53 protein-coding genes (1 of these 53 only partly in view) are annotated in these 55277 nt (G+C 71.7%); 14 read left to right on the top strand and 39 right to left on the bottom strand.

All coding sequences use genetic code 11. From position 1 onward, the window contains the following. Positions 1–89 carry the start of an iron uptake system protein EfeO gene (gene efeO / locus AB0J36_RS05735; protein ID WP_357134733.1) on the bottom strand. Its footprint begins 1045 nt before the window's first position, so 89 of the gene's 1134 nt are visible here — the first part of the coding sequence; its start codon is at positions 87–89; its stop codon lies off the left edge, out of view. Positions 90–112: 23 nt separating this feature from the next. Then, positions 113–1099: an iron uptake transporter permease EfeU gene (gene efeU, locus AB0J36_RS05740; RefSeq protein WP_357134731.1), complete on the bottom strand. Its 987-nt coding sequence runs from the start codon at positions 1097–1099 to the stop codon at positions 113–115. Between the two features lie 169 nt (positions 1100–1268). Here efeU and AB0J36_RS05745 point away from each other — a divergent pair, with 169 nt between their 5' ends. Further along, entirely contained in the window at positions 1269–1418 is a 150-nt protein-coding gene (locus tag AB0J36_RS05745; RefSeq protein ID WP_357134730.1) for a hypothetical protein, read from the top strand. Between the two features lie 310 nt (positions 1419–1728). Here AB0J36_RS05745 and ahcY read toward each other — a convergent pair whose 3' ends face one another. From ahcY to AB0J36_RS05785, 8 genes are all read right to left on the bottom strand, one after another. Continuing rightward, positions 1729–3228 (bottom strand): adenosylhomocysteinase, encoded by a 1500-nt coding sequence (gene ahcY / locus AB0J36_RS05750; protein WP_357129868.1) that lies wholly within the window; start codon positions 3226–3228, stop codon positions 1729–1731. A gap of 263 nt (positions 3229–3491) precedes the next feature. Then, positions 3492–4655 carry a mannose-6-phosphate isomerase, class I gene (gene manA, locus AB0J36_RS05755; RefSeq protein WP_357394345.1) on the bottom strand — a complete coding sequence of 388 codons (1164 nt, stop codon included), beginning with the start codon at positions 4653–4655 and terminating at the stop codon, positions 3492–3494. A gap of 4 nt (positions 4656–4659) precedes the next feature. Continuing rightward, positions 4660–5667, bottom strand: a complete 1008-nt coding sequence (locus AB0J36_RS05760) for a cation diffusion facilitator family transporter (protein WP_363660143.1) — start codon at positions 5665–5667, stop codon at positions 4660–4662. A gap of 58 nt (positions 5668–5725) precedes the next feature. Further along, on the bottom strand, positions 5726–6922 hold the full coding sequence (locus AB0J36_RS05765) for an SIS domain-containing protein (protein WP_357129876.1): 1197 nt from the start codon (positions 6920–6922) through the stop codon (positions 5726–5728). Further along, positions 6919–7104, bottom strand: a complete 186-nt coding sequence (locus tag AB0J36_RS05770) for a Trm112 family protein (RefSeq protein WP_363660144.1) — start codon at positions 7102–7104, stop codon at positions 6919–6921. The genes AB0J36_RS05765 and AB0J36_RS05770 overlap by 4 nt, the downstream gene beginning before the upstream one ends. 60 nt (positions 7105–7164) lie before the next feature. Beyond that, on the bottom strand, positions 7165–8550 hold the full coding sequence (locus AB0J36_RS05775; RefSeq protein WP_357129880.1) for a phosphomannomutase/phosphoglucomutase: 1386 nt from the start codon (positions 8548–8550) through the stop codon (positions 7165–7167). Between the two features lie 69 nt (positions 8551–8619). Continuing rightward, the gene (locus AB0J36_RS05780) at positions 8620–9672 is read right to left on the bottom strand and encodes a hypothetical protein (RefSeq protein ID WP_357129883.1); all 1053 of its coding nucleotides are present in this window, start codon (positions 9670–9672) and stop codon (positions 8620–8622) included. A 105-nt stretch (positions 9673–9777) separates the two neighbouring features. Continuing rightward, entirely contained in the window at positions 9778–10419 is a 642-nt protein-coding gene (locus tag AB0J36_RS05785; RefSeq protein ID WP_357129886.1) for an endonuclease V, read from the bottom strand. Between the two features lie 28 nt (positions 10420–10447). Here AB0J36_RS05785 and AB0J36_RS05790 point away from each other — a divergent pair, with 28 nt between their 5' ends. Continuing rightward, entirely contained in the window at positions 10448–10585 is a 138-nt protein-coding gene (locus AB0J36_RS05790) for a hypothetical protein (protein WP_363660145.1), read from the top strand. On the opposite strand, the gene AB0J36_RS05795 is transcribed toward AB0J36_RS05790, so the two are convergent. From AB0J36_RS05795 to AB0J36_RS05830, 8 genes are all read right to left on the bottom strand, one after another. Beyond that, positions 10582–10833, bottom strand: coding sequence for a hypothetical protein (locus AB0J36_RS05795; protein ID WP_357129892.1), 252 nt, complete (start codon positions 10831–10833; stop codon positions 10582–10584). The genes AB0J36_RS05790 and AB0J36_RS05795 overlap by 4 nt on opposite strands. Before the next feature lie 83 nt (positions 10834–10916). Continuing rightward, positions 10917–11573, bottom strand: coding sequence for a tetratricopeptide repeat protein (locus AB0J36_RS05800; protein ID WP_357174844.1), 657 nt, complete (start codon positions 11571–11573; stop codon positions 10917–10919). Further along, a complete protein-coding gene (locus tag AB0J36_RS05805; RefSeq protein ID WP_357129898.1) occupies positions 11573–12166 on the bottom strand; it encodes a DinB family protein in 594 nt (197 codons plus the stop codon). The genes AB0J36_RS05800 and AB0J36_RS05805 overlap by 1 nt, the downstream gene beginning before the upstream one ends. Positions 12167–12305: 139 nt before the next feature. Then, positions 12306–12686: a hypothetical protein gene (locus tag AB0J36_RS05810; RefSeq protein WP_357394357.1), complete on the bottom strand. Its 381-nt coding sequence runs from the start codon at positions 12684–12686 to the stop codon at positions 12306–12308. 116 nt (positions 12687–12802) lie between these two features. After that, a complete protein-coding gene (locus AB0J36_RS05815; RefSeq protein WP_357394360.1) occupies positions 12803–13093 on the bottom strand; it encodes a hypothetical protein in 291 nt (96 codons plus the stop codon). Next, positions 13065–17153 (bottom strand): toxin glutamine deamidase domain-containing protein, encoded by a 4089-nt coding sequence (locus AB0J36_RS05820; RefSeq protein ID WP_363660146.1) that lies wholly within the window; start codon positions 17151–17153, stop codon positions 13065–13067. Before AB0J36_RS05820 ends, AB0J36_RS05815 begins: the two co-directional genes overlap by 29 nt. A gap of 16 nt (positions 17154–17169) precedes the next feature. Then, the gene (locus AB0J36_RS05825) at positions 17170–17502 is read right to left on the bottom strand and encodes a hypothetical protein (protein WP_357129907.1); all 333 of its coding nucleotides are present in this window, start codon (positions 17500–17502) and stop codon (positions 17170–17172) included. After that, the gene (locus AB0J36_RS05830; RefSeq protein ID WP_357174850.1) at positions 17499–17921 is read right to left on the bottom strand and encodes a YbaB/EbfC family nucleoid-associated protein; all 423 of its coding nucleotides are present in this window, start codon (positions 17919–17921) and stop codon (positions 17499–17501) included. The genes AB0J36_RS05825 and AB0J36_RS05830 overlap by 4 nt, the downstream gene beginning before the upstream one ends. A 78-nt stretch (positions 17922–17999) precedes the next feature. On the opposite strand from AB0J36_RS05830, the gene AB0J36_RS05835 reads away from it, so the two are divergent. Next, a complete protein-coding gene (locus AB0J36_RS05835) occupies positions 18000–19235 on the top strand; it encodes an SUKH-3 domain-containing protein (protein WP_357394364.1) in 1236 nt (411 codons plus the stop codon). On the opposite strand, the gene AB0J36_RS05840 is transcribed toward AB0J36_RS05835, so the two are convergent. Then, positions 19232–20671, bottom strand: coding sequence for an aldehyde dehydrogenase family protein (locus AB0J36_RS05840; protein ID WP_357129916.1), 1440 nt, complete (start codon positions 20669–20671; stop codon positions 19232–19234). The two genes, AB0J36_RS05835 and AB0J36_RS05840, sit on opposite strands and share 4 nt — an antisense overlap. A 142-nt stretch (positions 20672–20813) precedes the next feature. On the opposite strand from AB0J36_RS05840, the gene AB0J36_RS05845 reads away from it, so the two are divergent. Beyond that, on the top strand, positions 20814–22250 hold the full coding sequence (locus AB0J36_RS05845) for a gamma-aminobutyraldehyde dehydrogenase (protein WP_357129919.1): 1437 nt from the start codon (positions 20814–20816) through the stop codon (positions 22248–22250). A 3-nt stretch (positions 22251–22253) separates the two neighbouring features. Continuing rightward, the gene (gene gabT / locus AB0J36_RS05850; protein ID WP_363660147.1) at positions 22254–23525 is read left to right on the top strand and encodes a 4-aminobutyrate--2-oxoglutarate transaminase; all 1272 of its coding nucleotides are present in this window, start codon (positions 22254–22256) and stop codon (positions 23523–23525) included. Positions 23526–23565: 40 nt separating this feature from the next. Here the strand turns inward: gabT and AB0J36_RS05855 are convergent, their stop codons facing one another. The 8 genes from AB0J36_RS05855 to AB0J36_RS05890 form a co-directional block, all read right to left on the bottom strand. After that, positions 23566–24231: a hypothetical protein gene (locus AB0J36_RS05855; RefSeq protein WP_357129925.1), complete on the bottom strand. Its 666-nt coding sequence runs from the start codon at positions 24229–24231 to the stop codon at positions 23566–23568. A 236-nt stretch (positions 24232–24467) separates the two neighbouring features. Continuing rightward, on the bottom strand, positions 24468–25319 hold the full coding sequence (locus AB0J36_RS05860) for a hypothetical protein (RefSeq protein WP_363660148.1): 852 nt from the start codon (positions 25317–25319) through the stop codon (positions 24468–24470). A 409-nt stretch (positions 25320–25728) separates the two neighbouring features. Beyond that, the gene (locus AB0J36_RS05865; protein ID WP_357129930.1) at positions 25729–26919 is read right to left on the bottom strand and encodes a saccharopine dehydrogenase C-terminal domain-containing protein; all 1191 of its coding nucleotides are present in this window, start codon (positions 26917–26919) and stop codon (positions 25729–25731) included. Then, positions 26919–28481, bottom strand: a complete 1563-nt coding sequence (locus AB0J36_RS05870) for an FAD-dependent oxidoreductase (RefSeq protein ID WP_363660149.1) — start codon at positions 28479–28481, stop codon at positions 26919–26921. The genes AB0J36_RS05865 and AB0J36_RS05870 overlap by 1 nt, the downstream gene beginning before the upstream one ends. Further along, positions 28478–29314, bottom strand: coding sequence for an ABC transporter permease (locus AB0J36_RS05875; RefSeq protein ID WP_357129936.1), 837 nt, complete (start codon positions 29312–29314; stop codon positions 28478–28480). Before AB0J36_RS05875 ends, AB0J36_RS05870 begins: the two co-directional genes overlap by 4 nt. Beyond that, positions 29311–30219, bottom strand: a complete 909-nt coding sequence (locus AB0J36_RS05880; RefSeq protein WP_357174871.1) for an ABC transporter permease — start codon at positions 30217–30219, stop codon at positions 29311–29313. The genes AB0J36_RS05875 and AB0J36_RS05880 overlap by 4 nt, the downstream gene beginning before the upstream one ends. Continuing rightward, positions 30216–31367 (bottom strand): ABC transporter ATP-binding protein, encoded by a 1152-nt coding sequence (locus tag AB0J36_RS05885; protein ID WP_357174875.1) that lies wholly within the window; start codon positions 31365–31367, stop codon positions 30216–30218. The genes AB0J36_RS05880 and AB0J36_RS05885 overlap by 4 nt, the downstream gene beginning before the upstream one ends. Positions 31368–31372: 5 nt before the next feature. Further along, complete coding sequence (locus AB0J36_RS05890) at positions 31373–32557, bottom strand: spermidine/putrescine ABC transporter substrate-binding protein (RefSeq protein WP_357129945.1); 1185 nt, start codon at positions 32555–32557, stop codon at positions 31373–31375. A 214-nt stretch (positions 32558–32771) separates the two neighbouring features. Between AB0J36_RS05890 and AB0J36_RS05895 the strand changes: the two genes are divergently transcribed. The 3 genes from AB0J36_RS05895 to AB0J36_RS05905 all read left to right on the top strand — a co-directional run bounded on the left by AB0J36_RS05895 (position 32772) and on the right by AB0J36_RS05905 (position 36279). Further along, positions 32772–33284 (top strand): Lrp/AsnC family transcriptional regulator, encoded by a 513-nt coding sequence (locus AB0J36_RS05895; protein ID WP_355053574.1) that lies wholly within the window; start codon positions 32772–32774, stop codon positions 33282–33284. A gap of 269 nt (positions 33285–33553) precedes the next feature. Further along, entirely contained in the window at positions 33554–34900 is a 1347-nt protein-coding gene (locus tag AB0J36_RS05900) for an aspartate aminotransferase family protein (protein WP_357129950.1), read from the top strand. After that, positions 34885–36279: an FAD-dependent oxidoreductase gene (locus AB0J36_RS05905; RefSeq protein WP_363660150.1), complete on the top strand. Its 1395-nt coding sequence runs from the start codon at positions 34885–34887 to the stop codon at positions 36277–36279. The genes AB0J36_RS05900 and AB0J36_RS05905 overlap by 16 nt, the downstream gene beginning before the upstream one ends. 10 nt (positions 36280–36289) lie before the next feature. On the opposite strand, the gene AB0J36_RS05910 is transcribed toward AB0J36_RS05905, so the two are convergent. Continuing rightward, on the bottom strand, positions 36290–36658 hold the full coding sequence (locus tag AB0J36_RS05910; RefSeq protein WP_355239687.1) for a DUF3499 domain-containing protein: 369 nt from the start codon (positions 36656–36658) through the stop codon (positions 36290–36292). 153 nt (positions 36659–36811) lie between these two features. Between AB0J36_RS05910 and AB0J36_RS05915 the strand changes: the two genes are divergently transcribed. Beyond that, positions 36812–37261 (top strand): metallopeptidase family protein, encoded by a 450-nt coding sequence (locus AB0J36_RS05915; protein ID WP_007455785.1) that lies wholly within the window; start codon positions 36812–36814, stop codon positions 37259–37261. A 52-nt stretch (positions 37262–37313) separates the two neighbouring features. Here the strand turns inward: AB0J36_RS05915 and AB0J36_RS05920 are convergent, their stop codons facing one another. The 6 genes from AB0J36_RS05920 to AB0J36_RS05945 form a co-directional block, all read right to left on the bottom strand. Further along, positions 37314–37571 (bottom strand): WhiB family transcriptional regulator, encoded by a 258-nt coding sequence (locus AB0J36_RS05920; RefSeq protein ID WP_007455784.1) that lies wholly within the window; start codon positions 37569–37571, stop codon positions 37314–37316. Between the two features lie 458 nt (positions 37572–38029). Continuing rightward, a complete protein-coding gene (locus AB0J36_RS05925; RefSeq protein ID WP_357129956.1) occupies positions 38030–38359 on the bottom strand; it encodes a phospholipase in 330 nt (109 codons plus the stop codon). A 20-nt stretch (positions 38360–38379) separates the two neighbouring features. Continuing rightward, positions 38380–39774, bottom strand: a complete 1395-nt coding sequence (locus AB0J36_RS05930) for a DUF4331 domain-containing protein (protein WP_357394377.1) — start codon at positions 39772–39774, stop codon at positions 38380–38382. A gap of 71 nt (positions 39775–39845) precedes the next feature. Continuing rightward, positions 39846–40124: a hypothetical protein gene (locus AB0J36_RS05935; protein WP_357129962.1), complete on the bottom strand. Its 279-nt coding sequence runs from the start codon at positions 40122–40124 to the stop codon at positions 39846–39848. A 158-nt stretch (positions 40125–40282) separates the two neighbouring features. Then, positions 40283–42826 (bottom strand): bifunctional FO biosynthesis protein CofGH, encoded by a 2544-nt coding sequence (locus AB0J36_RS05940; RefSeq protein WP_363660151.1) that lies wholly within the window; start codon positions 42824–42826, stop codon positions 40283–40285. A 267-nt stretch (positions 42827–43093) separates the two neighbouring features. Continuing rightward, complete coding sequence (locus AB0J36_RS05945; RefSeq protein WP_357394381.1) at positions 43094–44134, bottom strand: hypothetical protein; 1041 nt, start codon at positions 44132–44134, stop codon at positions 43094–43096. A gap of 98 nt (positions 44135–44232) precedes the next feature. Here AB0J36_RS05945 and cofD point away from each other — a divergent pair, with 98 nt between their 5' ends. Next, positions 44233–45204, top strand: a complete 972-nt coding sequence (gene cofD, locus AB0J36_RS05950) for a 2-phospho-L-lactate transferase (RefSeq protein WP_357129971.1) — start codon at positions 44233–44235, stop codon at positions 45202–45204. Further along, a complete protein-coding gene (locus tag AB0J36_RS05955) occupies positions 45201–46289 on the top strand; it encodes a coenzyme F420-0:L-glutamate ligase (protein ID WP_357394384.1) in 1089 nt (362 codons plus the stop codon). The genes cofD and AB0J36_RS05955 overlap by 4 nt, the downstream gene beginning before the upstream one ends. A gap of 118 nt (positions 46290–46407) precedes the next feature. Here AB0J36_RS05955 and AB0J36_RS05960 read toward each other — a convergent pair whose 3' ends face one another. Continuing rightward, positions 46408–47406 carry a winged helix-turn-helix domain-containing protein gene (locus tag AB0J36_RS05960; RefSeq protein ID WP_357129977.1) on the bottom strand — a complete coding sequence of 333 codons (999 nt, stop codon included), beginning with the start codon at positions 47404–47406 and terminating at the stop codon, positions 46408–46410. Between the two features lie 323 nt (positions 47407–47729). Here AB0J36_RS05960 and AB0J36_RS05965 point away from each other — a divergent pair, with 323 nt between their 5' ends. Further along, complete coding sequence (locus tag AB0J36_RS05965) at positions 47730–48329, top strand: NUDIX hydrolase (protein WP_357394390.1); 600 nt, start codon at positions 47730–47732, stop codon at positions 48327–48329. A 49-nt stretch (positions 48330–48378) separates the two neighbouring features. On the opposite strand, the gene AB0J36_RS05970 is transcribed toward AB0J36_RS05965, so the two are convergent. Both AB0J36_RS05970 and AB0J36_RS05975 read right to left on the bottom strand, forming a co-directional pair. Beyond that, on the bottom strand, positions 48379–49470 hold the full coding sequence (locus AB0J36_RS05970; protein ID WP_357129983.1) for a sugar phosphate nucleotidyltransferase: 1092 nt from the start codon (positions 49468–49470) through the stop codon (positions 48379–48381). A 64-nt stretch (positions 49471–49534) separates the two neighbouring features. Beyond that, positions 49535–50680 (bottom strand): glycosyltransferase family 1 protein, encoded by a 1146-nt coding sequence (locus AB0J36_RS05975; protein ID WP_357129986.1) that lies wholly within the window; start codon positions 50678–50680, stop codon positions 49535–49537. A gap of 152 nt (positions 50681–50832) precedes the next feature. On the opposite strand from AB0J36_RS05975, the gene AB0J36_RS05980 reads away from it, so the two are divergent. Further along, the gene (locus AB0J36_RS05980) at positions 50833–51522 is read left to right on the top strand and encodes a TIGR03089 family protein (protein ID WP_357394396.1); all 690 of its coding nucleotides are present in this window, start codon (positions 50833–50835) and stop codon (positions 51520–51522) included. Positions 51523–51839: 317 nt separating this feature from the next. Here the strand turns inward: AB0J36_RS05980 and AB0J36_RS05985 are convergent, their stop codons facing one another. Both AB0J36_RS05985 and AB0J36_RS05990 read right to left on the bottom strand, forming a co-directional pair. After that, the gene (locus AB0J36_RS05985; protein WP_357394400.1) at positions 51840–53810 is read right to left on the bottom strand and encodes an acetoacetate--CoA ligase; all 1971 of its coding nucleotides are present in this window, start codon (positions 53808–53810) and stop codon (positions 51840–51842) included. 198 nt (positions 53811–54008) lie between these two features. Further along, positions 54009–54527, bottom strand: coding sequence for a hotdog domain-containing protein (locus AB0J36_RS05990; protein ID WP_355048801.1), 519 nt, complete (start codon positions 54525–54527; stop codon positions 54009–54011). A 23-nt stretch (positions 54528–54550) separates the two neighbouring features. Between AB0J36_RS05990 and AB0J36_RS05995 the strand changes: the two genes are divergently transcribed. Further along, on the top strand, positions 54551–55216 hold the full coding sequence (locus AB0J36_RS05995; protein ID WP_357129996.1) for a hypothetical protein: 666 nt from the start codon (positions 54551–54553) through the stop codon (positions 55214–55216). Positions 55217–55277: the final 61 nt, after the last annotated feature.

A 55277-nucleotide genomic window follows, 5' to 3' on the forward strand; every position in this document is an offset into this window, starting at 1 on the left:
TTATCGCTGTCGGCCTTGGAACAGGCGGCGACGCCGGCCGTCGCCAGCACGCCGGCAGCGGCCAGCGCGAAGAATCGGGTGGTACGCATCTGTGCTGTCTCTCCTCGTGGGGTCAGGCACGCTGCGGCGCGGATGCCGCCTCTGCCTCGGCGCCGGTGTCGGCCCCGCGTTCGGTGACGGTGGTGGTGGACGGCGACGTGCGCTCGGACGCCTCGACACCGGGCCCCGAGGCCGCGGCCGGCGCCGGCGTGGCGGGCGCCGCCGGGCCCGTCGTGGCCGCGCCCGATGCCGGGGTACGGCGGGTCGGGCGAAGGAAGAGCAGCAGGACGGGTACGGCGTACCCGATCCAGGCGATGGTCTCGAGCACGGTGGGCGCGGGGGTCACGTTGAACATGCCGGCCAGCAGCGCCGCGTACCAGGTGGTCGGGTCGAGCACGGCGGTGATGTCGAACGCCAGGTCGCCGAGGCCGGGCAGGACACCGGCCTCCTGGAAGTCGTGCACGCCGTACTTGAGGATGCCGGCGGCGACCAGGATCAGCAGCGCGCCGGTCCAGGTGAAGAACTTGCTGAGGTTGATCTTGAGGGCGCTGGCGTAGAGCAGCACGCCGAGGACCACGGCGGTCACGATGCCGCCGATGAGCGCGAGCAGCGGCCCACTGTCCCCGGCCGCGCCCTGAGCCGCGGAGTAGAAGATCAGCGCGGTCTCCAGGCCCTCGCGGATCACGGCGAGGAAGGCCATCCCGGCGACGGCGAGCGACCCGACGGCGAGCGCCTCGGTCAACTTGCCGCGGAGTTCACCCGCGATGGTGCGGGCCGCCTTGCGCATCCAGAAAATCATCCAGGTGACGAACACCACGGCGGCGACGGAGGTGATCGCCTCGAACAGCTCGCGATCCTCGGAACGCGCCAGCAGCGAGGTCGAGGTGTACTCGATGAGCCAGCCGAACAGCACGGAGAGCGCGACGGCCAGGCCGACGCCCGCCCACACCTGGGGCAACCGGTCCCGGCGCTGCGACTTCACCAGGAAGGCGACCAGGATGCTGACCACCAGGGTCGCTTCCAGGCCCTCCCGCAGGCCGATCAGGTAGGTGGCGAACATCCCCGCTCCGTGTTCATTAGGCACGCCTTCACTAACTTAGGGCAGCCATACCTTCCTCCAGTTCAGCAGCCTCGTCAAGTTGTTCATGGCAAGCTCACTCTTCCCGTGACCTGGCCTTCGACGCCCCGCCGCACGCCGCACACCGACCGGCCGTGCGAGGATCCCCGTCGTGAAAGCCTTCCTGCCGTGGCTGGCGGTGCTGGCCGTGGTGATGCTGCTCAGCGCGCTACGCCAGCGAACCCTGGCCACCGTCGTGTCGCTGGCCTGGCTGGCCTGGTGCGCCTGGACCTGGCTACGCCCCACCCGCCGCCGCAACTAACCCGCGCCCCGCGCCCAAGATCGTCACAGTTTCGGGGATGTTGCTGCATCCGCCACGCGGGAGGCAGCAACATCCCCGAGGTTGCTGCCATCCCCCGCCCCGCCCGCCCACAGCCCGCGCGATCTTGCACATTCGGTGGTGACATAGCGGTTCAGAAGGCGCAAATCCCCAACCGAAACTGCAAGATCGCGGGGCGAGGCGGGGCGGGGCGAGGGCGGGGCGAGGGCGGGACGGGGCCGGACGGAGTGGTGGGGTGGAGACGACGAACCGGGCCGGCTGCTCGCAGCCGGCCCGGTTCAGGAGATGTTGATCAGTAGCGGTAGTGGTCCGGCTTGAACGGGCCCTCGGGGGACACGCCCAGGTACGCGGCCTGCTCCTTGGTGAGCGTGCTCAGCTTCGCGCCCAGCGCACCGAGGTGCAGGCGGGCCACCTTCTCGTCCAGGTGCTTGGGCAGCACGTAGACGCCGACCGGGTACTCCTCGGTCTTGGTGAACAGCTCGATCTGGGCGATCGTCTGGTTGGCGAACGAGTTCGACATGACGAAGCTCGGGTGCCCGGTGGCGTTGCCCAGGTTCAGCAGGCGCCCCTCGGACAGCACGATGACGGCGTGCCCGTCGGCGAAGCGCCACAGGTCGACCTGCGGCTTGATGTTGACCCGCTCCACGTCGGAGCGCTTCGCCAGGCCGGCCATGTCGATCTCGTTGTCGAAGTGGCCGATGTTGCCGACGATGGCCTGGTGCTTCATCCGGGCCATGTGCTCGTTGGTGATGACGTCGAAGCAGCCGGTGGCGGTGATGAAGATGTCCGCCTGCTCGACCACGTCGTCCAGGGTGGCGACCTGGTAGCCGTCCATCGCCGCCTGCAGGGCGCAGATCGGGTCGACCTCGGTCACCACGACCCGGGCGCCCTGACCGCGCAGCGACTCGGCGCAGCCCTTGCCCACGTCGCCGTAGCCCATCACCACGGCCATCTTGCCGCCGATCAGCACGTCGGTGGCCCGGTTGATGCCGTCGATCAGGGAGTGCCGGCAGCCGTACTTGTTGTCGAACTTGCTCTTGGTCACCGAGTCGTTGACGTTGATGGCCGGGAAGAGCAGCGTGCCGGCGCGGTGCATCTCGTAGAGGCGGTGCACGCCGGTGGTGGTCTCCTCGGTCACGCCCTTGATGCCGGCCGCGATCTGAGTCCAGCGCTGGCCGTCCTCGCCCAGCGAGCGGTGCAGCAGCTCGAGGATGACCGCGTACTCCTCGGAGTCGGCGGACTCGACCGGCGGCACGACGCCGGCCTTCTCGAACTCGGCGCCCCTGTGCACGAGCAGGGTGGCGTCACCGCCGTCGTCGAGGATCATGTTCGGGCCCTGCCCGTCCGGCCAGAGGAGCACCTGCTCGGTGCACCACCAGTACTCGGGCAGCGTCTCGCCCTTCCAGGCGTACACCGGGACGCCGGCGGGGGCGTCGGGGGTGCCGTCCGGGCCGACGACGATCGCGGCGGCGGCGTGGTCCTGGGTGGAGAAGATGTTGCAGGACGCCCAGCGAACCTGCGCCCCGAGGGCGACCAGCGTCTCGATCAGGACGGCGGTCTGGATGGTCATGTGCAGCGAGCCGGTGATCCGCGCGCCGGCGAGCGGCTGCGCCTCGGCGAACTCCCGCCGGATCGCCATCAGACCGGGCATCTCGTGCTCGGCGAGCTGGATCTCCTTGCGCCCGAACTCGGCGAGCGACAGATCCGCCACCTTGAAGTCGCCCTCGGCGAGCGTGCTCGGCCGGGCCTCGGACGGCGTACCGCTGGCGGCCGCCGGGAGGGTGCTGGTCATGAAAGCTCCTGTCGAACGATGTCTGCGCCGATCCTCCACCTTACGCGCGCCAGCGACGTCCGCCGGGGGACGGGCGGCGGACAGCGCACGGGGCGGTCGGTGGTGGACAGACCCGCTGCCCACCTCCGCCCGCCCCGCGCATCCCCCCGGTTTGGTTCCCCGCACGTTGCCGGACCGTCGTCGCGATAACGCTGCGTACTCATAGAGTCACACTCAGGCAAAGCTGAGTCAAGCTATTCCGGGAAAGTCGGACTTGTGTCGAGTCAGCGTAGGCCCGACGTCGCCACGTACGCCTCGCCGTCGCCGCTGATCCGCAGCGGCTCGCCGGCCGCCGTGCCGATCGCCGCCTGGCCGGACGTCAACGTCAGAGCGCCCGCCCCGTCATCGACCGTCACCGAGCCCGCGCCGCAGAGCACCACCCGGGGACCGGGCAGGGCCAGCGTGGCCTCCGGCACGTCCGCACCGACCCGCACCCGGTGCAGCGCGAAGTCGTCCACCGGCACCGCCCAGCAGTCCACCCCCGGGGCGACGTGCCGGGCGGCGCGCACCGGATCGTCGAGCACCTCGAAGCGCAGCACCCGCACCAACTCGTCCACGTCGACGCGCTTCGGCGTGAGACCGCCGCGCAGCACGTTGTCGCTGGCCGCCATGATCTCGACGCCACAGCCGCTGAGGTACGCGTGCAGGTTGCCCGCGGGCATCCAGATCGCCTCGCCCGGCACCAGCCGCACATGGTGCAGCAGTAGCGCCACCAGCACGCCCGGGTCGCCCGGATAGGCCTTCGCCAGCCGGCGGGCCAACTCGGCGTCCGGGCCGTCGGCCGCCGACGCCAGGACGGCCCGCAGCAGCCCGTCGCGCTCCGCGACCGGCCAGCCGAGCAGCGTGGCCACCGCCGTGCGCAGGCCCGCCGGCCCGATCCGCAGCGCGTCGACCACGGGCCCCAACTCGGGTACGCCGAACGCGGCGAGCGCCTCGGCCGACTCCACCGGATCGCGGAAGCCGCACAGCGCCTCGAACGGGGTGAGCGCGACCAACAACTCCGGCTTGTGATGCGGGTCGGAGTAGTTGCGCTCCCCCGCCGGAAGGTCCGCCTCCGCCGCGAACCCCGCCCGGGCCTGCTCGGCATCCGGGTGGGCCTGCAGGCTCAGCGGCGAGTCGGCGGCGAGGACCTTGAGCAGGAACGGCAGCCGGCTGCCGAAACGGCCGGCCACCCGTTGGCCCAGCCACTGCCCCGGCTCGTCGCGTACCAGGTCACAGAGGCTCACCCGGGCTCCGGCGCGCTCCACGCTGGCCGGGGCGCCCGGGTGGGCGCCCAACCACAGCTCCGCCTCCGGGCCGGGGCTGGGCACCGGTCGCCCCTGCAACAGCGCGATGGCGGAGCGGGACCCCCAGGCGTAGTCCCGGATCGGTCCGTACAGCGGTTCCACCGTCTCAGACCCCGGGCCGCCCGACCGCCTCGCCCGCGGACTCCTCCGGCTGCGGTACGGCGGTGTCGGCAGCGGCGCCGGTGCCCGCCTTGGCGGCGGCGACGCTGTAGATGTCCGGCTCCAGGTAGATCACCCGGGCGATCGGCACGGCGGTACGGATACGCGCCTCGACCGCGTTGATGCCGCGGGCCAGGTCGTGCGCGCTCTCGCAGGCCGGTACGCCGATCTTCGCGGCCACCATCAGCTCTTCCGGGCCCAGGTAGAGCGTCTTCATGTGGATGATCCGCTCCACCTCGGGGCCCTCGGTGATGACCCGCTCGATGGCCGCCAGGTCCTGCTGTTCGGCACCCTCACCGAGGAGCAGGCTCTTGGTCTCGATGGCCAGCACGATGGCGATGACCACCAGCAGCACGCCGATCATCGCGGTGCCGGCGGCGTCCCACCGACCGTCGCCGGTGGCCAGGGTCATGCCGACGCCGAACAGCGCGAAGACCAGACCGACCAGTGCGCCGAAGTCCTCCAGCAGCACCACCGGCAGCTCCGGCGCCTTGGCCCGCCGGATGAAACGCACCCAGGACTGCTTGCCCCGGATGTGGTTGGACTCCTTGATCGCCGTCCGGAAGGAGAACGACTCCATAGCGATCGCCGCCAGCAGCACCGCCACCGGAAGCCACTGCCACTCGGTGATGCCGTGCGGATCCGACCACTTGTGGTACGCCTCGTAGAGGGCGAACAGTCCACCGATGCTGAACAGCACGATCGACACGATGAACGCGTAGATGTAGCGCTCCCGGCCGTACCCGAACGGGTGTTCCGGCGTGGCCGCGCGCTTCGCCCGCTTGCCACCGAGCAGCAGCAGACCCTGGTTGCCGGAGTCGGCCACCGAGTGGACCGCCTCGGCCAGCATCGACGAGGACCCGGAGAGCAGGAACGCGATGAACTTGGTGACGGCGATGCCGACATTGGCCAGCAGGGCGGCGACGATCGCCTTCGTCCCGCCGTTCGCGCTCACGCCGCCACTCCGCTTCGCGTCGTGGTGACATTCGTGCCGCGCCGCCCCCTGCTTTCGTTCACTGGTTCGACAGCTCCTTCATCTCGGTGATGGCCGGTACGGCCATCGGGTCCAACCCATGTGCCAGAGCAAGATAGATCGAGGCGAAGTCCGGTACGGCGATCAGCGAGGCCAGCCGCTCCAGAGCCGACCCGCCCTCGGCGGTCACCACGTCGCACCGCACGCCACGGCGCTCGGCGAGGGTCTGCACCGCGTCCGCGCGGCGCTCCTCGACGGCGAGCGGCTCGTCCGTGTCGTCGTCGGCGTTGAGCCCACCGTCGCGCAGCAGCACCAGCCGCAGCCGGGTGCCCTCGCCGTCGTCCTCCGACGGGTCGGCGAAGATGTCCCGCTCCCCCTCGGCCAGGCCGCCGAAGACGCCGTCCAGCAGCCCGACCCGCCCCCGCCCGGCCTCGCCCAGCGCCCCGGTGACCACCGGGTAGCGGGCGTTCGCGGACAGGGTGTCGCCGAACCGGCGGGCCGCCACGGTCGCCAGCGGCGACGAGCCCCACACGATCGGGATCGAGCCGGCCAGGCCCAGCGCCAACGACTTGGCCGGGTTGACGAACGACTCGGCGGTGGACCGGCAGCGGTCGGCGTCCGCGTCGAGCCGGGCCGCCGTCTCCGCCAGGTCCGCCTCGTTGACCTTCACCAGGCCGAGCGACCGCGCCGCCAGCAGGACCGGCACGGTGAGCGCCCAGAGGCTGGCCCGGGCCGGCGCCCGTCGGGGCACCGGGATGAACGGCGCGCGGGCCCGCTCGGCCACCGACTGCAACTGCGAGTCCGGTGCGCCCACCGCGACCAGTCGAGCGCCGCGCCGGTGCGCGGCCTCGGCGGCGCCGAGCGCCTCCGGGCTGCGACCCGACGCGCTCACCGCGATCACCACGTCGGCGGCGCCCACCCAACCGGGTACGCCCGAGCTGCGGTGCCCGATGATCGGGACCGGGCAGCGCGGCCCGGCGACCGTGGCCAGCACGTCACCGGTACGCCCGGCCGTGCCGATGCCGGCGATCACCACGGCCCGGGGCCGCCCGTCGTCGGCGAGCACCGCGAGGTTCGCCTCGGCGGCCAGCGCCGCGCTCTCGCGTACCTGGGCGCCACCCGAGGCGGTGTGTCGCAGCATGTCGCCCGGGTCGTGCTCGGCCAGCGCGTTCGGGTTGTCGAGCAGGGCCTCGTCGGCGTCGCGCCGACCGCTCACCCCGGCCGTACCGTCGATCATGGCTGCTGCCCGGGGCCGCCACGCGCCTCGTCGAGGAGCAGCACCGGCACATCGTCGCGGACCTCGAAGATCCGACCGCACTCCGTGCAGGTCAACGTCTGCGCCTCCGCGTCGTAGGTCAGCGGGGCGTGGTGCGTGTCCGGGCAGGCGAGGATCTCGAGCAACTGCGGATCCAGGGCCATGGCACGGCTCCTTCCACGAGTGCGGGTCACCGACGGCGGTGCCGACCGGCGCAGGCGATCTTATCGGCGAACGCGGTCGAGCACCTCGTCCCGGAGCGAGACCATCCGCTCGCGGGTGGGCGCCTCGACGTTGAGCCGCAGCAGCGGCTCGGTGTTGGAGGCACGCAGGTTGAACCACGCGCCGTCTTCGAAGCGCAGCGTCAGCCCGTCCATCTCGTCGGTCGTCGCGTCCGGGTACGCGGCCCGCACGTCGGCCACCGCCGCGGCCTGGTCGGCGACCGTCGAGTTGATCTCGCCGGAGGCGACGTAGCGCTCGTACTCGCCGGCCAGCACGGACAACGGCAGCGACTGCTCGCCCAGGGCGGCCAGCGTGTGCATCGCGGCGAGCATCCCGGTGTCGGCGAACCAGAAGTCCCGGAAGTAGTAGTGGGCGGAGTGCTCCCCGCCGAAGACGGCGTTGGTGCGGGCCATCTCCGCCTTGATGAAGGAGTGCCCGACCCGGGCCACCACCGGCTCCCCACCATGCTCACGGATGATCTCCGCGACCGCGCTGGAGGTGATCAGACCGTGGATCACGGTGGAGCCTGGATGCTTGGCCAGCTCCCGCGCCGCCACCAGGGCGGTGATCGCCGACGGCGAGACCGGCTCGCCGCGCTCGTCGACCACGAAGCACCGGTCGGCGTCGCCGTCGAAGGCCAGGCCGATGTCGGCGCCGTGCTCGACGACGGCACGCTGGAGGTCGACCAGGTTCGCCGGGTCCAGCGGGTTCGCCTCGTGGTTGGGGAAACTACCGTCCAGCTCGAAGTAGAGCGGCACGATCTCCAGCGGCAGGGCCGACAGGGCGGCCTCGCCGAGCACGGTGGGGACGGTGTAGCCACCCATCCCGTTTCCGGCGTCGACAACCACCTTCAGCGGCCGGATGCCGGAGAGGTCGACCAGCTTGCGCAGGTACGCGGCGTAGTCGGGGAGCAGGTCGCGCCGCTCGGCCGGCCGGGTCGGCTCGCCCGCCGGGCGGGACGCCCCCGAGTCCAGCATCGCCTGCGCCCGGTCACGGATCTCCGCCAAGCCGCTGTCCTGGCCGATCGGCCGCGCGCCGGAGCGGCACATCTTGATGCCGTTGTACTGCGCCGGGTTGTGACTGGCCGTGAACATCGCCCCGGGCAGGCCGAGCGAGCCGGAGGCGAAGTAGAGCAGGTCGGTGGAGGCGAGCCCGATCTCGATCACCGAGCGCCCCTCGGCCCGTACCCCGGCGGCGAAGGCGGCCGCCAGGCCGGGCGAGCTGGCCCGCATGTCGTACCCGACGACGACGGCGTCACCGGGCTCGTCAGTGGCGTTGAGCAGCTGGGTGAAGGCGGCCCCGAGCGCCTCGGCGACCCGTTCGTCCCACTGGTCCGGCACCGTCCCTCGGACGTCGTACGCCTTCACGATCTGGGACAGATCAGACACTAGTTCCGCTCCTTGGCCGCAGGTTTCCAACGAACCTGAGCGTATCGGAGCGACCGGGCCGCGCCCCGCTCAGCCGGGGAGCCGGGGCATGAACACGGTGTGGTCGCCGTCGTCCGGCCGGGGCCGAGCACCCGGATCGGCGGGTGCGCCCGGCATGACCTGGGTGGCGTCCGGCAGGACCTGAGTGGCGTCCGGCGCGGGCGTGGCGGGTCGTGCCCCGTAGACGCCGCCGGGAGCGGGTCGCGGGACGGGTACCGCCGGCGGCTGCTGGCCGTACACCGGGCCGGGGTGACCGGGCGCGGCCGGCGACCCACCACCGGCGCGGTAGGTGGTCCCACCGGGGTTGCCCGGCAGCGGGCCGGGCTCGTCGGTCGGCGTGCGGTCCTGCCGGGAGCGGCGGACCAGCAGCACGATCAGCAGCACACCCACCGCCACCATCGCGATGCCGAAGAACATGATCAGCGAACCACCACCACCGGCCTTGGCGGCCACCGCCGTCGTCGAGGGCGCGACGGAGGCCGGGCCCAGTGCGGCCGGGTCGACCACCTCGCCCGCCGTCGCGGCCTCGGTCGGGGTCGGGGTCGGGGTGGGCTTCTTCGATGGCGTCGGCGTCGGCGACGGGGAGAGCCGCCCGGCGACCTTGGCCGTATCGGTGCCCTGCCCCAACTGCTGACCGGCGGCGGTGAGACCCACACCGGTCACGGAGAGCCGACCACCCGGCGTACCGGCGGCGAACGCCACCCGGTACCGCACGGTGATGCCCTTGCCCTTGCACAGCGTCGGCTTGGCCGGCGAGGTCTGCGCGGTCGTCACGCTGCCACCACCGCCGGACACGCCCACCGGAAACCAGCGCCCGCCCGCGTTGACCTGGACCGCCACCTGATCCGGCTGAAGACCCTCAAGGCTCAGGCCCAGAGCGGTACGCAGCAGGACGCATCCCTCGGAGCGCTTGCGCACCGCGACGTTCACTCCCTGAGGGGAACCTCCGGCGGCGAAGCTGCTGGCCGCACCCACACGGACCGAGTCTTCGTCGGCCAGCGCGGGTGACGCACCGAGCATCACCAGGCCGACCAACAGACCGCAGACCGTCGCGAGCCGTGCGGCACGTCGACGCAGCGTCATGATCACCTCACCGTTCCTCCCCGGGTGGGGTCCGCCGGACAGGCTACTACCGGGCCACTCCCACCACCGGTCATAGAGCGGTCGGTATGTGTGCGGCGTTACGGTCTACGCCCCGCGTCCGGCCCGGGCGAGAGCGTCGCGGCAGAGCCGGTCGGCGGTGCGCGTCGTCTCGGGAAGGCGATAGCGCGGAGTCAACGCGAGCACCCGGGCAGTGGCGTTCTCCAGACTCATCCGGTGCCCGACGCTCACGAAGACCGGCTTGACGCCGTCCCGGGTACGCACCACCCGACCGAGCACCTCACCCCCGTCGCGCAACGCCGACCAGGCGCCCCGCTCGGCGGCCGGGGCTTCCCACTCGCCGACCAGCGGCGTCTTCCCCACTCCGATGGCGGGCAGGCCGGTGACCACCCCGAGGTGACAGGCCAGCCCGAACCGGCGCGGATGCGCCAGCCCGTGCCCGTCACAGACCAGCAGGTCCGGGACGGTCTTCACCGCGTCGAGGGCGGCGAGCAGAGCCGGCGCCTCGCGGAAGGCGAACAACCCCGGCACGTAGTCGAACGCGGGCCGGCCGACGCTGACCGCCGAATCCACCACGGTCAGCGTCCGAGCATCCAACACGGTCACGGCCGCCGCGAGGAGGTCACCGCTCTCGGCGTACGCCACGTCCAGGCCGGCCACCGTGTCCGGCGCGAGCGGGCCGGGCCCGACCAGGTCGACCAGCGGCCGCAACTCCTCCTGTACGGCCACCGCCTCGGCGACCGAACGTGGAGTCCGGGTGAGCGCCGCCCTTGATCCACTCGATTTCGGCGACGTCGCGGTATCCCGCGCCCCCGGACAGCCCGACATCGGCGATGTCGAGTCGATCACGCTCGGCGCCGGCATACCGGTCACCTTGACGCCCGACCTGCTCTAGCGGGAGGACCGGCTCGCATCGCCGTCCTCGGCTGGAGTCGACGCCTCGACAGGTTCCCCATCGGCGCCGTCGTCGACCCGCCTCCGGGTAGCACCGAACGCGACACCGACGACGACGGCCATGGCGACACCGAACGCCACCCCTCCCTTCGGGCCGAACGAAGGGATACCGATCGCCAGGCCGAACAGGAGGCCGACCGCCCACGCCCAGAAACCGGAGCTGCTGCTGCCCGTAGTGGATCTCGCCATGGAGCGATGTTAATAAACACGGTCAACCGCCGTTCGGCGCTACGGAGCGGGCCGCGCCGCGCACCGGTGCGCCCACAGGATGCTCAGGCGAGCTTCAGCTCGTCGCGGGCCTCGTCGATCCACCGGACGATGCCGTACGCGCCGCTGCCGGTAGCCAGTGACGTGGCCTCGTCGAGCAAGCCACGGGCGGCGTCCCGGTCACCGTCGCTCGCCGCCAGGTCCGCCAGACCGATCAGATTCGCCGCCACCCCCGGCGTGAAGGACACCTTCCGGCGCAACCGCGTCGACTCCTCCAGCAACTCCCGCGCCGCCTCGACCCGGCCGGCGGCCTGCTCGCCGAAGCAGAGGTGCCGCAACACGTACGAGAGGGTCAGCTCGTCCCCCGCCTCCGTCGCCAGCTCACGCGCCCGCGCGAAGGCCGGGTCGGCGGCGGCCTGGTCCTGCCGGATCACCTGGTGGACCGTGCCCACCCAGAACAGCGCCTCACCCTCGCCACGGGCGTCGCCCACCTCGCGGTAGAGCTGCGCCGCCCGCTCGAAGAGCGGCAGCTCGGCCGCGTCCTCCGTGCCGGTCTCGAGGAAACGGGCGTGCAACAGCCGTCCACGAGCCAGGGCGGTGTCCGCCTCCACCGCGACGAGATCCCGCTCGGCCTCGTCCAACGACGTCGAGTCACCACCGAAGACCGCCTGCTCGTAGCGCTCCTGCGCCCGCGTCAACCGGACGTCGAACCCCTCGGCCATCACTGACCCACCCTTCCGTCAATACGCTCGCGTAGGAGATCGGCGTGGCCATTGTGCCGCGCGTACTCCTCGATCATGTGCACCAGAAGCCTGCGCAGAACGATGACGTTGCCGTCGCGTTGCCGCCCCTGCACGTCGAGATCCGCAGCCTCGCTCACGAACTGTTCGGCGAACGCCACCTCCGCACGCCAGGCCCGGTACGCCTCGTCGACCACCGTCGGATCGGCGACCGCGCCGTCGAAGTCGCCGTCCGGATCGTCGTCCGAGCAGTACCGCTGGGGCGCGACCTGGCCGGCCATCGTCCTGCGGAACCAGCCGCGCTCCACCTCGGCCAGGTGACGGATCAACCCGAGCAGCGACATCGTCGACGGTGGCACCGACCGCCGGGCCAACTGCTCGGCGTTCAGGCCGTCGCACTTCAACTCGAAGGTGAGGCGTTGGTCGCGCAGGTACTCGACGAGAACGGCCCGCTCGTCGGCGAAGTTACCGTCCGAGCGTGGGTCGTCGTCCGGATGGACGAACAGGTACGACCAACCGAAGGTCCGCGTGGGTTCGCCGCCGGAGGTCGCCGCCTCGGCGCGTGAATCAGCCATACGACGACTCTCGTCGATACCCGCCCACACCGGCAACCGGGAACCCACTCGGTCGCCCGCGCCGGTCAGCGGGACACCGTGACAGGAGAGCCGGCGGCGCACCCCCGTGCGGGCCCGCGACGAGCGCGATGATCCGCAACTAGCGGGCAGCCAGATCGGGATCGGCACCCGGATCGCCGGCCGCACGAAGTTGCTCCTCGAACATCACGAACGACCGCTGCCGGATCCCCCGGATGAGAGCCTGCTCGCGCGGCGTCAGGTGCCGCCCCTCGGCGGCTGCCAGATCCTCAATCGATCGCACCGTTTCGTACAGCGCGAAGATCGGCCCGTCGCCCTCCAGGTAGTAGGCCCGGAACGCCTCTACCTCCTGAACGAAGTCCGCCTCGGAACGGCGAAAGATGTCCCCGCCGACCGCAAGCATGATCTCGGTGAAGAGGCTGGGCTTGGCCTGCCATCCCCCCGTGTCGATGGCAACTCGCCAGACCCGGGCACCACCATCGGGTGTCTCCACGATCTTCACCGGTGCCTGGTGGTAGAGGTAGTAGGACGGGAGCACCAGACCCTCAGCCATTAGGCGCACACCGGAGCGCTTTTCGCATCGCTAGACACTTGCCGTCAGCGCGGCACATGCTCCAATCAGCGATCATCGGCGCCACCGACAAACATGGCACGGATCGAACTCTCGTCCGGCAACTCGCCGTTGCCCGTCACCGTGGGCGCAACCGCCTCAGCGGCAGCACGGCTTACGTTCCTGTAGCGGTCCGCGTTCCGGTAGTCGTCGAGAAAGCGCACCACGAGGTCGGGGTTATACGTCCACTCTCCAGCGCGGTGATCCCACAGAACGGCATCGCCGATGCCCGCATCCACGACAAAGAGACCCGACGGCTCATTGTGTTCGTCATTCCGGTAGATCACGTAGTAGCTCAACAAACCCCTGCTCCAACTCTCCGACAACCTGTGGCGTTACGGGGAAGTCCCGACGCGCCAGCCCCAACTCTCGCACTACGCCCGCGAAATCCTCTCCTTCGCGAGCCAGCCAAGCCAAGTACTCGTGCCACACTCCGCTGTTCCGACTCACCCACTTCGCGAACGTCGCGTCCTTGGGTGGGAAACGTAGATCGAGCTCCGCTGGCAGCGCCTCCGGCAGGCCTCTGGCCCGATTCGCAGCCAGCATTCTCAAGAGCGCCCCCACTCGTCGCTGTGGACTGTTCGAGGGGCGCCGGACAACCTCGTAATCCTCATGAGTCGCTAACCACACTTCTCGAGATGCGGGAGTGTGGAGCTGCAACTCGATCAACATCCCGTCCGTTGATCGGAGGGTGCAGTTAACTCCGTAGAAGCGGTTACCCTGCCGCCAGAAGTTCTTGCAGGCCGAGGGTGCGACCGAGTAGCCGGCGTCGACCAATCCCGCAAGAACCAAGTCAACGGCCTGGCTGTACTGCTGCCCCGATGGAAGCTCGAAGCAAAAGCGGAGGACGTCGTTGACGCTCGCCGCAAAATCGGTCACGTCCTTGCCGTCGATGCTTGCCTCGTCGAGATACTTCCGCATCAGCGAATCGAGCGGCTTGACGCGAGACTCGCGCTCCCGCAACTCGATCGGCGCGCTGAGGCCGAGTGTGTTGGTCACGCGTCGCGCGACCTGAACCAGGGAGCCCTCGGTTCGGTCCGCGTTTGCCAGCGCGCTCTCGTGCAACTCGGTCAGCGTAGCCAACTCCGCTGGTGTGAGCCGGGCGGTGACTGGGAGCGCTGGTTGCCTTGGTGTTGACGGAGTTCCGCCGCTCGCATCCGTCGAGCCGGGGCCGTCCAGCAACAGGTACATGCGGTTGACGTACGGGTCGCCGTGGCCGCCGTCGTCGTACCCGGGTGGGTGGGTCGGCAGGTCGGGGCGTTCACTGAACCGGCCCCGGGGCAGTCCGCCCAGCGGCATCGGCCGGCCGTCTCCGCCCAGGACGAGCGCGTCGATGCCGACCACGTCGGGATACAGCGGATGGTCGCGGACGAGGCCGGTCTGCGGGTCGACGTAGAGGACGGTGCCGTTCTGGTTGAGTGCCACCCAGGCGTGCGAGCCACCACCGGCCCACTCGGTGATCAGGAACGCGTAGCTGCCGTGGCCGCCCAGCAGCAGTTGGTCGTGCAGATTGGCATACCCCTGCCGGGCCTGCGCCGGGTCTGACGGCTGACCGGGGGTGAGTACGCGTTGGAAGCGGCCGCCGGTGGCGTCCTCCACCCGGCCGGGGCCACCGGCCTCACCACGGATCGGGCGTCGGATGTCGCCGTCGAGGTAGCCGTCGAAGGTACGCGGCGCGGACACCCGCGGTCGCCCGTGCACCCACGTCTCGAAAAGCGACAGGGTGCAGTCCAGGCAGTTGATGCCACGGGTGGCGTCGGCCTGGGGGCCGCCGTCGTTCAGGAGGCGGAACCAGCCGCCCCGGCGCGGATCGGCGGTGCGTCGGACGGTGCCGTCGCGTTCGCGCGGCATCTGTCGTTCGACGTCGACCTGGTGCAGCGCCAGTGGTGGCCGGAGCCCGCCCGGCTGCCCGTACGGGCGGGAGTCGTCGATCGGCGGGGGGACGTCGTCGCCGGTGAGCCGGGACGGGCCGCCGGTCTCCACCGCGCCGAGCGCCAGAGCGCCCACGTCGCTGTTGGCGTGCGCGAAGGCCCCGTCGGCCAGGTCGACGACCGGCGGCGCCGTGATGCCCGCCAGTACGTCGTTGGCCAGGTCACGCCAGTGGGCGTACGCGCGCGTCTCGTCGTTCGCCGCCCGCTGCCAGCCGTCGGCCCACTGCCGGTGGCCGGTCTGGTGCAACTGTCGGGCGTAGTTGGCGTACTCGACAGCCCGGCGGTCGTGCTCCGCCGCCCGCGCCCGCAGGCGGACGGCCTCGGCCTGCCTGCGGTTGTTCTCGAAGCCGATCCGCTGTGCCTCGAAGTGGCCCTGGTAGCGCCGCCGCTCGGCGGCCTCCGCCTCGGCGAGCCACTGGGCCGCGTACCAGTCGTCGACGTCGGCCGTGGACTCCATCGGATCGCCGAACGCCACCACGTCGACCGGCGCCGACGTGCGACCGGCGGTCCTCTGCCGGGGTACGCGGGGTGGCGCGATCGACTCCCGCGTCGCGGTCGACTCGGGTGCGGAGTGCCGGCCCGTCGGCGCGACCACCGTGCTCCCGTCTGCCGGGGTCAGGGCTGCGCCGTGCCGGCCGGCGACGTCGGGGGACGCGCCGGCCGTCGGCCCGGTGGACGTGAACGGGGACGCCAGCGGAGGCGCGATGGCCGGGGCGGGGACGGCGGAAGCGGTCGGCGTCGGAAGCCCGGCAGTGCTCGCCGCCGGGCCGACCGGAGGCACCGCCCCCACGGCCGGCACCGGCCCGGTCGTCGGGGTCACGGAAGTAGACGAGGACCCGACCGACGAAGGCAGCGGGCCCGACGACGGCCCGAGCGCTGTGGGCGGGGATGCTGCCGAAACCGGCGACGACACGGCCGCGGCGGACCCGGGCAGACCGGTCGACGAGGGTACGGGGCCGCTGACGCCCGGGGCGACGCCGGCCGGCTCGACCGCCGGGGCGACCGCCGGGGCGACGCCGACCCCTGGGCCGCCGGCCGGGTCGACGACACCGGCGACGGGCGCGGTGACCCCCGGGAGCGGGGGCGCAGCCGCGTGAGGTCCCGGCTCCGCGACGCCCGCGAGCCCGACATCACCCCCCACCGCCGGCCGGGCTGCACTCGCCCCGGGCCCGTCGGCTGGCAGCCCAGGCGCGCCGGCTGCTGCCGACACCGACGAATCGGCGACGTCCGCGCCATTCCCCGTCAGACCCGACGAAGAAGACACCGCCCCGGAGCCCGCCGGCCCGGAAGACACCGTCCCAGTGGCCGGCCCTGGCGAAACCGGCCCAGACGACACGGGCGTGGACGTCGCGAGTTCCGGTGGTGGGGGCGGGATCGGAAGCGACGGGCCGGCGAGGGACGCTCCGGCCAGAGCGTCGGCCTGTGCGCGAAGGCGTGCCTGCAGAGCGTGGTCGGTCTGCGCGGTCGTCGAGCCGGTGACGCCGGACGCGGCGGCGCGTACCACGTCGTCGACCGAGGCCATGCCCTGCCCGGTGGCGACGCTGGCGGCGCTCTCGGCCAGCATCTCGCCGGTCATCTCCCGACCGAGGTGCTCGCCGATACGTGCCGCGCGGCCGGTCACGTGGCGGCCCAGGGCGGCCAGCGGCGCGACCGCACCGCCGGCGAGCCCGCCGACCGCCGAAGCGCCCAGATCGGTCAGGTCGACGCCGTGTGCCCGGCCCGTCGAGTTCTGGTACGTCTGCGTGGCGAGGCTGATCCCGGACTCCTCGGCCGCCTCCTCCAACCCTTCCCGGGTGGCGCGCTTGGCGAGCCCACGTACGCCGCCCTTGGCGACCTCCTTGGCCGCGCGTTCGCCGGCCTCCTTGAGCCCGCGCCGCAGCGCCTTACTGGCCAGTTGCCCCATGAGGCGTTTGAAGATCTGCTGGATGAGTAGCCGGGTCGCGGTGACGGCCGCGCCGGCCGCCGGAGACGCCGCCCCGGCGGTGAGCAACGCCGCCACCGCCACCGAGATCAGTTCGACGACCAGGATCCCCAGCTCGATCCAGACTTCGATCTTGGCACCCTCGATGTCGCAGCCGCACTCCTCGACCAGGCGGCCGAGGTCGGCGGTGACCGCGAGCAGCACCGGCAGGGGTGCGTCGGCGCCCTCGGCGATGCCGCGCCAGGCCGCCTCGAACGCGGCGTCGACAGCTCCCACGCCGCCGTATCCGCCGCGTACCTCGGTGGCGGCCGCCGCGGCGTCGGCGTGCGGGCCGGCGAGGACGGAGGCGACCGCGTACCACTGGTCCGCGACGTCCCAGACGGCCCGTTCGTTGCCCTCCGGCCACTGCACACCGACGGCCCAGTCGAGGGCCTCGTAGATCCAGCCCGGTACGTCCCAGGGCGCGTAGTCGAGTGGGTGCGGGATCGGGCTGGGCAGCACGCTCATCGGGATCGCCCCGCCGTCAGCGCTGGTCGGCGGCGCGGTCGAGCCGGGCGGCGCTGCTCTGGTCGGTCTGCACGCTGGCGTCGACCGCGCTGACCACGTCGACGCCCAACTCGGTGAGCCGCTGACCGACGCCCGCCCAGGCGCGCAGCACGGTCTGCTCGATGCCGCGGTAGCTCCGCTCGAACGCCGCGCCGATGTCGTCGCGCCCCCACGGACGGGCGCCGCTGGCGGCCTCGATCTCGCCGCCCTCCGCCGCGCGACGGGCCGTCACCGCCTCGCCGGACAGGGCCAGGTCGGCGCCGCCACGCCGCGCACGGGACGCGTCCAGCCAGAGCTGCCCGTCGGTCATGCCGACCCCTCGCGGCGGCCGAGCACGGCGTCGGCGCGGCCGAGTAACGCGCCGAAGTCGCCGGTACGCAGGAAGTCCGCCGAGCCGGAGCCGGCCGGCATGGTCTCGGCGACCAGGGCCTGGGTGGCCTGGCTGGCGGCGGCCACGGCGGCCCGGATCGTCTCGGTGATCTTCCGGCTCAGCGCCTCGGCGTCCCGGGCCCGGTAGGCGGCCGGCGCCAGGACGACCTCGATGACCTGGCCCTGCGCGTCGACCGTCGCCGTGACGTGCCCATCGGCGCAGCGGCGGGTCACCCGCAGCTCGGCGAGCCGTGCCGTCAGAGTGTCCAAACCGGACCTGAGCTGCTGGTACTGGCCGTACACGTCGTCGAATCGGGCTCGTAGCTCGCGATTGGCGTCCCGGTCCGCGCGTTCGCTCACCGCCACTCCTCCCGTCACCGTCGGTATCCAGGACCATACCGGCCGCCATCGATCCGCGTAGTCCGGTAGTTTCGGTGTGTGATCGACCGTCAGCAGGCTGAGCAGCTCGCGTCCGCCTGGGCTCGGCGCGACTCACAGCGCCTCGGCCACGAGTGCACCCCGCTGGTCGACGAGTTCGACCTGGGCTTCGTCGTCACCTCGATCGTGTCGAGCGGAGTGCGGGCGATCCCCGGCGACCTGCCGACGACCGTCATCGACAAACGCACCGGAAAGGTCACCACCTGGCCCCGGGTGCCGAGCGCCGTCGTGGCGGACCTGTACCGGCGTAGTCAGCCCAGCGGGCCGACCGCGCCGCGCACGATCGACGCGTCGAGCCTGCTGATCCGGGAGATCCACCGGGGTCCGACGCCGAACACGGTGGCGCACCTGACCCTCGACGGTCGCATCTGGACGGCCCAGGGCACGAGAGGCCCCGCGACCCTGAACCACCATCCGCTCGTGCGCGCCTACCTGGACGAGAGGCAGCCGGGCGAGCTGGTACGCGGCGTCGAATGTCACGCCGAGCTGATCGTGGTCTCCGACGTGCTGCACGAGTACGACCACCGACGGGCCGCCGAGGGTATCGAGCCGATGGGTCGGGCCGAGGCGGCGGCCCTGCTGGACGCCGCCCGCTTCGAGATCTTCCGGATCCGTGAGCCGGGTGATCCGGCCGGCGGCGTCGCCGAGCTGCCCTGCGACTCGTGCATCACGTTCCTGGTGCGCGCCAACGTCCTGCCGGAGGCGGCGCGGGCCTACACCGAGACGTGGCGGGCACCGGCCGCGCCCGACCCCGACCCGGGGCGCTTTCCGCCCGAGGTGACGAACGCGCTGGTGGCGGCGGGATGGCGTCCGCACATCGGCGACCAGATCATGGCGGCGGCCGGGGTACGGGACGTCACCGCCGTGCCCGGGAGGACGCATCGACACGAGGCCTTCCCCGCCGCCGTGGAGGCGTTGACGGCGTTCCCGAGCCTGGTGGGCGCCCGGCGCGGCCCGGGCGAGCAGGTGTGGATCTCCCGCTTCGACATCCGTCCGCACCTGATCGCGCACACCGCCGACACGCTCGCCGACTTCGGCGCGGTCCTCGGCGTCCGGCTCTTTCCGATCGGCACCGAGCAGCAGGACAGCATCCTCGCCGTCGACGAGCGGGGCCGGGTCTTCGCCCTCGACCAGGCCGGCGACTGGTTCCTCGGCGATAGCGTCGACGCGGCGCTCACCACGTTGCTGCTCGGCCGCGCCCCCGCCCGGGTTCGCGACGACGGCACCTGGTCCTAGAGCGCCAGCCCGGTCAGCACCATCACACGCGGTTCGGTGTAGTCGTCCATCGCGCTGCGCAGCCCTTCCCGGCCGACGCCGCTGCCCTTCACCCCGCCGTACGGCATCTGGTCCGCCCGGTACGACGGCACGTCGCCGACGATCACGCCGCCCACCTCCAGGACTCGCGCGGCGGCGAAGGCCACGTCCAGCCGCCGGGTGAACACGCCCGCCTGCAACCCGTACGCCGAATCGTTGACCGCGGCGAACGCGGCCTGGTCGTCGGCGACCGGGGTGACCACCAGCACCGGCCCGAACACCTCCTCGGCGACGACCTTGGCGTCCGCCGGCACGCCGGTGAGGACCGTCGGGGGGTACGTAGCACCGTTGCGGACGCCGCCCACCTCGACCGTGGCGCCGGCCGCGACCGCCTCGGACACCCACGTCTCGACCCGGCGGGCCGCGTCCTCGGACACCATCGGTCCGACGTCGGTCAGCTCCGACGTGGGGTCGCCGGTGCGCAGCGCGCGTACCGCCGCCACCAGCCGGGGCAGGAAGCCGGCGTGCAGCGCGTGGTGCACGTACACCCGTTGCACGGCGATGCACGACTGGCCGGCCTGGTAGTTGGCGAACGTGGCGATGCGCTGCGCGGCGAAGTCCAGGTCCTCGTCGGCGGTCCAGTCCGCGCAGAGCACCGCCGCCGCGTTGCCGCCCAGTTCCAGCGTCACGTGCTTCTCCGGTATTTGCCGCCGGATCGCCGCGCCGACCGGCCCCGACCCGGTGAACGACACGACCGGCAGCCGGGGGTCGGCGACCAGTTCGGCGGCGCGGTCGTTGGGCAGCGGCAGCACCGAGAACATGCCGGCCGGGAGGTCCGTCTCGGCCAGCAGTTCGCCGAGCAGCAGCGCGGACAGCGGCGTCGCCGGGGCCGGCTTGACGATGATCGGCGCGCCGACCGCGATGGCCGGGGCGACCTTGTGCGCGACCAGGTTGAGCGGGAAGTTGAACGGCGCGATGCCGAGCACCGGCCCTCGGGGCGCCCGTCGGACCAGGGCGATCCGGCCGGTGGCGGCCGGATCGGTGTCGAGTCGTTGCAGCTCACCGGAGAAGCGCCGGGCCTCCTCGGCGGCCCACCGGAAGGTGGACACCGCCCGTCCGACCTCGGCGCGCGCCCACTTCACGGGCTTGCCGTTCTCGGCGGTGATGAGCGCCGCGACCTCGTCGGCACGCTCGGCGAGCCGCCGGGACACGTGGTCCAGGGCCGCCGCGCGGGCGTGCGCGGGCAGGGCCGCGGCCTGCGCGGACACCCCGGCCGCTGCCGCGACAGCGGCCTCGACCTGGTCACTGGTGGCAAAGGTGGTACGCCCCACCGCGCGACCGTCGTACGGGTGGTGGACGGTCAACTCGCCCGTGCCGGAGGCGGGACGGGAGGCGACGAAGAAGGGTGCGGGCTCCACGCCGTGCAGCGTAGACGAGTCAGCAGTCGACGGAAACAGTCGCCGCAGCCCTTGTCTGCTGCGGATTCAGTAGTGAAGATGGCAGGAAGATTGCGATAACCGCCGCAGACCTCACCCCCGGCCCCCTCGGAGTGATCCCGTCATGAGTGACCAGCAGCAGCTGCGCAACTTCGTCAACGGCTCCTACGTCGACCCGGCCGACGGCGGCTACGCCGACCTGGTCGACCCCTGCACCGGGGAGGTGTTCGCGCAGGCGCCGGTCTCCGGCCCCGCCGACGTCGACGCGGCGATGAACGCCGCCGCCACCGCCTTCGAGAGCTGGCGGGAGGTCACCCCCGCCGAGCGGCAGCGGGCACTGCTCAAGCTCGCCGACGCCGTGGAGGCACGGGCCGCCGAGCTGGTCGACGCCGAGGTACGCAACACCGGCAAGCCCCGCCAACTGACCGCCGAGGAGGAGTTGCCCCCGGCGGTGGACGAGTTCCGGTTCTTCGCCGGGGCCGCCCGGATGTTGGAGGGGCGCTCGGCCGGGGAGTACCTGGCCGGGCACACCTCGTACGTGCGGCGCGAGCCGATCGGGGTCTGCGCCCAGGTGACCCCCTGGAACTACCCGCTGATGATGGCGATCTGGAAGATCGCCCCGGCGCTCGCCGCCGGCAACACGGTCGTGCTGAAGCCGTCGGACACCACTCCGGTGTCGACGCTGCTGCTCGCCGAGATCGCCGCCGAGTTCTTCCCGCCGGGGGTGTTCAACGTGGTCTGCGGCGACCGCGACACCGGTCGTACCCTCGTGTCGCATCCGACCCCACAGCTCGTGTCGATCACCGGCTCGACCCGCGCGGGCATGGAGGTGGCCGCCGCGGCGGCCCCGGACCTGAAGCGCACCCACCTGGAGCTGGGCGGCAAGGCCCCGGTGGTGATCTTCGACGACGCGGACGTGGCGGCGGCGGCCGAGGCCATCGCCGTCGGCGGCTACTTCAACGCCGGGCAGGACTGCACGGCGGCGACCCGGGTACTGGCCGGTCCCGGCGTCCACGACGACTTCGTGGCGGCGCTCACCGAGCAGGCCCGCGCCACGAAGACCGGCGCGCCGGACGACGCCGACGTGCTCTACGGCCCGCTGAACAACGCCAACCAGCTCGCCCGGGTCAGCGGTTTCGTCGACCGGTTGCCCGACCACGCGGCGATCCAGACCGGCGGCTCCCGGCAGGGCGAGCGCGGCTACTTCTACACGCCCACCGTCGTGTCCGGGCTGCGGCAGGCCGACGAGATCATCCAGGACGAGGTGTTCGGTCCGGTCATCACCGTGCAGCGCTTCTCCGACGAGGACGAGGCGGTGCGCTGGGCCAACGGCGTCGACTACGGCCTGTCGGCGTCGGTCTGGACCCGCGACCACGGCCGGGCGATGCGGATGACGCGACGGCTCGACTTCGGCTGCGTCTGGGTCAACACGCACATCCCGTTCGTCTCCGAGATGCCGCACGGCGGCTTCAAGCACTCCGGGCACGGCAAGGACCTGTCGGTCTACAGCCTGGAGGACTACACCCGGATCAAGCACGTCATGCACAACATCGAGGGCTGACCCTTGCCGTCCTCGGAAGAACTGCACAAGCGCCGCAGTGGTGCCGTCGCCCGTGGCGTGGGCAGCGTCATCAGCTCCTATGTGGACGCCGCGTCGGGCGGCACGCTCACCGACGTCGACGGACGGGAGTGGATCGACTTCGCCGCCGGCATCGCCGTCACCAGCGTCGGCAACTCCGCGCCGAGGGTGGTCGAGGCCGTCCGCGCCCAGGTCGAACGGTTCACCCACACCTGCTTCATGGTCGCGCCCTACGAGTCGTACGTGACGGTGTGTGAACAGCTCAACGCGTTGACGCCGGGCGCATTCGAGAAGCGCTCGGCGCTGTTCAACTCCGGTGCCGAGGCGGTGGAGAACGCCGTCAAGATCGCGCGGCACGCCACCGGACGACCGGCGGTGGTGGTGTTCGACCACGCGTACCACGGCCGGACCAACCTGACCATGGCGTTGACCGCGAAGAACATGCCGTACAAGCACCGGTTCGGGCCGTTCGCCGGGGAGATCTACCGGGTGCCGATGTCGTACCCGCTGCGCGACGGCGGGCTCACCGGCGCGGAGGCGGCGGCGCGGGCCATCGAGGTGGTCGAGAAGCAGGTGGGTGCCGAGAACGTCGCCGCGCTGCTCATCGAGCCGATCCAGGGTGAGGGCGGTTTCGTCGTACCCGCGCCGGGTTTCCTGCCGGCGCTGCGGGAGTGGGCGACGGCGGCCGGGGTGGTCTTCGTCGCCGACGAGATCCAGACCGGCTTCTGCCGGACCGGCGACTGGTTCGCCTGCCAGCACGAGGGCGTCGAACCCGACCTGGTCACCCTCGCCAAGGGCATCGCCGGCGGGCTGCCCCTCGCGGCGGTCACCGGTCGGGCGGAGCTGATGGACGCGGTGCACGTCGGCGGGCTCGGCGGCACGTACGGCGGCAACCCGATCGCCTGCGCCGCCGCGCTGGCCACCATCGAGACCATGCACGAACTGGACCTGGCCGGTGCGGCCCGCCGGATCGAATCCGTGCTGGCACCCCGCCTCCGGGCCATCGCCGAGCGGGATCCCCGGATCGCCGAGGTACGCGGCCGGGGCGCGATGCTCGCCGTCGAACTGGTCCAGCCCGGGTCGCTCGTCCCCGACCCGAGCGCCACGGCCGCCATCTCGGCGGCCTGCCACGCCGCCGGCCTGCTCACCCTGACCTGCGGCACGTACGGCAACGTGCTGCGCTTTCTACCGCCGCTGGTCATCTCCGACACGCAGCTCACCCGGGGCGCCGACATCCTCGACGCGGCGTTCGCCTGACGTGGGTGCAGGGGCCCGCGTCGGGCCCCTGCACCTTCCGTCAGCGCAGCACCTCGACCGTGTTGTTGCGCACGAGGTTCTTGCCCGGCTCGCGGATCTGGTCCATCGCGGCGGTGTTGAGCAGCACACAGCTCCCGGACGGGCCGGTCACCGTCACCGTGGTCGCCCGGTTGTTGTCCAGATTCGTCACCCGCAGCCGCGTGCCGACGGGGAACTTCCCGCTGGTCGCCGCCGGCGCGGCGTTCTCGGCGAAGAAGGTGATCGCGCCGGAGCAGGCCGAGCCGGGCACCGGGCGCGGCGCGGCGGGCGAGGCGGCACCGGGGCGTACGCCACCGGGGGCGGGCTGGGCTGCCACGCCGTCCAGCCGCTCCACCACGTTGCGGCGGATCACGTTCTTGCCCGGCTCCCGCACCAACTCCATGGCGGCGGCGTTGAGCAGCACACAACTCCCCGACGGGCCGGTCACCGTCACCGTGGCCGCGCGGTTGTTGTCCAGATTGGTCACCCGCAGCCGCGTACCCACCGGGAACCGGTCGCTGGTCGCCGCCGGCGCACCGGCCTCCGCGGAGAACGTCACCGAGCCGGAGCAGACGGACGACCGTGCCGGGGCGGTGTCGGCGAACCCGAACCCGGTCCCCACCGCCACCCCTGCGGCGGCAACCACCGCCACGGTAGCCGCCAGCACATGCTTCCGCTGCACCCTCATCGCCGAAACTCCCGCCCTAGCCAATGTCCGTCAGCCCCTGATACGGAAACCACCCCCCAACCGTTCACCCGCGCCCCCCGCGCCTCACCCCAGACCCCGTCGATCATGGAGTCATGGTGGGCGTTACACGCTGGTTTGCACTTCTTCAGGAGCACCACAACTTCATGATCGACGGGGCCTGGGGTCTGGGGTCTGGGGCCTGGGGCCTGGGGTCAGGGGCCTGGGGGGCGGGGACGCTAGGGGTGGAGGAGGGGGGCCAGGGTTTGGATGATGTGGGCGGGGCGACGGTAGAGGTCAAGATCGGTGAAATAGCGCATTTGCCACCCGTTGTCGGCGAGCCAGTTCATTCGAGAGCGATCGCCCTGGAGGCGGGCGCGGTCCAGATGGGACACGCCGTCGTACTCAACACCGACCCGGTGTTGCCGGTAGCCAAGGTCCAGGCGGTAGAGCGGTATCCCGTTGTTGTCCGACACCCACAGCTGAGGCTCCGGCGGTGGCAGGCCGCCGTCGATCAACACAAGGCGAAGCTGACTTTCCTGTCGGCACTCCGCCCGGGGATCGGCGTGGCTGACGAGTTCGCGCGCCTGACAGATCCCCCGCAGGCGCTCGTGCCGAGCGACTTCGACCAGGAGTTCGTCAGGTTGGCAAGCGCCGACCCGAAGACACAGGTCCAGCAGTGGCATCGCGTCCATTCGGCGCACCGATCGCGCCAGATCCACGGCACATCGAGCAGCGGGTGCACAGGGCACACCATCCAGAAGCACCGGATCACCTACGGGCAACACCGACTCGTGGGCCACGACTCCCCGAATGTGTGGCACGCGCTCCCCCGCTGGAACGATGACGTGCACGTCGGGGCTGCGGAGGTCGCCGAAACCGTGTAGTTGTGCGCCGGTGTGATATCCGACCACAGCAGTGTCCGGCAAACGCCGGAAGATCGCCGGCAGGTGCCCACTGCGGTAGGCCGATGGCGCGTAGATACTCCGCGACAGCCGGTGCAGCTGGGATAGCCCAACGATCTTGCGCACCTGCTCGCGACTGAGGCCGGCGCTGAGTAGCTCCGAGTATCGATAAAGACGCTCCGCCATACCGCGGAATCTGCGTCACCGAGCCCCGAACCCTCCACCCCACCCCAGCCCTCTGTGGATAAAGTCCAGCCCTGTGCAAAACCCCCAAAAAAGCGTCCAACGTGCTATGCCCTGACTCGCCAACGGGGCCGATCATGGAGTTGTGGTGCCGCCAGGAAGCCTCGAATCGGCTTCTTCTGCCCACCACAACTCCATGATCGACGCGACTGGGCGGGGCGCGACTGGGCGGGGCGCGACTGGGCGGGGCGGGGGTTAGTCGCAGCCGTAGCCGTCGTTGTCGCGGTCCAGGTCGTAGACGTCTTCGCCGATCACCTTGACTACTCCGCTGACGTAGGCCGGGCCGTTGCCGCGGCCGCCGGCGCAGTCGACGTCGCTGGCGATCGGGACGCAGGGGCGCGGGGCGGGCAGCTCACGCTGCTGAGCGCTCCTGTGTCCCCCATGGTGAGCCGTAGGCGGTGAGGAGGTCGAGGAACGGCACCGGGGGCAGCGCCTCCGGCCCGAGCACCCCCACGCCGGTCCACGCGCCAGTGGCGAGCAGTTCGAGCGCCACCACCGGGTTGACGGCGGTCTGCCAGACAACCGCCTGGTGGCCGTACTCGCTCATCGACCACTCGTTGTCGACCACGTGGTAGAGGTAGACCTCCCGGGGTTGGCCGTCCGGGCCCAGGCCACGGACCCAGGTGCCGGCGCAGGTCTTGCCGCGCATCCGCGCGCCGAGGGTGGCCGGGTCGGGCAGGCAGGCCGCCACCACGTCGCGCGGGGACACGTCGACCCCGCGTATCCGGACCGGGGAGACGCCGTCCAGGCCGAGCTTGTGCAGCGTCTTCAGGACGTCGATGAACTCCTCGCCGAGCCCGTACTTGAAGGTGACCCGGCGGGCCTTCACCCAGCGCGGGATGAGCAGCACCTCCTCGTGCTCCACGTTGACGCACTCGACCGGCCCGATCCCCTCCGGGAAGTCGAAGACCTCGGGCTCGCTGAACGGCTCGGTGGTGTACCAGCCGCGGTCGGCCTCCCAGATCACCGGCGGGTTGAGGCATTCCTCGATCGTGGTCCAGATGGAGAACGAGGGAGCGAAGTCGTAGCCGTCGACGGTGAGGTTCGCGCCGTCCCGCACGCCGATTTCGTCGATCTCGCTGAACAGCTCGTCGGCGGCGTACCGGGCGAACACATCGGACAGTCCCGGTTCGACGCCGATGCCGGCGAGCGCCAACCTACCGGCCGCCGACCAGGCGTCGGCCTGCGCGAACTGTTCGTCGCCGAGCCGCACGCCCGTGTCGGCGTGCGAGAGCGACATCGCCATGTCCAGGTAGTCCGCGCCGGCCGCGAACGCGCCGTCGAAGATGGGCATGACGAAGCGCGGGTCGACGGCGTTGAGCACGTGGGTGATCCGGTGTTCCCGGCACAGCGCGGTGATCGCGTCGGCCGAGGAGGCGTCGACCTGGGCGGCGACGAAACGGCCGCCGTGCGCGGCCACCGCGCGGGCCGCGCGCTGCGGGTCGTGGTCGGCCACGACCATCGTCTCGAAGAAGGCCCGTCGGGCGGCGATGGCTACGGCGGCGGAGCCGACGCCACCGGCGCCGACGAGCAGGACACGCATCAGGAATCAAACCCCAAACCAAGACGATCGAGAGTACGGAGCCACAGGTCACGCCGGCCCCCACGCGCATCGGCACGGGCCATCGACCGGCGGGTGAGATTGATGCCGACCGCGCGGACGGGTTCCGGCGGGAACGGCAGGGGCTTGCGGCGGACGAGGTCGAGCCGGGTCAGCGGGGTGTTTCCGCCGGCCAGCAGGTCGAGGAGGACCCGGGCGGAGAAGCGGGTCGCGCCGACGCCGAGACCGGTGTACCCGGCCGCGTACGCCAGCCGACCGCCGAAGGCGGTGCCGTAGAACGGGCAGAACCGGGTGCAGGTGTCGATGACGCCGCCCCAGCGGTGGCTGAAGCGCACGTCCGCGAGCTGCGGGAACGTGGTGAAGAAGTGCTGCGCGAGGGTGGTGAAGGTGGCTGGGCGCTGTTCCAGCTTCGGGGCGACCCGGTTGCCGTAGTGGTAGACGGCGTCGTAGCCGCCGAAGAGGATCCGCCCGTCGCGGGTGATCCGGTAGTAGTGGAACTGGTTGCCGGTGTCGGCGAGCCCCTGCCGGTTGCGCCAGCCGATCGCGTCGCGCTGCGCCGGGCTGAGCGGTTCGGTCATCAGCACGTGGTCGTAGACGGGCACCACGTACGCGCGCAGCCGGCGCAGCAGCGGCGGGAACGCGTTGGTGGCGAGCACGACCCGTCGGGCGCGGATCACGCCGGGGCGGCCCGGGGCGGCTACGGCAGAGCCGGCCAGGCCGGCAGGTGCGGCAGTGCGGGCCAGGCCGGCGGGTGCGGCAGAGCGGGCCAGGCCAGCAGGTGCGGCAGAGCGGGCCAGGCCGGCAGGTGCGGCAGAGCGGGCCAGGTCGGCGGGATCGCTGCCGAGGGTGTCCGCCCGTAACGCGACGCCGTCGGCGCGCAGCCCGGTGACCCGGGTGTGCTCGTGCACGCGTACGCCCAGGGCGAGGCAGGCGCGGCGCAGTCCCCAGGCCAGCTTCGCCGGGTCCACCATGGCGACCCGGTCGGCGTCAACCATCCCGCCCAGGTAGGTCGGCGAGTTGACCTCGGCGCGGACCTCGGCGGCGTCGAGCAACCGCACCCGGTGGCCGTACCGGCGGGCCAGCTCCGCGTCGGCGACCAGCCCGTCGAGCTGGTACGGCTCGACGGCGACGGCCAGCTCACCGGTGCGCTCGAAGTCGCAGTCGATGTCGAACTCGGCGACGGTGGCGGCGATCGCGTCCAGGTTCTCCCGGCCCAGGCGTTCCAGCTCGCCGACCTCGTCGGGGAACCGGTCGACGCCGTTGGCGAGACCATGGGTGAGCGAGGCGGCGCAGAACCCGCCGTTGCGCCCGGAGGCGGCCCACCCGCAGGTGCCCGCGTCGACGAGCAGCACGTCCCGCTCCGGGTCGGCGCGCTTGGCCTCCAGGGCGGCCCAGAGCCCGCCGTACCCGCCGCCGATGACGAGCAGGTCGGCGGTCTGCGCGCCGGTGAGCGGCGGCAGCGGGTCGGGGCGCTCCCTGCGGTCGAGCCAGTACGGCACGGGTGCCGCGTCGGCCAGCGCCCGGCCGACGTGCGCGGGCGTCATGACGGCCGCCGCGCCTGCGGTGTCGGAACGGCCAGCAGGTTGGCGCGGCGCTCCCGCCGCCCGCGCAGCGAGCTGAGCCCCACCAGCAGCAACGCGATCGCGAACATCGCGGTGCCGATGACGTTGACCTGCGGCGGGATGCCCCGCTGGGCGGCGCCCCAGACGTACATGGGGAACGTGACCGTCGTGCCGGCGTTGAAGTTGGTGATGATGAAGTCGTCGAAGCTCAACGAGAAGGCGAGCAGCGCGGCGGCCACGATGCCGGGCAGCACCAGCGGCAGGGTGATCCGCCGGAAGGTCTGCCACTCGTTGGCGTAGAGGTCCATGGCGGCCTCCTCCAGCCGCCGGTCCATCCCGGCGAGCCGCGCCTTCACGGTGACCACCACGAACGACACGCAGAACATGACGTGCGCGATGACGATGGTCCAGAAGCCCTGCGGCACCCCGGCCGAGACGAACAGGGCCAGCAGCGACGTGCCCATCACCAGCTCGGGCGTCGCCATCGGCAGGAAGATCAGCACGTTGACGCCGGCCCGACCCCGGAAGCGGTGCCGGACCAGCGCGAACGCCATCAGCGTGCCAAGTACGGTAGCCACGACCGTGGCGATGAAGCCGATCTGCACGCTGCGGACGACCGCGTCGCACATGTCCGAGGTGGCGCAGGGCTGCCGCCAGTTGTCGAGGGTGAACTCGTTGAAGTCGTACGACAGTCGGCTCGACGGGCGGTTGAACGACAGCCCGGCCACCACCAGGATCGGCAGCGACAGGTAGCCGAGCACCAGCAGCGCCACGATCATCACCCAGCGGTCCGCCAGCCAGCGCGAGATCCTCACAGCACCTCCTCCGTGCCAGCCCGCCGCAGGTAGCCGAAGACCACCGCGAGGATCGCCGCCATCAGCAAGAACGACAGCGCGGCGCCCTGCGGGTAGTCCAGCCGGACCAGGAACGCCGAGTCGATGACGTTGCCGACCATGTACTCGTTGGGGGTGCCGAGCAGTTCGGCGTTGATGTAGTCGCCGCTGGCCGGGATGAAGAACAGCAGCGTGCCGGCGACCAGGCCGGGCATCGACAGCGGCAGGGTCACCCGGCGGAATGCCTGCGCCGGGCTCGCGTACAGGTCGCCGGCCGCCTCCAGCAGCCGCCCGTCGAGCCGCTCCAGGCTCGCGTACAGCGGCAGCACGAGAAACGGCAGGAAGTTGTACGTCAGGCCGAGCACCACCGCGAACGGCGTGGCCAACAGTCGGCCGTCGGGGGCGAGCAGGTGCACGTCGCGCAGCAGCCCGACGAGCGCGCCGTTGTCCGACAGGATCGTCTTCCAGGCCAACGTACGGACCAGGAAGCTGGTGAACATCGGCGCGACGACGCACACCAGCAGCAGGTTCTTCCACCGGCCCGCCTTCTGCGCGATGGCGTACGCCAACGGGTAGCCCAGCAGCAGCGCCACCACCAGGGCCAGCCCGGCGTAGCCGAACGAGCGCAGAAGCTGCGGCCAGTACGCCTGCACCACGTCCGGGTAGTTGCCGAACGCCCAGGTCATCGCGTACCCGGTGGAGAGCGAGCCGCCGGGGTCGTACAGGCTCGCGGCGGCGAGCTGCAGCAGCGGCACACCGAAGAAGACGAGCAGCCAGGCCGCGCCGGGCAACAGCAGCAGGTACGGCAGGAGGCGGTACCGCCCGGACCGGGCTGCCGGTGCCGTGGGCGGCGGCTGACCCGCCTTGGTGGGCGCCAGGAGGGTCACGAGGACGCACCCACCGGCTCGTCGAGCACCGGCGATGTCCGGTCGGTGTCGGCGGCGTCGCGCGGCAGCAGGAACGCGTGCCGTGGATCCCAGTACGCCACGGCCTCGCCGCCGACCGGGACCTGGGTCGCGGCACCGCTGTTGGCGGCGAAGACCGACAACTCGGTGCCCCAGCCGGTGCGCAGCAGGTACTGCGTGCTGACGCCCACGTAGGAGGCGTCGGTGACCACACCGGTGACCAGTTGGTGTCCGTGGGGGACCTGGTCGGCGGAGCCGACCAGTTGCAGCTTCTCCGGGCGTACCCCCAGGTGGACCGGACCCCGGTCGGCGCGTGAGCGGCCGGCGGGCACGGTGAAGCGCGAACCGTGCGCCGTCACCGCGACCTCGCCGCCGCTGGTGCCGGCGGCCTCGCCGGCGAGGAGGTTGGACTGGCCGAGGAAGTTCGCCACGAACGCGGTGGCCGGGAACTCGTAGATGTCCGCCGGGGCGCCCTGCTGCTCGATGCGGCCGGCGTTCATCACCGCGACGGTGTCGGCCATGGTCATGGCCTCCTCCTGGTCGTGGGTGACGTGCACGAAGGTGATGCCCACCTCGGTCTGGATGCGCTTCAGCTCGATCTGCATCTGCCGGCGCAGCTTCAGGTCGAGCGCGCCCAGCGGCTCGTCGAGCAGCAGCACCTGCGGCTTGTTGATCAGCGCGCGGGCCAGCGCGACCCGCTGCTGCTGGCCGCCGGAGAGCTGGGCCGGGCGGCGCGGGCCGAAGCCGTCGAGCTGCACCAGCGACAGCATCCGCCGCACCTCGTCGTCGACCGAGCGGATGCCGCGTCGGCGCAGCCCGAAGGCCACGTTCTCGAAGATGGTGAGGTGCGGAAAGAGCGCGTAGCTCTGAAAGACCGTGTTGACCGGCCGCTTGTACGGCCGCAGCCGGGCGATGTCGGTGTCGCCGAGCAGCACCTGACCGCTGGTCGGCTCCTCCAGCCCGGCGATCATCCGAAGGGTGGTGGTCTTGCCGCAGCCGGACGCGCCGAGCAGCGCGAAGAACGAGCCCTGCGGAATCGTCAGGCTGAGGTCGTCGACGGCGGTGAAGATGCCGAACCGCTTGGTGAGGTCGGCCAGGCGCAGATCGCCGGCGGGTGTCTCGCGCGTCATCGGAGTCACGCCCCGATGACCTGTTGGAACTTGCCCTCGTACTCCTTCTCCTGCTTCTCGTCCAGGGCCATGAAGACCTTGGACTTCGCCAGCAGCGCGTCGTCCGGGAAGATCAGCGGGTTGGCGGCCAGATCCGGGTCGATCTTCTCCATCTCGGCCTGGGCGCCCTTGACCGGGCAGATGTAGTTGACGTACGCGGCGAGCTTCGCGGCGACGGCCGGCTCGTAGTAGTAGTTGATCAGCGCCTCGGCGTTGCCCCGGTGGGCGGCCTTGTTCGGCACCATCATGTTGTCGCTGTAGAGCATCACGCCGGAGTCGGGCGCGACGAACTGCACCTTTTCGTTCTCACTGGCGAGCTGGATGACGTCCCCGGACCAGCCGATACACGCGGCGATGTCGCCCTTGGCCAGGTCGGGCGCGTAGTCGTTGCCGGTGAACTTGCGGATCTGCCCGGAGTCGACGGCCTTCTTGAGCTTGTTGAGCGCGTCGTCGAACTGGGCCGCCGTGAAGTTGGACGGGTCGTGACCGTTGGAGCCGAGCAGCAGACCCATCGTGTCGCGCATCTCACTCAGCGCCGTCACCTTGCCCTTGAGGTCGGGGCGGGTCAGCAGCTCGTCGACGGTCCGCAGCTCCTTGGTGACGCTGCCGTTGTACGCCAGCCCGGCCAGGCCGGACTGCCACGGGATCGAGATCCGGTTCTCGGTGTCGAAGGGGCGCTTGAGCAGCGACGGCAGCAGGTTCGCCGCCACGTTCGGGATCTTCGCCGGGTCGAGCTTCTGGATCCAGCCGAGCCGGATCATCCGGGCCGCCATCCAGTCGGTCAGCACGATGATGTCGCGGTCGGTGCTCTGACAGGCGGCCAACTGGTTCTGCACCTTGCCGAAGAACTCGTTGTTGTCGTTGATGTCCTCGGTGTAGGTCACCTGGATGCCGGTCTTCGTGATGAACTCGTCCAGGCTCGGCCGCTTGGACTCGTCCTTCTCGTCGACGTCCATGTACTGCGGCCAGTTGGAGAAGGCGAGCTTCTTCTCCGTAGCGGACAGGTCCTCGCTGACGCAGCCGGCCTCGGTCTGCTGGGCGCCCTTGGTGCCACAGCCGGCGAGGCTGCCGCCCGCGGCGAGGAGAGCGGCCGAACCGAGGGTGCCGGTGAGCAGTCCACGCCGGGAGAGGGGCCGGAGGGGAGTACGCATGACGACTCCTAGGGGGTCATCGTCGGCGGCGGGACGGGGGAGGCACGCCGGCGGGAATGTCGGGAGGGTCGAGTGCCAGGGAGCACTGATCCTGACATGAGGAAACCTCCCTTACAAGGGATTCCGTTGCGGGATTAGCAGTTGACGACGAAATACGCCAGACTGCGCGGGGACACACGCGCGACATCACGATTCGGGACATGGGGAGCGCACGATGACGAACCGGCAGCACGAGAGCGGCGGCGGCGGTCGCCGTGTCGCTGTGCGTGAAGGTGCCAACCACGCTCTGCTGGACGACGTGGCCAAGCAGATCATCGAGCAGCTTCAGGAGGACGGCCGCCGGCCGTACGCCACCATCGGCAAGGCGGTCGGCCTGTCCGAGGCGGCGGTCCGCCAGCGGGTACAGCGACTGCTCGACTCCGGCGTCATGCAGATCGTCGCCGTGACCGATCCCCTCCAGCTCGGCTTCCCCCGCCAGGCGATGATCGGGCTGCGTACCGACGGCGACCTGGAGGCGGTCGCCGACCGGCTCGCCGAACTGGACGAGGTCGACTACGTCGTCATCACCGCCGGGTCGTTCGACCTGCTCACCGAGGTCGTCTGCCGCAACGACGACCACCTGCTGGAGATCCTGCAACGGCTACGCGCGGTGCCCGGGGTGCTCTCCACCGAGGCGTTCGTCTACCTCAAGCTCCGCAAACAGACCTACACCTGGGGTACGGCCTGACGACTCTCGGTTGATCGACCCGGGTTGCAGGAAGTCGGGGTGTCCGCGCCGCTCTGATGGCCCCGGCTTCCGGGAACCCGAGTGCCCTGATCCGACCCCGCGCGTCGATGCGGAATCCGTTGCCCAGACTGCCGTCACTCGCTGATTCCGTCGCACTCGGGCATCTAGGCCACTGATAACACTTGCCGAAGGGCACCGGACTGTGCGATAACCGTGGACAGAGCGGCCGGCTTCACCCCTTGACCGGCCCGACGATCGATGGGGCTGACATGGCCGACGCCACCGACCACCTCTGGATGCACTTCACCCGGATGGCGAGCTACTCCGCCGGCGAGGTGCCGACCATCGTGCGCGGCGAGGGCGCGTACATCTGGGACGCGCAGGGTCGCCGCTACCTCGACGGGCTCGCCGGACTGTTCGTCGTCAACGCCGGTCACGGCCGCACCGAGCTGGCCGAGGCCGCCGCCAAGCAGGCCGGTGAGCTGGCGTACTTCCCGCTCTGGTCGTACGCCCATCCGACGGCCGTCGAGCTGGCCGAGAAGATCGCCTCGCTCACCCCGGGCGACCTGAACCGGGTCTTCTTCACCACCGGCGGCTCCGAGGCCGTCGAGGCGGCGTGGAAGCTGGCCAGGGCGTACTTCAAGCGCACCGGCCAGCCCAACAAGTACAAGGTTGTCAGCCGCTACATCGCCTACCACGGCACCTCGATGGGCGCGCTGTCGATCACCGGTCTGCCGGGCATCAAGAGCGACTTCGAGCCGCTGGTGCCGGGCGGGATCAAGGTGCCGAACACCAACTTCTACCGGGCCCCGGAGCACGGCGACGATCCCGAGGCGTTCGGCCGTTGGGCCGCCGACGAGATCGGCCGGGCCATCGAGCGCGAGGGGCCGGACACCGTCGCCGCCGTCTTCCTGGAGCCGGTGCAGAACTCCGGCGGCTGCTTCCCGCCCCCTCCCGGCTACTTCGAGCGGGTCCGGGAGATCTGCGATGCGTACGACGTGCTGCTCGTCTCCGACGAGGTGATCTGCTCGTGGGGTCGGCTCGGCGAGTACTTCGGGGCGGTCCGCTACGGCTACCAGCCGGACATCATCACCACCGCCAAGGGCATCACCTCCGGGTACGCCCCGCTGGGCGCGATGATCGCCAGCGACCGGCTCATGGAACCGTTCCTGACCGAGACCGGCATGTTCGCCCACGGGGTGACCTTCGGCGGGCACCCGGTGTCCTGCGCGGTGGCGCTGGCCAACCTCGAGGTGTTCGCCCGCGAGGACCTCGTCGGGCACGTACGCGCCAACGAGGACGCGTTCCGCGCCACCCTGGAGAAGCTGCACGACCTGCCGATCGTCGGCGACGTCCGAGGCGACGGCTACTTCTACGGCATCGAGCTGGTCAAGGACAAGACCACCCGGGAGACCTTCGACGAAGCCGAGTCGGAGCGGCTGCTGCGCGGCTTCCTGTCCACCGCGCTGTTCCAGGCAGGCCTCTACTGCCGGGCCGACGACCGGGGTGACCCGGTCATCCAGCTCGCCCCGCCGCTGATCGCCGAGCAGCGACACTTCGACGAGATCGAGCAGATCCTCCGGACGGTGCTGACCGAGGCGTGGACACGGCTCTGACCGTGCGCTACCAGGAGCTGTCGTACTGGCTGTCCAGCCTGGACGAGCCGCTGACGCCTCGGCCCCCGTTGCCCGGCGACGCGGACGCCGACGTGGTGATCGTGGGCGGCGGCTACACCGGGCTGTGGACGGCGTACCACCTGGCTCGGGCCGACCCGACGCTGCGGGTCGTCGTCCTGGAGAAGGAGATCGCGGGGTACGGGGCGTCCGGGCGCAACGGCGGCTGGTGCTCCGCGCTCCTGCCCACGTCGCTGACCGGGTTGGCCCGCCGGCACGGCCGCGACGCCGCGGTCGCCATGCAGCGGGCGCTGCATGACACCGTCCGCGCGGTGGGCCGGGTGGTCGCGGCCGAGGGCATCGACTGCGACTGGGCGGACGGCGGCACCGTCACGCTCGCCCGGACCGGTCCGCAGCTCGTCCGGGCCCGGGCCGCCGTGGACGAGGCCCGCGCGTTCGGCTTCGGCGACGACCACCTGACGCTCCTCGGCCCCGGCGAGGCCGCCGCCCGTTGCGCCGCTGAGGGGGTACGCGGTGGGACGTACACCCCGCACTGCGCGACCGTGCACCCGGCGAAGCTGGTGCGTGGTCTCGCGCGGGCGGTGGAACGCCTCGGGGTGAGGATCCACGAGCGGACCACGGTGACCGCGATCCGGGCCGGTGCGGCGGTCGCCGAGGCGGGCAGCGTGCGGGCGTCGGTGGTGGTCCGGGCCACCGAGGGGTACACGCCCATGCTGCCTGGCCTGCGTCGCACGGTGGCACCGGTGTACTCGCTGATGGTGGCCACCGAGCCGCTGCCGGAGCACGCCTGGGAACGGATCGGCCTGGCGGAGCGGGAAACGTTCTCCGACCACCGGCACGTGATCATCTACGGCCAGCGGACGGCCGACGGGCGGTTGGCCTTCGGCGGGCGCGGAGCGCCGTACCATTTCGGGTCCCGGATCTCTCCCGGCCACGACCGGGAGCCACGGGTCTTCGCGGCGCTGCGGCGGACCCTGGGCGAGCTGTTCCCGGTGCTCGGGCCGGACGTTCCGGTGGCGTACACCTGGGGTGGACCGCTCGGGGTGGCCCGGGACTGGACCGCCTCGGTCGGGTTCGACCGGGCCAACGGGCTGGCCTGGGCGGGGGGCTACGTCGGGGACGGCGTGGGTGCCAGCAACCTCGCCGGCCGCACCCTGGCCGACCTGATCCGCGGCGAGCGCACCGAGCTGACCAGCCTGCCCTGGGTAGGCCACCGCTCCCCGAACTGGGAACCGGAACCCCTGCGCTGGCTGGCGATGAACGCGGCCCTGCGCCTCATGACCAGCGCCGACGCCAAGGAAACCCGAACCGACCGCCCCTGCCGAAGCGCCAAAACCCTCGCCCGCCTCCTGGGCCAGTAACCGCTGCGGCTCAGTGGTTGGGGGGGATTACCCGGAGGTGGCCTCGGCGGCCGGTCTGGTGGGGGTTTTCCGGGCGGGGCTGGTCGGGCTCCGGGGGGCGGGGCGCCGGGCGGGCCGCCTCCCGGACCGCCTCGGCCAGCGCGACCAGGTCGTCCGTGGTGGGCGGGGGCGGCTCGAACTCACCCTCGTGCCGGACCACGTCCCAGCCGCGCGGCGCGGTGAGGCTGCGGGCGTGCTGCTCACACAGGTCGTACGTGTGTGGCTCGGCGAACGCCGCCAACGGGCCGACCACGGCGGTGGACTCGTTGTAGACATAGGTCAATGTGGCGACCGCTTGCCGGGGGCAGCCGTTACGGGAGCAGCGCCGTGGTGACCTCACGTGCGGCAGGGTATCCCCATTACCGGGTCCGGCGCACCGGTTCGCGTTGCGACACGCCCGTCGCGGTGATCACAATTCGCGGTTCGGGTCGCGCCGCGCCACGCTGGCGGCGGTGCCGCTGGCCGACCCGGCACGGGGGCTACCCTTTGCCTCATGACGAGCCCGGAACACCGCCGCCCCGGCCCCGGCCGGCGTGCGCACCGCGACCGGCACGGGCGTGGCCTGCGCGGGCGCCTGGTGCCGGCGACGGTGCCGCTGGCGCGGACCAAGGCGGAGGTCTTCGACGACCTGGTGTTGGACACCGTCGAGACGTTGGAGCGACGCTTCGCCAAGGAGTTGGCCGGCGTCGAGTTCGCGGTCGAGGACGTCCCGCCGGACCTGAACGTCTACGACTCGGATGTGCTGGAGGACGGCGAGGTGCCGCTGGCCCGGCTGCTGCCGGGTCGCCCCGGCCGCCAGGAGGTGCCGCCCCGGATCGTGCTGTACCGCCGACCCCTGGAGTTCCGGGCGATGGACCGCGAAGATCTCGCCGACCTCGTCCATGACGTGATCATCGAGCAGGTGGCGAACCTGCTCGGGGTCGACCCCGACGAGCTGGCCTGAGCCGGGCGGCCCCCACCGCCTCGACTCCGCACCACCCCCGACGCCGTACCGATCAGGCGGCGCGCCGCTTCAACTTGCGCCGTTCCCGCTCCGAGAGCCCACCCCAGATACCGAACCGCTCGTCGTGGCCGAGAGCGTATTCGAGGCATTCGGTCTTGACCTCGCAGCGCGAGCAGATTCGCTTCGCCTCGCGGGTCGAGCCGCCCTTCTCGGGAAAGAACGCCTCGGGGTCGGTCTGCGAGCACAAGGCCCGCTCCTGCCACTCCGGCGCGTTTCCGAGCAGGTCGGCCACCTCAAGCTGGCCGTCCATCAAATGCCTCCTTGTCGCGCACCGGCGTCATCGCCGCTGCAACCCCCCACGCGAAAGGCGTGCGTGTCCGTCCGGTCCCGTTTTGTTGCGTTCCGTGCGAACAACCCCATTCAAATTACACGCGTGTAATGCGTGCGCCGTCAAGCCAAACTTGATAATGGAGTCGCCCTCCCGACAACCCTGGCCGGCCACCAGGACCGTCCAGCCTCGCAACCTGCCCTATCGATTCAGACCCCGGCCGAGTAACGCCCTCTCCGGCGAGTTGCCCGACTTTTCTGCCGTGGCGCTCCCCCGGACGGCCCGCCGACCGTGGAGCACGGGTACCCCCTCCGCAAAGCTGATCTTGGTGGGGGACAGGTTAACGCGGCGCGACGCAGACCGCCCGTCCAGCCGTGGACAGCGTTCGCACCCCGCCCACAATGTGGACGGGGTGCGAGGGGAAACAGGGTCCGTCGAGGTCAGCCGGTAGCCCCAAAACCGCTGCTCGGCCAGGCGAACTCGGCTATTGCTCCACCATGGACAGAAACCGTCCCCGCTGACGTGTTTTCATCCCACCAGACGGTATACATGCCCTCGGGCAGATCGGGGTAGACCGCACTGTGGAACGAGCCGTCCCGGACCCGGCGCTCCCGGACCGCCGAGTGGACCCGCCGATCGTCACCGCGGCTGATCTCGATCTCCCGGCCGTGCAGATCCCGACCGGTGTAGATGATCAGGGCGCCGGTGTCGCCGCCCAGGTCGAGGACGACACTCCCCGTCTCCGACGGACCGTACGTGTGTTCGTGCATCGCTACTCCCCCGCCCGACGTCAGGACGACGCCGGCGGGTTGTTGAACCCGTCGTACGGCGTACCCAGGTAGGGGAAGTTCGCCAGGAACGGCGCCGTCACGTCGGCGGCGCTGAGCCCCGGGGTGACCGCGCCAGCCGCCGCGTCCGGGCGGAACGTCTTGTCCACCAGCGGTACGGTCACCCCGGCGATCGCCCGCAGCGCGATGCTGACCACGTCGTCACCGACCCGCCGCCCGTTCGGGAAGCCGGCCAGGTCGCCGCCGAGCACCCCGAACCGGTCCGGCCGCCGGTTCGGCGCGATGGCCGTGTTCAACCGCAGCATGTCGGCCTGCACATCGCCGGTGGCGTTCGTGAAGCCGTCGATCAGACCAGCGGGTACGCCGGTGAGCAGGATCGCCACCAGGTCGGCCCGCGCCTTCTTGGACTTGTTGAGCTTGTCCAGGTTGGGGAAGACGTCCGGGTAGAGGGCCGGCAGCAGGGCGGCCAACTCGGGCTGCTCGACGAAGCGGGCGAACCGCTTGTCCTCCGACGGTGGCAGCGAGTTCCACAGGTCCTTCTTGGACATCGGCACGATGACCTCGTTGAACAGCGGATTGCCCAGCCGGGAGACCTGGGTGAACGGACCGGTGGAGGTGTCCGCCCCACCCCGGTCGCCGAGCACCCGGACCTGCCGGCGCGACGCGGACGTCCACACCCCCAGCACCGACGCGGCGTCCGCCGGACCGTACCGGTTGGCGCGACGACGTACCTGCTTCAGCGGCACCTGCAGGGCGATGCTGTGCACGTTCATCCGGTCGGTGGCGTTGACCGGCTCCCCCTCGGCCTTGAAGATCTTCTTGCCGGCCACGTGCAACTGCTGGAACGGCCGCAGCGTACCGAGATCGAAGATCGCTCCCAGGTCGACGAAGAAGCCGTCCGCGCGTTGCCCGGCGAAGACCCGCTCCCCCGTCGACAGGGTGTACGTGGCCTGGCGTACGAGGTCGGCGTACTTCGGCGTGGACAGCGGTCCGACGTTGCACGGCGGGCAGGGGAGCTTGTGCGCGAGCCGGTGCTCCTTGCCGTCGGTGATCCGGGTCAGGCTGTAGAACTGCCGGCGGTTCCAGTTCTTGCTGTCGAGCGACTCGATCGGCCCGGTGTTGTAGAGGAAGCTGTTCGGGTTGGTGATCTCGGTCGTGAACTCGAACCGGTAGGTGACGTCGGGATGACCGTCACCGTTGTTGTCGATGTGGATCTCGTAGCGCACGTCGTCGCCGAACTCGAAGAAGTTCGGCCCCCCGGACGGAAGCTGCAACGGCACATAGTTGGCGATCAGCGTGACCGTGTCGGGCTTGTCGGGGCTCACGAACGCGTAAAGGTCGGAGCTGTCGGCGACCGGATCCTTGGCTATCTCCGGGGCCTCGCGGTGGGAAGACATGGCGGACCAACCTCACTGGGCGGGGACTGTTGGCGGACGGGGCGCTGGTCAGCGCCGGGCGAAGGCGCTGGTCAGCGCTTGGCGGCGCGGCGCAGCCGGTCCGCGAGGCCGCGGTCGCGTACCTCGATCCGGGACTCACCGACGAAGACGTCCATCGTTCCCGACGCGGCGTCGCGCAGGTGCACGACGATCGGCTCGTCGGCCCGACCCGCCGCGCCCGGCGCGTTCTGGGCGGCCGACAGGCCCGGCACGGTGAGCGCGGCGGCGCCGAGGGTGGCGCTGGCCGCGGCGGTCAACGTCTGCCGGCGGGTCAGTCGCGGCCAGGGCCGCTTCCGCTGATCAGTGGTCATGGGGAACCTTTCCGGCGGCGGCGCGCACGCGCCCGCGGTGACGGGTCCGGTGCCGCCGACCGACGTCGCCGGGCCCCTGGGGGAACACCGGCGGCGGCCCTCGCCGCGACCGCCGCCGGCACCGCTTGGTACGGCCGACGGCGGGAAAAGGTTCGACCTCAGCGCCGAGCGTGACCGTATGCGGTCGTCCGCTTGCGCGCCGGCCGCCCGGCCGCCGTCGCGATGGCCCGCAACTGCTCCTCGGTACGCGCCGAACCGTTGCCGGACCCCGCCATCCGGGAGATGGTCTCCTCCATGAGCGTGCCGCCCAGGTCGTTGCAGCCGCCCTGGAGCATCGCCACCGTGCCCTCGTCGCCGAGCTTCACCCAGGAGCACTGGATGTTGTCGATCCGGCCGTGCAGCAGCAGCCGGGACATCGCGTGCACCACCCGGTTCTCCCGCCAGGTCGGCCCGGGACGGGCGATGCCGGCCAGGTAGATCGGCGCGTTGGTGTGCACGAACGGTAGCGCCACGAACTCGGTGAACCCACCGGTACGGTCCTGCACGCCGGCCAGCACCCTAAAGTGCGCCAGCCACTGCCCCGGGTGGTCGACGTGGCCGTACATCATCGTGGAGCTGGACCGGATGCCCAGCTCGTGGGCCGTGCTGACCACCTCGACCCAGGCGGCGGCCGGCAGTTTGCCCTTGGTCAGCACCCAGCGCACGTCGTCGTCGAGGATCTCCGCGGCGGTGCCCGGGATGGTGTCCAGCCCGGCCTCGCGGAGCTGGGTCAGCCACTCGCGGACCGGCACGCCCGCCTTGGCGGCGGCGGTGACGATCTCCATCGGGGAGAAGGCGTGCACGTGCATCTCGGGCACCCGGGCCTTGATGGCGCGGACGATGTCGGCGTACCCGGTGACCGGCATCTTCGGGTCGATCCCGCCCTGGAGGCAGACCTCGCTGGCACCGGCCGCCCATGCCTCCTCGGCCCGGTCGGCGACCTGGTCGACGGAGAGCCGGTAGGCGTCGGCGTCCCGCTCACGCTGCGCGAACGCGCAGAACCGGCAGCCCACGTAGCAGACGTTGCTGAAGTTGATGTTGCGGTTGACCACGTAGGTCACGTCGTCGCCGACCGCGTCGCGACGTACGTCGTCGGCGAGCCGGCACAGCTCGTCCAGCGCCGGCCCGTCCGCCGTGAACAGCGCCAACGCCGCGTCGGTGTGGGCCGGGTCGAGCAGCGCCGCCGGGTCGTCGGCCGCGAGCCGCAACCCGGCCGTAAGGTCACGGTCCGCGCCACTGCCGGCCGTCGCCGGGGGTACGGCGACCCGTTGCGCTGCCGCCTCCGGGGTCACCTTGCCGGCGACCTCGGCCCAGTCGCCGTAGACGCTGTCGAAGTCACCGCGCCGGTCGTCAGTGCGGCCGGTGGTGTCGATGGTGGCGTGCAGATCGGTCCGCCCGCCGAACACCTCCTCCGGCTCCTGCCAGGGCCGGCCCTGCGGGAGGGCCGACTCGACCGCCATGCCGGTCGCCGGGTCGGCGAGGGCGGACACGTGCGGCAGCAGCCTCGGGTCGAGCCACGGGTCACCCGCCCGCACGTACTCGGGGTAGATCGTCAACCGCTCCCGCAGCGTGAACCCGGCCAACTCGGTGTGCCGGGCCAGCTCCTCGATCTGCGGCCACGGGCGCTCCGGATTCACGTGGTCCGGGGTGAGCGGCGAGACGCCGCCCCAGTCGTCGATACCGGCCCGCAGCAACAGGTCGTACTCGCCGGCGATGAGGTTCGGCGGGGCCTGGATGCGGGCCTTCGGGCCGAGCAGCAGCCGGGCCACGGCCACCGTGGCGGCCAGGTCGTGCAGCTCCGCGTCGGGCATCCCCCGCATCGCCGTGTCCGGCTTGGCGCGGAAGTTCTGCACGATCACCTCCTGGAGGTGGCCGTACTCGCGGTGGGCGCGACGGATCGCGAACAGCGCGTCCACCCGCTCGGCCGGCGTCTCGCCGATGCCGATGAGCAGCCCGGTGGTGAACGGCACCCCGACCCGCCCGGCGTCGTCGAGCACCCGCAGCCGGACCGCCGGCTCCTTGTCGGGTGAGCCGTAGTGCGGGCCGCCCGGCTCGGACCACAGGCGGGTCGCGGTGGTCTCCAACATCATGCCCATGCTCGGCGCGACCGGCTTGAGCCGTTGCAGCTCCGACCAGGACAGCACCCCCGGGTTGAGGTGCGGCAACAGGCCCGTCTCCTCCAGCACGGCCACCGCGCAGGCGCGCAGGTAGTCCAGGGTGGAGTCGTAGCCGCGCTCGTCCAGCCACGTACGGGCCGCCGGCCACCGCTCCTCCGGCCGGTCACCGAGAGTGAACAGGGCCTCCTTGCAGCCCTGCGCGGCGCCCTCGCGGGCGATGGCCAGCACCTCGTCGCGGTCCAGGAACGGCGCCGGCAGGCGGTGCGGCACAGTGGCGAAGGTGCAGTAGTGGCAGCGGTCCCGACAGAGCCGGGTCAGCGGGATGAAGACCTTCTTCGAGTACGTGACGACACCCGGCCGCCCCGCCTCCCGCAGCCCGGCGTCGCGGATCTGACCGGCCACCCGGAGCAGCTCGTCCAGCGCCTCACCACGGGCGGCGAGCAGCGCGGTCGCCTCGTCAAGGTCCAGCGCCCGGCCGGCGGCGGCCCGACCCAGGGCCCGCCGCACGCTCGCCTCGCTGGGGCCGGATTGGGTGCGATCAACCATCCGCTCACCCTATGCGCCCCAAACCCCCACCCAACCCACCCCCGCCCCGACAGCCCAGCCCGCCCAGCCCGCAGCCCGCGACCCCGGCCCTCGCCGATCTTGCAGTTGCTGTGGCGACACGAGGGGCATCGCACTCATCACGACAACAGAAAGTGCAAGATCGGCACCCGCTCGCCGATCTTGCACTTTCTGTGGTGGCACCTGGGGTATTTCACGCGAACCGACAACCGAAAGTGCAAGATCGGCGCGAGGTTGGCGGTGTGCAGGTCAGCGCGGGCCTTCGGGGTTGATGTGCTGGGTGCGGTCGTTGTCCTCGTTCGCGGGACGCGGGATCGCCTGGGTCGGGTCGGCAGGGCTCGGCTCGGCCGACTGACGCGGGATCGCCTGGGTCGGGTCGGCCGACGGCGGCTGCCCGAACGGTGGCGCGGGCTGCGCGAACTGCGGTCCCGGGTTGGCCGGCGGGAACGGCGGGGCGGACTGCGGGCCGGTGTGGGCCGGCGGCGCGGACTGCGGGCCCGGGTTGGCCGGCGACGCGGACTGCGGGAACGGCGGTGCTGACTGCGGGTGCGGCGGCGCGGACTGGGGGAACGGCGGCGCGGACTGCGGGGCCTGGAACGGCGGCGACGGCTGGCCGTACTGGCCCGGGAACTGCGCCGGCGGGTAGCCGCCCGGCTGACCCGCCTGCGGGTAGCCGCCCGGCTGGCCGGGGGCGGCCCAACCGGCCTGCGGCTGACCACCGGGCTGACCGGGGGCCGGCCAACCACCGGGCTGCTGCGGCCAGCCCTGCGGCGGCTGCCCGTAGACGCCCTGCTGCGGCTTGGGCTTGGGCACGTAGTAGAACGCCCGCCAGATCGTGAACACCACCCAGGCGGCCACCGCGAAGATCACCAGCCAGGCGAAGCGGGTCAGCACGCCGAGCAGCGCGTCGAGGATCTCCGCCTCGGCGAGCCGGCCGACCGTCCAGATCAGCATGGTGAGCGTGCCGAACAGCGCGCTGACCGCGTACTCGCCGAGCGCCACCTGCGTGATGAGCTTCGCCTTCGGCAGCACCGGCGCGACGTGGGTCGCCAGCAGCACGGCCAGCAACGGCAGGACCACCGCCTCCACCCCGATGAACGAGAAGAAGGAACTGCCCGCCCGACCGGTGAAGTCGGTGTAGTCGGCCGGAATGAGCAGCCGGAGCAGCCCCACGAAAAGGAACACGGCGTTCGCGCCGAGCAGGGCGAGCGCACCCAGTTCGCGCAGTGGCTTGGTCAGCTGGCGGGCCTGCGTCGCGTCGGCGGACGCGGGCTCGGCGGGGCTGGTCACGAGCTCCCCCTCGGGGCATTGACGGACAGGGCGCACGTGAGCCTAGTCTCCCCGGGCACCGGCGGACCGGAGGCGTCACGTACGCGAGGATGGTCGACATGCGCATCGTGGTTCTGGCCGGCGGCATCGGGGGCGCCCGGTTCCTGCTCGGCGTCCGGGCGTACGCCCGCGAGGTCGACGCCGAGGTGACCGCCGTGGTCAACGTCGGCGACGACCTGTGGCTGCACGGGTTGAAGATCTGCCCCGATCTGGACAGCGTCATGTACACCCTCGGCGGCGGCGCCGACCCGGAGCGGGGCTGGGGCCGGGTCGGTGAGAGCTGGACGGTCAAGGAGGAGCTGGCCGGGTACGGCGTCGAGCCCACCTGGTTCGGCCTCGGCGACAAGGACATCGCCACCCACCTGGTCCGCAGCACCATGCTCAACGGTGGTTACCCGCTCAGCGCGGTCACCGAGGCGCTGGCGAGCCGCTGGCAACCGGGCGTACGCCTGCTCCCGGCGACCGACGACCGGCTGGAGACCCACGCCATCGTCAGCGGCGGCGGTGAGCCCGCTGCCGAGGACGACCAGGGCCAGCGGGCCATCCACTTCCAGGAGTGGTGGGTGCGGTACCGGGCGAACATCCCGACCCACCGTTTCGTGTTCGTGGGCGCGGAGACGGCGAAGCCGGCACCGGGTGTGCTGGACGCCATCGGGGCGGCCGACCTGGTGCTGGTCGCCCCGAGCAATCCGGTGGTGAGCGTCGCGCCCGTGCTCGCCGTACCCGGGATGCGTGAGGCCGTGGTGGACGGCCCGGCGCCGGTGGTGGGGGTCTCGCCGATCATCGGCGGCGCGCCGGTACGCGGGATGGCCGACCGCTGTCTCGAGGTGCTCGGGGTTGAGTGCAGCGCCGCGGGGGTGGGCCGCCTGTACGGTGGCCGGTCGGCCGGCGGCCTGCTGGACGGCTGGCTGGTCGCCGAGGAGGACGCCGACACGCTGGTGCCGGAGGTGACGGTCCGCGCGGTGCCGCTGCGGATGACCGACGAGGCGGCGACGGCGGCGATGGTCCGCGCCGCGGTGGAGTTGACGTGAGGCTGGAGATCCTGCCGGTGCTGGGCATCGGCCACGTGACCGAGGGCGACGACCTGGCGGCGTTGATCGCCACCGCCGCGCCGTGGCTGCGCGACGGCGACGTGCTGGTGGTGACCAGCAAGATCGTCTCCAAGGCGGAGGGGCGCCTGGTCGACGTCCCGGCGGACGGGCCCGAGCGGCTCGCCGCACGCGAGGAGGTGCTGGCGGCCGAGACCGCGCGGGTCGTGGCCAGCCGGGGCGCGACCCGGATCGTGCAGACCCACCACGGGTTCGTGATGGCGTCCGCCGGGATCGACGCGTCGAACGTCGACAAGACCCGGCTGGTGCTGTTACCCGTGGACCCGGACGCGTCGGCCCGGGAGCTGCGCGCCGCGCTCCGGGAACGGTACGACCTCGACGTCGCGGTGATCGTCAGCGACACCATGGGCCGGCCCTGGCGGAACGGGCTGACCGACGTCGCGCTCGGGGTCGCCGGCATGCCGGCCATCCGCGACCACCGGGGCGAGGTCGACCCGTACGGCAACGAGCTCCAGCTCACCCAGATGGCCGTGGTGGACGAGCTGGCGGGCGCCGGCGAGTTGATCAAGGGTAAGTGTGACCAGGTCCCGGTGGCCGTGGTGCGGGGTTACCTCACCGCCACCGCCGCAGACGACTCCGCCGGCGCGCGTGCGCTGGTCCGGGACGCCGCGCAGGACCTCTTCTCGTTGGGCACCGCCGAGGCCCGGGCCGCCGGGCTGGCCGACGCCGCGACCCTCGTCGAGACCGTCGGCCCCGAGCCGATCGACCCCGCCACGGTGCGGCGGGCGCTCGACGCGGTGGCCGAGGTGGTCACCCCGGGCACGGTCTTCACGCTCGTCGACGAGGCAGAGGTACGCGCCGGCCTGGTCGCCGAGGTGCCCGGCTGGCCCGCCGACGCCACCGCGCTGGTACTCGGCACCGCCCCGGCGCCGGTCGACCCGATGGACCTGGTCCGCTTCGGCGCCGACCTGCACCGGCTGCGCATCGCCCTGGCCGCCGAGGGCGTCGGCTCGACGCTGCTGCCCCCACCCGCCGGCAGCCCAGCAAGCGCCGCCCTAGCCCTGTAATCCCGCCACCCGCCCGGCCCCGCCCGGCCCGGCCGACCTCGGCGTTGATCATGAAGTTATTACCCGCTGCCTCGGCGTGTCCGGGCAATAACTTCATGATGAATCGGGTGGGGTGGGGTTAGGCCTCCAGGACGGCTCGGCCCAGCGGGGTCAGCGTGTGCAGCACGGTGTTGCGGTCGCGGTGGCTGACGAGCAAGCCGGCGTTGCGCAGCACGGTGGCGTGCTGGCTCGCCGCCGCCGGGGAGATGTCGAGCCGACGGGCCATCTCACCCGTCGTACAGCCGTCGTCGCTGGCCTGTAGCACCGCGGCCCTGGTCCGGCCGAGAAGCGCGGCCAGCGAGTCACGGCCGGTACCGGTCGCGGCCGACGCCTCGCCGTCGGCGGCGGCGAGGCCGCCCAGCCGGTCCACGGGATAGACCAGGACGGGCGGCAGCGCCGGGTCGAGCAGGGCGACCGGCGTGGGTGCGCAGAAGAACGACGGCACCAGCAGCAGCCCTCGCCCGTCCAGGTGCAACTCGCGGCTGTGCGGGTAGTCACGCACCTCGAGCACCCCGCCCGACCAGCGCATGGTCGGGCGCAGGCTGGTCAGGAGGGCCTCGACGCCGCCGTCGAGGAGGGCGCGCGCACGACGGTTACGGTCCGCCGCGACGGCGGCCTGGATCCGGCTCCAGTACGGGCCGATCGCCAACGCCCGGTACTGCTCCATCGAATCCGCGAGGTGCCGCAGTGTCGCCACGTCGCCACGGGCCAGCGCGGCGGCCGAGGCGGGCAGCGGGTTCTCGGCGGCCACCAGGGTCAGGTCCCGCTGGAGCACCTCGATCGGCGTGCTGCGAACCGCTTCCAAGCCTGCCTCGAAACCTTCCACACTGGCGTACGGGGTGAGGAAGTCGGGAAAGTAGCCGCGCGGCGGATTCAGGGCGAAGAGCAGTCGGAGCTGGTCGGAGGCGATGTCCCGGCGTAGCCCACGGGTCACGGTGTGCCGCCAGGCCGACGTCAGCGGGTCGCGGTTGCGGCTCTGCAACGCGTGCAGGCTGAGGACCAACTCCCAGACCGGGTCGGCCGCCGGTGCCACCCGGGTCCGGAGGATGTCCTCGCCGGAAAAGTGGATCTTCAGCATGGAGCACTCCCGTGCCGCCGGCAGAGGGATGCCGGACGGCCATTTCGACTCTACCTGGCCGGCAGTTATCTCCATCTTTAAGCCTGGACTGAAAAACCTCGACGCCCTCGGGGACGGTTAGGCATGCTTCCAGTGCCCGCGCACGGCACCGACGCGTCCTTGACGCGTTCGACGCCGGGGCACCGGGACTGGGGAGGACCGGTGATCGGGCGGCACCACGAGGGTCTGCGGCCCTTGCTCCGCAGAGGTGCCGTCCGGTCACCCCGCCGCCGTGGTACGCGTCGCCGGCCAGGCCGAGAGCCGACCGCTCGTAGAGTGACGGGATGCCCGACACCGCGATGACCGGACCCACCGTCGACCCCATCGATCCCACGACGTTCGCGGCACTGCACGCCGACGCGGTCGCGCTGCTCGAAGGTTGGCAGCCGACCAGCTCGGCGTCGGCCGAGGCACGGGATCGCACCCTCGCATTGCTCGCCGCCGGGCCGATCGCGATGAGCCGACAACACCGCCCCGGCCACGTCACCGCGAGCGCGCTGGTACTGGACCCGACCGGGGCGCGGGTACTGCTCTGCCTACACGCCAAGTTCAGCCGGTGGGTGCAGCTCGGCGGGCACTGTGAGCCGGTCGACCGGACCCTTGTCGGGGCCGCGCTGCGCGAGGCCACCGAGGAATCCGGCATCACCGGGCTGCGCATCGACCCGGTGCCGATCGACATCGACGTGCACGAGGTGCAGTGCCAGGGCGGCTCGCGCCACTACGACATCCGGTTCGCCGTGGTCGCTCCGGCCGACGCGGTCGAGCAGGTCAGCGACGAGTCCGAGGCGCTGGGGTGGTTCCCGCCCGACCGGCTGCCCGAGCCGCTGGCCGGCGGGACCGCACAACTCGTCGAGCCGGCCCTCGCCGCCCTCCAAAGGTGGTGACGCAGCGCTGGCGACGGGAGTTCCCGTCGCCAGCGTCACGCACCGGACGTCAGATGTAGCCCTCTTCGCCGCGCTCCTTGAGCTCGTCGACCAGCAGCTTGACGTCCTGGGCCCGCTCGCGCGGACAGACCAACACCGCGTCCGGGGTGTCCACCACGATCAGGTCACGCACACCGATGACCGCCACCAGCCGACCCGACTGTGGCACCACGACCAGGTCGGCGGTGTCCCGCAGCAGCACGCCCGGCTTGGCGTCCGTGCCGAGCACCACGTTGCCCGCGTCATCCGCGGGGAGCACGTCGCCGAGGGTGTGGAAGTCGCCGACGTCGTTCCAGCCGAAGTCACCCGGCACGGTGGCCACCCGGCCCGCGGTGGCCGCGCCCTCCATCACCGCGTAGTCGACGGAGATCTTCGGCAGCGTCGGCCACACCGTGCCGAGGACATCGTCCTGCTCCGGCGTGCCCCAGGCAGCGGCGATCGCGGTGACCCCAGCGTGCAGCGCCGGCTGCTGACGGGCCAGCTCGGCGAGGAACACGTCCACCCGCCAGACGAACATGCTGGCGTTCCAGAGGTGTCGACCCGATCGGACGTACGCCTCGGCGACCTCGGCTGCCGGCTTCTCCTTGAACTCGGCCACCTGCCGCCACGGGGCGCCGTCGGTGGCCTCGTCGGTCTCCAGATAGCCGTACCCGGTCTCCGGCCTGGTCGGGGTGATCCCGACGGTCATCAGCATGCCCTGCTCGGCGCCCCGGACCGCCTCCTGGACCGTACGCACCCAGCTGTCCGGGTCACGGATCAGGTGGTCGGCCGCGAAGCTGCCCATCACCGCCTCCGGATCGCGGACCGCGATCACCGCCGCGGCCAGCGCGATCGCCGCGCAGGAGTCCCGGGGGGACGGCTCGACCAGGATGTTCTCCTCCGGCAGCCCGGTGAGCTGCCGGGCGACCGCCGCGACGTGCGCGGCGCCGGTGACCACAAGGGTCCGATCCGGCGTGGTCAGCGGCGCGAGCCGCTCCACGGTCGCCTGCAACAGCGAGGAACTGGTGCCGGTCAGCGGGTGGAGGAACTTGGGGTGGCCGGCGCGGGACAACGGCCACAACCTTGTGCCGCTGCCACCTGCCGGGATGACCGCATAAAGCATCCGCACATCATGCCCGACGCATCGTCCCGCAGTGGCACGGGTCACCACGAGGGCGCCCGAACGGTCACGAACGGGCACGACTCCACGCAGCGATGTGCACCTCGGCGCTGGACTCCCAGGTGAACTCCTTGGCCCGGTCGAAGCCGGCCTTCGCCAGCGACAACCGGCGCTGCTCGTCGTCCAGCAGGGCGGCCAGGTCGGTGGCGATCTGGTCCGGGTCCTCCGAGGTGTACGCGACCGCGTCGCCACCCACCTCGGGCAGCGACAGGCGGGGCGTGGTCAGCACCGGGGCGGCGCACGCCATCGCCTCCAGGATCGGCAGGCCGAACCCCTCGCCGTACGACGGGTAGGCGGCGACCAGCGCACCGCCGAGGAAGCCGGGCAGGTCGGCGTACCGCAGATAACCGGGGCGCAGCAGGCGCAGGTGCGACGGCACCTCGGCCACCGCGCGGTCGATGTCGTCGTCGTGCCCCTGCCCGCCGGCGATCACCAGCGCCGGCGGGTCGGTCCGCTCGGACACCGCGCGAGCCCAACCCCGGATCAGATTGGGTACGTTCTTGCGCGGCTCCTTGGCGCCGAGGAAGGCGACGTAGCTGCTGTTGCCCAGCCCCAGCCGAGCACGTACGCGGGCCTTCTCATCCTCGCTCGGCGCGTGGAAGGCGGCGTGGTCGACGCCGTGGTAGGCCACGTCGATGCGGGTCGGGTCGGCGTCGAGCAGCCGGATCAACTCGTCACGGGTGGCCTTGCTGGGCACGATCACCCGGTCGGCGCGGCGCATCGACGTCTTGATGGCGCTGCGGAAGAACGTCCGGCGAGACTTGTCGTAGTGCTCCGGCTCGGTGAAGAACGTCGCGTCGTGCACGGTGACCGTCACCGGGCACCCGGCCCGCAGCGGGCAGGTGTAGAAGGGCGAGTGCAGCACGTGCGCGCCGACCTGCTGGGCGAGCAGCGGCAGGCCGGTCTGCTCCCAGGCGAGGCGGGCCGGGCGGTGCGCCACCGCGGCCGGGGCGGGGATGATCTCCGCGCCGGGCAGCATCCGGGTGTAACGCTCCTGGTCGGTGCGGAGGCTCACCACGGCCAGCTCCACCCCCGACCCGCACACCTTGCCGAGGGCGCCGAGCAGACCGTCGACGTATCGACCGACACCACCACGGTCGGCGGGGACACTCGTGGCGTCGATGAGCACGCGGGGCGGGCGACCGGCGGTCACGGGGCGACTCCTTGCGGGTGGGTCTGTGGGGAACAACACTCCGGGGGTAAAGCCTACGCCGGAGTACGGGGCGGACGCTGACTGCGACCCGACCGTACGCCGACTTGTCATCGTCATCGAGTACGGGGCGCGGAGGCGTATCGTTCGCGCCGATGGCCGACAACATTGCCCGGGTCTTCGCCGACGCGATCGCGACCGACCCGACTCGACCGCTGCTGACCTGGTACGACGACTCCACCGGAGACCGCACCGAACTCTCCGGCGCGACCCTGGCGAACTGGGTGTCGAAGACCGCCAATCTCCTCGTCGACGAGGTCGGCCTCGCGCCGGGCACACCGGCCGGCGTCCTGCTCCCTCCGCACTGGCAGACCGCCGCCGTGCTGCTGGGCTGCTGGTCGGCCAAGCTGAGCGTCCTCGACACGCCGGGAAACGTGGACGTCCTCTTCGCCGCCGCCGACCGGTTCGACGAGGCGCAGTCCTGGCCGGCGGACGAGCGCTACGCCCTGGGCCTCGCCCCGCTCGCCGCCCCACTGCGGCAGGTGCCGCCCGGTTTCGCCGACTATGTGGTCGAGGTACGCGGGCACGGCGACCACTTCACCCCACAGCCGGGTCCGGGCCCCACCGACGCGCACCTGCTGAGCCGAGCCGAGGCCCGCGCCGACGAGCTGGGCATCGAGCGGGGCGCGCGTCTCCTGGTCGACGCCGCCCGCTACCCCGACCCGGTCGACTGGCTCCTCGCGCCGCTGACCCGGGCCGCCACGGTGGTCCTCTGCGCCAACCTGGACCCAACCCGTCTGGCTACCCGACTGTCCAGCGAAAAGGTCACCCACTCCCTCCCGTAGCCCGCACCCGCACCCCGCCCCCACACCCCCCGCACCCGCACCCGCACCCGCACCCGCACCCGCGATCTTGCAGTTTCGGTTGCCGATACGCGTGGAATGCCCCTTAGGCGGCGACAGAAAGAGCAAGATCGCGGGGCTCCAGGGCCAGGCCGGGTCGATCATGGAGTCGTGGTGGCCGAATGGCAGGGATATGCACCCCTTACGGGGCACCACAACTCCATGATCGACGCGTGCGGGGGCGGGAGCCCTGCGCGGAGCCGGGGCCTGTGGGGGTGGGGGCGATGTGGGGGCGGGGGTCGGGCGTCCGGAGCCCCGGGTCAGGGGTGGGGGCGGGACTGGGCGAAGGTGGCGAAGGCGGTCAGGGACTCGGGGTTGGCCAGGGCGCCCTTCGCCGCTGCGTCGTCGACCGGGGTGCCGGTGAGGATCTTCTTGACCGGTACCTCAAGCTTCTTGGCCGAGAGGGTTCGGGGTACCGCGCGCACCTGGTGGATCTCGTCGGGGACGTGCCGGGGGGAGAGCGCCGTACGCAGCTCACGGCTGATCTTCGTGCGCAGCGCGTCGTCCAGTTCCAGGCCGTCGGCCAGCACGACGAAGAGCAGCAGCTCGCCTGCGCCGCCCTCGTCGTCCTCCAGGTGCACGACGACCGAGTCGACGACCTCGTCGAGCCCTTCGACCACCGAGTAGAACTCGGCGGTGCCGAGTCGTACGCCGCCGCGGTTGAGGGTGGCGTCGGAGCGTCCGGTGATCACGCAGCCGCCTCGGTCGTTGATGGTGATCCAGTCGCCGTGCCGCCACACACCGGGGTAGACCGAGAAGTACGCCTCGGAGTAGCGGACGCCGTCCGGGTCGTTCCAGAAGCCCACCGGCATGCTCGGCATCGGCTCGGTGATCACCAACTCGCCCAGTTCACCGATCACCGGGGTGCCGTCGGCCGAGCGGGCCTCCACCTTGGCGCCCAACGCACGGCAGGCGATCTCTCCGGCGTACACGGGCAGCAGCGGCACTCCGCCGACGAAGCCCGTGCACACGTCGGTGCCGCCGGACAGCGACTGGAGCTGCACCTGGTCGCCGACCGTGTCGTACACCCATTGGAAGCCCTCGGCGGGCAGCGGCGCGCCGGTGGAACCGACGCCGCGCAGCGCGGACAGGTCCGCGATCTCGCGCGGCACCACGCCGGCCTTGCGGCAGGCCAGCAGGTACGGCGCCGAGGTGCCGAAGTAGGTGGTGCCGGTCTCGGCGGCCAGTCGCCACAGCCCGCCGAGGTCGGGGTGGCCGGGGTTGCCGTCGAAGAGCACGATGGCCGCGCCCACCGCCGGCCCGGAGACCAGGAAGTTCCACATCATCCAGCCGGTGGTGGTGAACCAGAAGAACCGGTCGGACGGGCCGAGGTCGTGGTGCAGGGCGAGCATCTTCAGATGTTCCAGCAGGATGCCGCCGTGGCCGTGGACGATCGGCTTGGGCAGCCCGGTGGTGCCTGAGGAGTAGAGCACGTACAGCGGGTGGTCGAACGGGACCGGCGTGAACGTCAACGGCTCGTCGGTGGGCGCGGCCAGGTCCGCCCAGTCGAGGACGCCGTCGGGCGTCGGGCCGTTCGGGTCGAGGTACGCGATGCCGACGGTGTGCCGTACCGACGGAAGGGCGACCCGGATGGCCTTGACCTCGGCCCGCCGGTCGACGGGCTTGTCGCCGTACCGGTAGCCGTCCACGGCGACCAGCACCGTCGGCTCGATCTGCTGCCACCGGTCGGTGACGCTGCGGGTGCCGAACTCGGGCGCGCAGGACGAGAAGATTGCGCCCAGGCTGGCGGTGGCGAGCAGCAGGACGTACGTCTCGGCGATGTTCGGCGCGTACGCCGCCACCCGGTCCCCGGCGGTGACGCCGAGCCGGCGCAGACCGGCCGACACCCGGCGGACCTGCTCGCGCAGCTCGGCGGCGGTGAGGGTGACCGGCGGTCGGGTCTGGCTGTGCGCGATGACGACCGGGTCGTCGTCGGCGCGGCCCGGCATGCGCAGCACGTTTTCGGCGTAGTTGAGGGTGGCGTCGGGGAACCAGTGGGCGCCGGGCATGGTCCGCTCGGCCAGGGTGGCCGTCGGCGGGGTGTGCGCGATGACCTCGAAGTGGTCCCAGATCGAGCGCCAGAACCCGTCCAGGTCGGTGACGGACCAGCGCCACAGCGCGTCGTAGTCGGCGAAGTCCAGCCCGCGGTGCTCCCGCAGCCAGCGCAGGTAGCCGCCGATCCGGGACCGCTCGAGCACGTCCGCCGGCGGCGTCCACAGCACGTCACCCACTGCTCCACCCTCCCCCCGGCCGCACGACACTGTGCATGGGCCGTGGCGCCATCTTGCCCTACCTCGAAGCGCCATTCTGCGCACCGGGTGGGCCGATCGACGCGTGCCCGGCCCACACTCCACCGCGCCAACCCATGTGGGTGGAAGGAAGGGCCCCTTCCTAACGCTTAGCGTTAGGAAGGGGCCCTTCCTTCGAGCTCAGCCGGCCCGGTGCGCCTGGATGGCCCGGCGGCGGGCCAGGCGGTGCTCGCGGCGGATCTCCGCCTCCCGGTACCGGCGTTCGTCGTCCGGCGTCTCCGGCAGCACCGGGCGGACCGTGCGCGGCGCGCCGCCGACGTCCACCCCGACGAAGACCAGGTACGCCGTGGCGACCCGGACCGGCGCGTCCTCGGCCGAGTCCCACCGCTCGGCGACCACCCGCACCCCCACCTCCATCGAGGTCTGCCCGGTCCAGTTGACCTGGGCGTGCGCGTGCACCAGGTCACCGACCCGGACGGCCTCGGAGAAGACGATCTCGTCGATCGCCGCGGTGACCGCCGTCCCGCCGCTGTGCCGGGCGGCAGCGGCGCCGGCCACGTCGTCGACGAACTTCATCAGGACCCCGCCGTGGACGGTTCCGTAGAGGTTGACGTCCACCGCAGTCATGATCTTGCTGAGGGTGACCCGGGAGTACGACGTCGGCTTGCCGGTCGGAGCGGCGGAGAGGTGCTCGGTCATGCCGGAAACGGTACGGTGCGCGGATGCGACATCTCTGGAGCTTCCTCGCCGGGTTGGTGGTGGCACCCATCACGTGGGTGCTTGTCACACTCGGGCAGGACGGGTCGAGCCGGACGGTCGACCGCTGGGTGGAGATCGGCACCTTCAACACCGCCAACCTGATCGAACCGGCCGTGTACCTCGGTGTCGGCGGTGTCCTGCTCGGGCTGCTCGGCACACTGCGTTTCTCACCGGCGGGGCCGCTGCTGGCCGGGCTGCTGCTGGTCACCCCGTACATCGGGATGTTCGTGGCACCGTTCGAGGTGCGCGACGCCATCCCGCACGAGTGGAAGGTGTTCGGTGACCCGCTGCCGCTGCGGCTGCCGGTCGAGAACGGCACGCTCTTCCTGATCGGTCTGCTGCTGCTGATGGCGACGTTCAGCGGTCAACGCTGGCGGCGGTGGCCGCAGCCGGTGACCGTGCCGGCCGCCGCCCCGGCCCCGGTGGACGCACCGCGCGGCGACGACTTCACGCTGACCGACTGGTCGTCGTCCGAACCGGCGGAGCGCGAAACCGCGCCGCTGACCCTGGGCTACCCGGCCGATCCGACGCCGACCGAGCCGCTGCCGCGCCGGGTGGGCGGCGAATCGCCGTGGTCCGCGCCGCCGCGCGGTCAGTCGCGGCCCGAGGACACCACCGAGATCCGCTGACCGTCGGGCGGGGGGGGCGGACCCCCCCCCCCCCCCCCCCCCCCCCCCCGGACGGGAGAGG

Source organism: Micromonospora sp. NPDC049662 (assembly GCF_040675055.1).
GTDB lineage: Bacteria > Actinomycetota > Actinomycetes > Mycobacteriales > Micromonosporaceae > Micromonospora.

Excerpts from the sequence above, each read along its gene's own strand:
- efeU (WP_357134731.1), bottom strand. The coding sequence starts at position 1,099 with ATGTTCGCCACCTACCTGATCGGCCTGCGGGAGGGCCTGGAAGCGACC.
- ahcY (WP_357129868.1), bottom strand. The coding sequence starts at position 3,228 with ATGACCAGCACCCTCCCGGCGGCCGCCAGCGGTACGCCGTCCGAGGCC.
- AB0J36_RS05765 (WP_357129876.1), bottom strand. The coding sequence starts at position 6,922 with ATGATCGACGGTACGGCCGGGGTGAGCGGTCGGCGCGACGCCGACGAG.
- AB0J36_RS05770 (WP_363660144.1), bottom strand. The coding sequence starts at position 7,104 with ATGGCCCTGGATCCGCAGTTGCTCGAGATCCTCGCCTGCCCGGACACG.
- AB0J36_RS05780 (WP_357129883.1), bottom strand. The coding sequence starts at position 9,672 with ATGACGCTGCGTCGACGTGCCGCACGGCTCGCGACGGTCTGCGGTCTG.
- AB0J36_RS05795 (WP_357129892.1), bottom strand. The coding sequence starts at position 10,833 with ATGGCGAGATCCACTACGGGCAGCAGCAGCTCCGGTTTCTGGGCGTGG.
- AB0J36_RS05800 (WP_357174844.1), bottom strand. The coding sequence starts at position 11,573 with ATGGCCGAGGGGTTCGACGTCCGGTTGACGCGGGCGCAGGAGCGCTAC.
- AB0J36_RS05805 (WP_357129898.1), bottom strand. The coding sequence starts at position 12,166 with ATGGCTGATTCACGCGCCGAGGCGGCGACCTCCGGCGGCGAACCCACG.
- AB0J36_RS05820 (WP_363660146.1), bottom strand. The coding sequence starts at position 17,153 with ATGAGCGTGCTGCCCAGCCCGATCCCGCACCCACTCGACTACGCGCCC.
- AB0J36_RS05825 (WP_357129907.1), bottom strand. The coding sequence starts at position 17,502 with ATGACCGACGGGCAGCTCTGGCTGGACGCGTCCCGTGCGCGGCGTGGC.
- AB0J36_RS05845 (WP_357129919.1), top strand. The coding sequence starts at position 20,814 with ATGAGTGACCAGCAGCAGCTGCGCAACTTCGTCAACGGCTCCTACGTC.
- AB0J36_RS05855 (WP_357129925.1), bottom strand. The coding sequence starts at position 24,231 with ATGAGGGTGCAGCGGAAGCATGTGCTGGCGGCTACCGTGGCGGTGGTT.
- AB0J36_RS05860 (WP_363660148.1), bottom strand. The coding sequence starts at position 25,319 with ATGGCGGAGCGTCTTTATCGATACTCGGAGCTACTCAGCGCCGGCCTC.
- AB0J36_RS05865 (WP_357129930.1), bottom strand. The coding sequence starts at position 26,919 with ATGCGTGTCCTGCTCGTCGGCGCCGGTGGCGTCGGCTCCGCCGCCGTA.
- AB0J36_RS05870 (WP_363660149.1), bottom strand. The coding sequence starts at position 28,481 with ATGACGCCCGCGCACGTCGGCCGGGCGCTGGCCGACGCGGCACCCGTG.
- AB0J36_RS05885 (WP_357174875.1), bottom strand. The coding sequence starts at position 31,367 with ATGACGCGCGAGACACCCGCCGGCGATCTGCGCCTGGCCGACCTCACC.
- AB0J36_RS05890 (WP_357129945.1), bottom strand. The coding sequence starts at position 32,557 with ATGCGTACTCCCCTCCGGCCCCTCTCCCGGCGTGGACTGCTCACCGGC.
- AB0J36_RS05895 (WP_355053574.1), top strand. The coding sequence starts at position 32,772 with ATGACGAACCGGCAGCACGAGAGCGGCGGCGGCGGTCGCCGTGTCGCT.
- AB0J36_RS05900 (WP_357129950.1), top strand. The coding sequence starts at position 33,554 with ATGGCCGACGCCACCGACCACCTCTGGATGCACTTCACCCGGATGGCG.
- AB0J36_RS05915 (WP_007455785.1), top strand. The coding sequence starts at position 36,812 with ATGACGAGCCCGGAACACCGCCGCCCCGGCCCCGGCCGGCGTGCGCAC.
- AB0J36_RS05920 (WP_007455784.1), bottom strand. The coding sequence starts at position 37,571 with ATGGACGGCCAGCTTGAGGTGGCCGACCTGCTCGGAAACGCGCCGGAG.
- AB0J36_RS05925 (WP_357129956.1), bottom strand. The coding sequence starts at position 38,359 with ATGCACGAACACACGTACGGTCCGTCGGAGACGGGGAGTGTCGTCCTC.
- AB0J36_RS05930 (WP_357394377.1), bottom strand. The coding sequence starts at position 39,774 with ATGTCTTCCCACCGCGAGGCCCCGGAGATAGCCAAGGATCCGGTCGCC.
- AB0J36_RS05935 (WP_357129962.1), bottom strand. The coding sequence starts at position 40,124 with ATGACCACTGATCAGCGGAAGCGGCCCTGGCCGCGACTGACCCGCCGG.
- AB0J36_RS05940 (WP_363660151.1), bottom strand. The coding sequence starts at position 42,826 with ATGGTTGATCGCACCCAATCCGGCCCCAGCGAGGCGAGCGTGCGGCGG.
- cofD (WP_357129971.1), top strand. The coding sequence starts at position 44,233 with ATGCGCATCGTGGTTCTGGCCGGCGGCATCGGGGGCGCCCGGTTCCTG.
- AB0J36_RS05960 (WP_357129977.1), bottom strand. The coding sequence starts at position 47,406 with ATGCTGAAGATCCACTTTTCCGGCGAGGACATCCTCCGGACCCGGGTG.
- AB0J36_RS05965 (WP_357394390.1), top strand. The coding sequence starts at position 47,730 with ATGCCCGACACCGCGATGACCGGACCCACCGTCGACCCCATCGATCCC.
- AB0J36_RS05970 (WP_357129983.1), bottom strand. The coding sequence starts at position 49,470 with ATGCTTTATGCGGTCATCCCGGCAGGTGGCAGCGGCACAAGGTTGTGG.
- AB0J36_RS05980 (WP_357394396.1), top strand. The coding sequence starts at position 50,833 with ATGGCCGACAACATTGCCCGGGTCTTCGCCGACGCGATCGCGACCGAC.
- AB0J36_RS05990 (WP_355048801.1), bottom strand. The coding sequence starts at position 54,527 with ATGACCGAGCACCTCTCCGCCGCTCCGACCGGCAAGCCGACGTCGTAC.
- AB0J36_RS05995 (WP_357129996.1), top strand. The coding sequence starts at position 54,551 with ATGCGACATCTCTGGAGCTTCCTCGCCGGGTTGGTGGTGGCACCCATC.